Here is a 56,243-nt window from a genome sequence, read left to right as displayed (position 1 = left end):
CCCAGACCGTCAGCTGGATCGGTGGTTCGCAGCTGATCGCCGCCTGCGCGCAGCGCACCGGATTGCCGACGCTCAACATCGGCCGCCAGCTCGCACCGGCCTTGTTCGAATTCAACCGGCAGGGCGCGTGGAACGGCCATATCCCGGTGACCGCGGTCAACTCCGCGATCCTGGTGTTCGCCGCTGTGCTGCTCGGTGTCGACCAGGTGGTGTTCTCCAACGAGCGCTCGGCCAGTTACGGCAGCCTGATCGAGGGCACGGGCGAGGTGAACCACCAGTGGTCCAAGGGCTGGGCCTTCGAACAGGCCTTCGCTGCCCATGTCCGCAGCCACGTCGCCACCGACCTGCATTACTACTCGCTGCTGCGGCCGCTGAGCGAGCTTGCGGTGGCGCGGCAGTTCGCGCGGATCGATCGTTACGACGCCTGGTTCTCCAGCTGCAACCGCAACTTCCACCTGCTCGGCGAGCGCCCGGCCAATCGCTGGTGCGGCGTGTGCCCCAAGTGCCACTTCGTGTTCCTGGCGTTGGCGCCGTTCATGCCCAAGCCGCGCCTGGTGGGCATCTTCGGCCGCAACCTGCTCGACGATCCGGCGCAGACCGCCGGCTACGACGCGCTGCTCGAGTTCCGCGAGCACAAGCCGTTCGAATGCGTGGGCGAAGGTCGTGAGTCGCGCGCCGCGATGGCGGCCTTGGCCACGCGCCCGGAGTGGCGCGAGGACGCGCTGGTCGAACGCTTCGCGCGCGAGATCCGGCCGCAACTGGGCGAAGGCGACCTGCGCATCGATCCGTTGCTGGTGGTCGACGACGAACACGGCATCCCACCTGCACTCTGGGAGCGGCTGCGTGCGCATCTGTCAGCTTGACGGTCGCCGGGTCGCGTTGTGGGGCTGGGGGCGCGAAGGACGCGCGGCCTATCGCGCGATCCGCGCGCGGCTGCCGACGCTGCCGTTGATGCTGTTCTGCCCGGCCGACGAAATCGCGCGGGTCGCCGCGGATCCCTCCGGTACCGCGTCCGATGCATTGCTCGCGATCGAATCCGATCCCAGTGGCGAGCGCCTGTCCGCCTTCGATGTCGTCATCAAATCGCCGGGCATCAGTCCGTATCGGCCCGAAGCCGTCGTGGCACAGGCGGCGGGCACGCGTTTCATCGGTGGCACCGCGTTGTGGTTCGCCGAACGCGAGGACGCGCGCACGCTGTGCGTCACCGGCACCAAGGGCAAGAGCACGACCACCGCGTTGCTGGCGCACCTGCTGCGCGCCGGCGGCCACCGCACCGCGCTGGCAGGCAACATCGGGCTGCCGCTGCTCGAGCTCATCGACGCCGACGCCGGGTATTGGGCGATCGAGCTGTCGAGCTACCAGACCGGGGATGTCGCCGACAGCGGCACGCGGCCCGGCGTCGCCGTCGCGCTCAATGTCTTTCCCGAGCACCTGGACTGGCACGGCTCGCAGGCGCGCTACGTCGCCGACAAGCTGCGGCTGCTGACCGACGCGCGCCCGCGCATTGCCGTGCTCAATGCCGCCGATCCGACGCTCGCCGCGCTATCGCTGTCCGACAGCGACGTGCGCTGGTTCGGCCGCGACGACGGCTGGCACCTGCGCGGCAACCTGCTGCATCGCGGCGCCGAAGCCATCCTCGACACCGCAACGTTCGCGCTGCCAGGCCAGCACAATCGCGGCAACCTGTGCGCGGTACTGACCGCGATCGAGGCGGTCGGCCTGGATGCGGTTGCGCTGGCGCCGCATGCCGCGAGCTTCCAGCCGTTGCCGCATCGGCTGCAGACGTTGGGTGTGCGCGATGGCATTACGTACGTCAACGATTCGATCAGCACCACGCCGCACGCGAGCCTGGCCGCGCTGGAACTGTTCCGGGATCGCCCGGTCGCGATCCTGGTCGGCGGCCACGACCGCGGCGTCGACTGGGACGCCTTCGCCCAGGCCATGCGCCAGCGGCCGCCGCTGGCGGTGGTCACGATGGGCGCCAATGGCCCGGGCATTTTCGACCTGCTGGCGCCCATCGCCGCGTCCGGCGCCTTCGCGCTGGAGCGTGCCGACGACCTGCCTGATGCGATGGACAAGGCGCGCGCCCGCCTGCGCGGCGGCGGCGTCGTGCTGCTGTCCCCGGGCGCGCCGAGCTTCGGCGCCTATCGCGATTACACCGAGCGCGGCCGCCATTTCGCGGCGCTTGCCGGTTTCGATCCGGAGTCCATCGCTTCCATTGCAGGGCTCGGCATCGCCTGACCGGCTTCACCACCGTTGAACGGGCGCCGCGTACGCTCGCCGCGTTGCCATCGCCGCCATCGACCAGAGGAGCTGCCGCCATGAAACGCCTGCTCGCCTTGCTGCTGCTGTCGCTGTGCTCGCTGCCTGCCCTGGCGAAGATGCAGGCCCGGCCTGTCGACTGGACGCTGGGTAAGCAAATCTTCAGTGGCGTGCTGGTCTACGATGACGCGGCGGCCACGAAGCGCCCCGGCCTGCTGATGGTGCCCGACTGGAAGGGCGTGACCGCCGACAGTGTCCGCACCGCGCAGAAGATCGCCGGCAACCGCTACGTGGTCCTGGTCGCCGACGTCTACGGCAAGGGCGTGCGGCCCAAGGACGATGCCGCGGCGCTGGCGCAGGTGAAGTCGCTCTACGCCGACCGCCACGTGCTGCGCGAGCGCGCCAACAAGGCGCTGCAGGTGCTGCGCGCGCAGGCGGCGAAGGCGCCGCTGGATCCGGCGCACGTCGGCGCGATCGGCTTCTGCTTCGGCGGCGCGACCGTGCTTGAACTCGCGCGCAACGGCGCCGACATCGCCGGCGTCGCCAGCTTCCACGGCACGTTGCCAACGTCATTGCCTGCGAAGCCGGGCGTAGTCAAGGCGAGCATGCTGGTGCTCAACGGCGCCAACGACGCCAACACCACGCTGGCGGACGTCGCCGCGTTCAAGAAGGAGATGGACGCGGCCGGGGTCGACTGGCAGTTCGTGGATTTCAGCGGGGCGGTGCACTGCTTCGCGCTGGGAAACGCGCACTCGCCGCCCAACTGCCTCTACAACCCGCGCGCGGCCAAACGTGCCTACGCGATGATGGACGACTTTTTCCGCGAGCGCTTCGCCGGCCACTAGCCGGCGCCGGCGCGACCGGTCAGAACTCGCGGTCGATGGCGTAGCGCGTCAGGCCGCGCAGCGCCTGCAGCCACGGCGAGTCGCCGAGGCCGTCGAGCGCATCTTCGGCGAGCCGCGCGTAATCCCCGGCGCGCCGCCGGCTGTAGTCCAGGCTGCCACCCTGCCGGATCGCGGCAAGCACCTCGGGCAATGCGGTGGTGTCGCCGTGTTCGATCGCGCGGCGCAACGTCGCCAGCGTCGCCGCGTCGGCCTGCGCCATCGCGTGGATCAACGGCAACGTCGCCTTGCCCTCGGCGAGGTCGTCGCCCAGGTTCTTGCCCAGCGTCTGCGCGTCGGAAGCGTAATCGAGCACGTCGTCGGCGATCTGGAAGGCGAAGCCCAGGTTCAGTCCGTACGCATGCAGCGCGTCGCAGGTGGCCACGTCACTGCCGGCGAGCAGCGCGCCCAGCCGGGTCGCCGCGGCGAACAGCACCGCGGTCTTGCGCTCGATCACCCGCAGGTAGGCGGCCTCGTCGGTGTCCGGGTTGCGCACGTGCAGCAGCTGCAGCACCTCGCCCTCGGCGATCGCATTGGTGGTGTCGGCGAGGATGCGCATGACTTCCATGCGCTCGAGCTCGACCATCAGCTGGAAGCTGCGCGAATACAGGAAGTCGCCCACCAGCACGCTCGCCGCATTGCCCCACACCGCATTGGCGGTGCGGCGGCCGCGACGCAGGTCGGACTCGTCGACCACGTCGTCGTGCAGCAGGGTCGCGGTGTGGATGAACTCGATCACCGCCGCCAGCTGCTGCGCGTGGCCGGCGAGGGCGGGGTCGGTGTCGCGGCCGAGCGCGCGTGCGACCAGCAGCAGCAGCATCGGCCGCAGGCGCTTGCCACCGGCGCCGATGATGTATTCGGCGACCTGGTTGATCAGCACCACGTCCGAAGCCAGCCGGCGGCGGATCAGCACGTCGACGGCGGCCATGTCCGAGCGCGCCAGGGCCTGGATCGCAGGCAGGGGCATCGGGGCCGGCGCGTTGGTGGCCGGTCGGGCGAGGGCGGGGTCCATGACGGCGCCGGGCGTTGGGGCTGGCGATTATACGAAGGCCGCCCCGCAAAGGCTTCCACCACTGCGGGAAAAGCCTGACGGCCGCGCGCGGCGGGCGCCGATGGCCTAGGGGCGACCGCTTATACTTCAATCCTCGGTGCCCCATTTCGGGCGATCCAGCGAAGGGACGGTCATGGCACGCGGCATCAACAAGGTGATCCTCGTCGGCAACCTCGGCAACGATCCGGAACTCAAGTACACCCAGGGTGGCATGGCGATCGCCACGCTGAGCATTGCCACCTCGTCCTCGCGCAAGGACAAGGAAGGCAACTACCAGGAAAAGACCGAATGGCACCGGGTCAAGCTGTTCGGCAAGACCGCGGAAGTGGCTGGCGAGTATCTGAAGAAGGGCCGCCAGGTCTACATCGAAGGCCGCCTGGAATACAGCACCAGTGAGAAGGACGGCGTGACCCGCTATTTCACCGACATCATCGGCGATGACATGCAGATGCTCGGCGGCATGGGTGAAGGCCGCGGCGAACCGCGCGGCGACGCCGCCCCGCGTGCCTCCCGCCCGCCACAGCGCAGCGACGCCGCCCCGCGCCGCGATGCTCCCGCGCAGCGCCCGGCGCCGATGGACGATTTCGCCGACGACGACATCCCGTTCTGAGGTCGATCCGTTCCCACGCGCGCGCGCTGCCCAGCGCCCGCGCCTGACCGCAAGGCCGGCGCCCGCCGGTGCAGGAGAATGCAGTGAAGACGTGGCTGGTTACCGGCGGTGCCGGATTCATCGGCGGCAATTTCGTGCTCGAAGCGATCGCCCGAGGCGAGCGCATCATCAATCTCGACGTGCTGACCTACGCCGGCAACCGCGACACTCTGGCGTCGCTGGAAGGCAACGACCGCCACGTCTTCGTGCAGGGGGACATCGGCGACCGCGTCCTGGTCGCCCGCCTGATGCAGGCGCACCAGCCCGACGCCGTGGTCAATTTCGCGGCCGAGAGCCACGTCGACCGCTCGATCGACGGCCCGGCGGCCTTCGTGCAGACCAACGTGGTCGGCACGCTGTCGTTGCTGGAGGCGACCCGCGACTATTGGCGTGGCCTGCCGCCCGATCGCCAGGCGGCCTTCCGCTTCCTGCATGTGTCCACGGACGAGGTCTACGGTTCGCTGGGCGACACAGGGAAGTTCACCGAGGACACGCCGTTCGCGCCCAACTCGCCGTATTCGGCGTCCAAGGCCGCGTCCGATCACCTGGTGCGCGCGTTCCACCACACCTACGGCCTGCCGGTACTGACCACCAACTGCTCCAACAACTACGGTCCGTACCAATTCCCGGAAAAGCTCATTCCGTTGATCATCGCGCGCGCATTGGCAGGCGAGCCGCTGCCCGTCTACGGCGACGGACGCAATGTGCGCGACTGGTTGTACGTCGCCGACCACTGCGCGGCGATCCGTGCGGTCCTCGACGGCGGCCGCGTGGGCGAGACCTATAACGTCGGCGGCGACGCCGAAATGCAGAACATCGATGTCGTCAACACGATCTGTGCACTGCTCGATGCGCGCCGTCCGCGTAGCGATGGCCAGCCGCGCGCGAGCCAGATCACCTACGTCGCCGACCGTCCTGGCCACGACCGACGCTATGCGATCGACGCGTCCAAGCTCAAGCGCGAACTGGGCTGGGCGCCGGCGCACAGTTTCGAGCAGGGCATCGCCGACACCGTCGACTGGTACCTCGCGCACCAAAACTGGGTGCAGCGCGTGCTCGATGGCAGCTACCGGCTCGAGCGCATCGGAGCCGCGGCGTGAGTACGGCCGCCCACTTTCCGCGCAAGGGCATCATCCTGGCCGGCGGCTCCGGCACCCGCCTGTATCCGATCACGCAGGCGATCAGCAAGCAGCTGCTGCCGGTGTACGACAAGCCGATGATCTATTACCCGCTCAGCGTGCTGATGCTGGCGGGGATCCGCGAAGTGATGGTGATCAACACCCCGCACGAGCAGGCCTTGTTCAAGCACCTGCTTGGCGACGGCTCGCAATGGGGGATGCGCATCGAGTACGCGGTGCAACCCAGTCCCGACGGGCTGGCGCAGGCCTACCTGATCGGGCGCGAGTTCGTCGCCGGGCAGCCCAGCTGCCTGGTGCTGGGCGACAACATCTTCTACGGACACGGCCTGACCGAACGCCTGCAACGTGCGACGGAACAGGAAAACGGCGCCACCGTCTTCGGTTACTGGGTGCGCGATCCCGAGCGCTATGGCGTCGCCGAATTCGACGCGACCGGGCGGGTTGTCGGACTGGAGGAAAAACCCGCTTCGCCGCGCTCCCACTATGCCGTCACCGGCCTGTATTTCTACGACGGGCGCGCCAGCGAATTCGCCGCTTCGCTCAAGCCTTCGGCGCGCGGCGAACTGGAGATCACCGACCTCAACCGCTGCTATCTCGACGAAGGCTCTCTGCAGCTGGAGAGGCTCGGCCGCGGTTACGCCTGGCTCGACACCGGAACCCATGAGTCGCTGCTGGAAGCCTCGACCTACATCGAGACGATCGAGAAGCGCCAGGGCCTGCGCGTGTGCTGCCCCGAAGAGATCGCCTACTTCAACGGCTGGATCGACGACGACCAGCTGCGCGCGCTGGCCAGGCCACTGGCCAAGAACGGTTATGGCCAGTACCTGCTGGGACTGATCGGACAGGAGCGCATCGCATGATGCGTGCGACCGCATGAAGATGATCCAGACCGACCTGCCTGGCTGCCTGGTACTGGAACCGCAGGTGTTCGGCGACGCACGCGGTTATTTCTACGAGTCGTTCAACCGTGACAAGCTCGCCGGCGCAGGTGCCGGGCTCGACCTCGAGTTCGCGCAAGGCAACGTCTCCAGTTCCAGCCGCGGCGTGCTTCGCGGACTGCATTACCAGTGGCCCAGGCCGCAGGGCAAGCTGGTCAGCGTGCTCGAAGGCGAGGTCTGGGACGTGGCCGTCGACATCCGTCGCGGCTCTCCGCATTTCGGGCGCTGGACGGCGGCCGTTCTCTCGGCCGACAACAAGCGCCATTTCTGGATCCCGGAAGGTTTCGCGCATGGCTTCGTCGTACTGAGCGAGCGCGCGCTGTTCACCTATCTATGCACGCAGACATACGACCGTGCCGCCGATGCGGCGATCCGCTGGGACGACCCGCAGCTGGCGATCGACTGGCCGGTGGGCGCCCCGCTGCTGTCGGACAAGGACGCGAACGCGCCGCTGCTGGCCGACGTGCCGCCCGAACGCCTGCCAGTCTTCAGCGGCTGAGGATCGCGAGCGGATGAAAATCCTGTTGTTCGGCGCCAATGGCCAGGTCGGCACCGAGCTGCGCCGCAGCCTTGCGCCGCTGGGCGAGGTCGTCGCCACCACCCGCGCCGGCATCCTTCCCGATGGGGCGCCCTGCATTGCCGCCGACTTCGGCGCGCCGGAGTCGCTGCCGGCGTTGATCGCAACCGTCGCGCCGGACGTCGTCGTCAACGCGGCCGCCTATACCGCCGTCGATCGCGCCGAGGATGAGCGCGCGCAGGCCTTCCGCATCAATGCCGAAGCCCCCGGGGCCATCGCGCGTGCCTGCGCCGCGCGCGGCACGGGGCTGGTGCATTACTCGACCGACTATGTGTTCGACGGCAGCGCGTCGCGCCCCTACCGCGAGGATGACCCGGTCGCGCCGCTGGGCGTGTACGGCGCCAGCAAGAACGCCGGGGAACAGGCGATCCGCGACAGTGGTGCACGCCACCTGATCCTGCGCACCGCGTGGGTGTATGCCGCGCATGGCCACAATTTCCTGCGCACGATGTTGCGACTGGCTTCCGAGCGCGACGTGCTGCGCGTGGTGGCGGACCAGGTCGGTTGCCCGACGCCCGCTGGCGTATTGGCCGATGCCACGGCACAGATGCTGCGCCAGCAACACGGCGCGTCCGCCACATTCCACCTGGCCAGCCGTGGGCAGACCAGCTGGCATGGATTCGCCGAGGCGATCATCGATGGCGCGCATGCGCGCGGCCTGATTGCGCGCAAGCCGGGCGTTACCGCGATCGCGACCGTCGATTACCCCACGCCCGCCGCGCGCCCGGCGTACTCGGTGCTCGATACGCGCAGGATCCGGGAAGGATTCGGCGTCCAGGCACCGGACTGGCAGGAGGGGCTGGCGCGCGTGCTGGACGAGGTCGCGCGGCAGGACTGAGGCTCGCGACGTCCGCGCGACGCTCCACCTTCAGTTGACCGGATCGCGGAGCACACCGCGCGATGGGTGGGAACACGGGCGAGTGCAGGCCGGTCGAATCGCAACCGGCGGCTATTTCACCCCATGCATCATCCGCCGAAACAACGGCGCGCCCAGCAACGCCAGGATCGCGAAACCGATCCCGATACCCGCCATCAGCCAGAACAGGTGCGCGTATTTCTCCCCGGCGCTGGCGAAATCCAGCGCCGTGCCCTCGGGGATGTCGATCGCCGCGAGCTTGCCGAACATCGCGGCCAGGGCTTCCGAAAACGCGGTCGCCAGGAACCAAGTCCCCATCATCAGGCTCGCCACGCGAGCCACAGACAACTGCGTCACCGCCGACAGGCTGACCGGCGCCAGGCACATCTCGCCCAGTTCGAGCACGAAGTAGGCCAGTACCAGCCACCACACGCTGGCGAACTGGCCACTGCCACCGGCATGTTCGGCCGCCCACGCCAGCGGGACGAAGCTCAGGCCGGCCAGCAGCAGTCCGAACGCGGATTTCACCGGCTTGGACGGGTCGAGCCCGCGCCGATCCAGCCATGCCCACAGGACCCCGAACAACGGCGCGAGCAGCACGATGAACAAGGCTCCCAGGTAGGTGAGCGACCCGGCCGTCTGCGGCAGCACCAGCACGTCGCGCAACAGGAACACCAGCATGGCCAGCGCGGCGCCGCCGAACAGCCACTTGGGCACCACCGAACGCGGGTTGCGGTCCGATAGCGCCGCCGACACCACGAAGGCAGCTGGCGCCAGCAGCAGCGAGACGATCGACCAGGGCGCGGTATGGGCGAACAGGGCGAGGTTGGCCATGACGGCGCCCGTCCATGCCACCGGTGCCTGCGCCTGCACCAGCGATGGCACCACGTCCTTGGTCAGCATCCGGTCGGTGAAGGTCACCCACGATCCGTAGGTCTGCTCGTACAGGGTGAAGAACACCAGGCACATGGCGACCAGCACGATGAGCGCGATCATCTGCTGGCGCTGCACCGGCGTGCACTGGGTCGCAACGAACCACGCGAACCACCCCAGCACCACCAGCATCACCAGGATCATCAGCGCCAGCGCCAGCGACACTTCGCCGCCGAGGGAGAACGCGCCGTTGGCGACCGCCCACATCAGCCCGGCCACCGGCAGCAGGCCGGCGATCGCGCCAAGGTAGATCCACGCTTCGCGCGGCAGGCCGAACATGCGTTCGCGCAGCCTGGCGGGGGCCGGGGATTCGGCGTGTCCGTGCAGGTATTTCTGGCCCCAGAGGAACTGCCCCAGGCCGAGCAGCATGCCGATGCCGGCGGCACCGAAACCGTAGCTCCAGCCAAGCGTCTGGCCCAGGTATCCGCAGACGATGGAAGCGAACAGGGCGCCGAGGTTGATGCCGGCATAGAACAGCGAGAAGCCCGAGTCGCGACGCGGATCGTCGCGCGGATAGAGCTTGCCCACGATGGTCGAGATGTTGGGCTTGAGGAAACCCACGCCCATGATGATCAGCGCCAGCGACAGGTAGAAGACGTCCAGCGATGCTTCGTCGCGCACCACCACGCCGTTGACGAGCGTCGCGGCGTCGCCTTCGATCGCCATGCCGGCATGGCCGCACACGAGCAGCAGTCCCCCGAAGATCACCGCCTTGCGCATTCCCAGCCAGCGATCGGCCAGCACGCCGCCCAGCACCGGCAGGCAGTACACCAGCCCGCCGTACGCCCCCAGGACGTCGTAGCCGGCACGATCGCCGAAGCGGTGATGCTGCAGCAGGTAGAGCAGCAGCAGGGCCTTCATCCCGTAGAACGAAAAGCGCTCCCACATCTCGGTGAAGAAGCAGACGTAGACGCCCTTGGGGTGTCCGAACAGCTCATCGCGCGGATCGCGGGCAACGGGCAGGTCGTCGCTGGTCGCTGGAATCGTGGCCATGGGCGCCTCAAGGGAATTCGCCGGAGTGTAGCTCGCGTCATTCCCGGGATGCGCTGCTGCTGGCGCGCCGCGGGGCCTTCCGGCCAGGGAGCGCTCGCGCCGGAGCCCGCGGGTTTGCAATACTCGGCAGTCTTCCGCTCCGGAACCGTCCCGTGGCCACAACGCCGCTATCCCCCGAACCCCGCACCGAACTGACCCTGCGCGCGCTCGTCCTGGGCATCGTCATCACCGTGCTGTTCACCGCAGCCAATGTGTTCTTCGGGCTCAAGGCCGGATTGACCTTCGCCACCTCGATCCCGGCGGCGGTCATCTCGATGGCGCTGCTGCGCAACTTCCGCAATTCGACCATCCAGGAAAACAACATCGTGCAGACCGTCGCTTCGGCGGCGGGCACGCTGTCGTCGATCATCTTCGTGCTGCCGGGGCTGGTGATCATCGGCTGGTGGACCGGCTTCCCGTACTGGGTGTCGTTCGCGATCTGCGCGCTCGGCGGCATCCTCGGGGTGATGTATTCGATCCCGTTGCGGCGCGCGCTGGTGACGGGCTCCGACCTGCCGTATCCCGAAGGCGTCGCCTGCGCGGAGGTGCTGAAGGTCGGCAGTCCGGGTGCGGAAGGCACGCGCCATGGCGCGGAGGAAAGCCGCGCCGGACTGCTCGCGGTGACTTGGGGCGCGGTGGTCGCGGCGGCATTCGCGATCGTGGTCGCCACGCGCGTGTTCACCAGCGACGTCAAGCATTACTTCAAGGTCGGCGACGGCAACGGCGTCACCGGTTTCGACTTCGCTCTGTCGATGGCGCTGTTCGCGGTCGGCCACCTCGTGGGGCTGTGGGTCGGCATCGCGATGCTGCTGGGCGCGATCATCGGCTGGGGCTGGGGCGTGCCGCATTTCTCGGCGCTGTTGCCGATGACCGGCAGTTCGGAAGACTTCGCCGGCGCGACCTGGAGCACGCAGGTGCGCTTCGTCGGTGCAGGCACGATTGGCGTGGCCGCGATCTGGACCCTGGGCAAGCTGGTCAAGCCGGTCGTCAGCGGGCTGGCCTCGGCGATGGCCGCCAACCGCGCGCGCAAGGGCGGCACGCTGCACATGCTGCCGCGCACCGAGCACGACATCCCGATCGGCATCGTCGGCACGATCATGATCGCGTGTTTCGTGCCGATCGCCTTCCTGCTGAATTACTTCGCCAACCAGACCGGACTGGGCGCGCATGCGCCGACGCTGATCCTCGGTGGCCTGCTGTACGTGGTGGTCACGGGCTTCATGGTGTCGACCGTCTGCGGTTACATGGCCGGCCTGATCGGCTCCTCCAACAGCCCGTTGTCGGGCATCGGCATCCTGGTCGTCATCGGCGCCGCGCTGCTGCTGGTGTTCGGCATCAAGCCGCTGATGGAGCCGGGCAACGAGAAAGGCCTGGTCGCGTTCGCGCTGCTGGTGACGGCGGTGGTGTTCACCGTCGCCGCAATCGCCAACAACAACCTCCAGGACCTCAAGACCGGCCAGCTGGTCGACGCCACGCCGTCGGCGCAGCAGTGGGCGCTGGTGGTGGGCGTGATCGCGGGCGCGGCGGTGATCCCGCCGGTGCTCTCGCTGGTCAACACCGCCTATGGCTTCACCGGGGCGCCGGGCGTGGATCCGACCAAGGCGCTCGCCGCGCCGCAGGCCGGGCTGATTTCGGCGCTCGCGCAAGGCGTGATCCAGAACAACATCGACTGGAGCCTGATCCTGATCGGCGGCGCGATCGGCGCGGTGCTGATCGTGCTCGACGAAGTCCTGCGCCGGACGACGAAGCATGCGCACCTGTCGCCGCTGGCGGTGGGTTTGGGCATCTACCTGCCAACGTCGGCAACGCTGATGGTCGTCGTCGGCGCGGTCGCCGGCGCGCTCTACGACCGTCGTGCCGAACGCCATGCGCGTCCGGAAGCGGCAAAACAGCTCGGCGTCCTGCTCGCCTCCGGAATGATCGTCGGCGAGGGCCTGGTCGGCGTGCTGATCGCGGGCGTGGTCGCGTTCAAGCTGATCCCGCTGTCGCTGGTCGGCGACGACTTCGCCGCGGGCCCGGCGCTCTGGATCGGTGGCGTCGCCTTCGTCGTCGCGGTGCTGCTGCTCTATCGCTGGATCGAAGGCCTTGCCCGCCGCGCCATCATCTGATTCCGCACCATGTCCCGGAGGACCGTCATGTCACCACGCCACGCCTTGCTCCCGCTTGCCCTGCTGCTTGCCTGGTCGTCCGCTGCGGTCGCCGCGCGCGGTTTCCAGGCACGCGACCTGGAGACGATGGATCGCTACTCCGCGCCGACGCTGTCCAGCGACGGCACGCACCTGGTGTTCGCCAAGCGCGTGGTGGACTACGACGCCAACAAATCCTCGACCTCGCTGTGGGTGCAGGATCTCTCGAAGCCCGACGCCAAGCCGGTGGCATTGACGCCCAAGGGCTGGAACGTCAACTCGCCGGCCTTCTCGCCTGATGGCAGGACGGTGTATTTCCTGAGCGCCAAATCCGGCAGCTCGCAGCTGTACGCGATGCCGGTCGCCGGTGGCACGCCCAAGCAGGTGACCGCGTTGCCGGTCGATGTCGATGCCTTCCTGCTGTCGCCCGATGGCGCGCGCGCGGCACTCGCTGCGGGCACGTTCCCGGCCTGCGGCGGCGACCTCGCCTGCACGAAGAAGAAGCTCGATGGCAACGGCAAGAACAAGGCCAGCGGCGTCGTCTTCGATCACCTGTTCATCCGTCACTGGGACACTTGGGCCGACGGCCGCATCAACCGCCTGTTCGTGGCATCGCTCGGCGGCAAGGACGCGGCGAAGAGCGCGACGCTGGTCGGCGCGGACCTGATCGCCGATGTCCCGTCCAAGCCGTTCGGCGACATGGGCGACGTCGCCTGGGCGCCCGATGGCAACAGCTTGGTCGTCAGTGGCCGGCTGTCGAACGGCGACGAACCGCATTCGACCAACTTCGACCTGTACCAGCTCAATGCCGATGGCAGCGGCCAGGCGAAGAACCTCACGGCCGCCAACCAGGCCTGGGATGCCGGTCCGGTCTTCAGCAAGGATGGCAAGACGCTGTACTACCGCGCGATGAAGCGGCCGACCTTCGAGGCCGACCGCATGGGCCTGATGGCGATGGACCTGGCCACCGGCGCGACGCACGAGATCGATCCGGACTGGGATCGCTCGGCCGACGGCATCCTCCTGTCCGACGACGGGCGCACGATCTACACCACGGCCGAGGACATGGGCCAGCATCCATTGTTCGCGGTCGACATCGTCAGCGGCCATGCGCAGCAGGTCGTCGGCGACGGCACCATCTCGTCGGTCTCGGTGGCGGGCCAGACGCTGGCATTCGCGCGCAACAGCATGAAGTCGGGCGACCAGCTGTTCGTGTCCGCGATCGACGGCGACCATGAGCGCGCGATCACGCCCAGCGCCAGCGAGATGCTGCCGGACGTGAAGTTCGGCGAGTACCAGCAGTTCAAGTTCACCGGCTGGAACGGCGACACCGTGCACGGCTATGTCGTCAAGCCGTGGAATTACCAGGAGGGCAGGACCTATCCAGTCGCCTTCCTCATCCACGGCGGCCCGCAGGGCAGCTTCGGCAACGGCTGGAGCTATCGCTGGAATCCGCAGACGTATGCCGGCCAGGGCTACGCGGTGGTGATGGTCGACTTCCACGGTTCGACCGGTTACGGCCAGGCGTTCACCGATGCGATCAGCCAGCACTGGGGCGATCGCCCGCTGGAAGACCTGCAGAAGGGCTGGGCATCGGCGCTCACGCAGTATCCGTTCCTCGACGGCGACAAGGCCTGCGCTCTCGGCGCCAGCTACGGCGGCTACATGGTGTACTGGATCGCCGGCAACTGGCAGAAGCCTTGGAAGTGCCTGGTCGACCACGACGGCGTGTTCGACAATCGCATGATGGGTTACGCCACCGAGGAACTGTGGTTCAGCGAGTGGGAAAACGGTGGCACGCCGTGGAGCAATCCGGAGGGCTACGAGAAGTTCAATCCGATCAACCACGTCAAAGACTGGTCGGTGCCGATGCTGGTGGTGCACAGCGGTCATGACTTCCGCATCCCGGTGGAGCAGGGCATCGCCGCGTTCACCGCGCTGCAGCGCAAGGGCATCGAGTCGAAGTTCCTGTACTTCCCCGACGAGAACCACTGGGTGCTCAAGCCGCAGAACAGCGTCATGTGGCACGACACCGTCAATGGCTGGCTGAAGGCGCACATCGGGCAGGGCGTGGCGCCCTGACCGGCAGCGATGCGTCGGCGCAACATCGGCCGGCGCCACGAAAAAGCCCCGCACTGGCGGGGCTTTTCTTTGGTGCGCCCACGCGACTCAGTAGAACGTGCGCGCGCACGGCGTCGGCGAGACCACCGCGGCACCGTTGTTCAACGCGTCGAGATAGTCCTTGAGCTGTTCCTGGTAACCACGCTCCGGATTCCCGTCCGGCGTGTACGGGTCGCTGGCCAGCGAGTTATCGGCCAGGGTCATGAGCTGGTTGATGGTGCCGCCGAACGGTGGGTACACGCGGTTGCCGTTGACGAAGCCGGCTTCGACGTTCAGGCGCATCGCCGCCAGGTGCGAGGACAGCTTGTAGGCCATGTTGGTCGCGGTGCTGCCGAGCAGCCAGGTGCGGAACTGCGGATAGGTGGACGGATCGAAGTCGGCGCCCGTGGCATCGCGCAGGTGCAGGGCCGACAGCAGCGCGAATTCCGGCGCCAGCGTGCCGCCGTCCATCAGCCGGTCCAGGCCGTTCCTGTTGCTCCAGTAGCCGGGCGTGTGGCCGCCGCTGGGCCTGGTGCAGTAATTGCCGAAGGTCAGTTGCGTGGTCGCCCCGGCGGTGACGTGGACCCCGGTCAACGGGTTGGTGGCGTTTCCGCTGCCGTCGTGCGGCGTCGACTGCACCCAGTTCGACTGCACCGGCGTGGCTTCGCGCGCCGTGTAATCGGTTGCCGGCAGCAGCGACAGGAACGTGGCGTAGCCGAACGAATCCGTCGGCTTGGTGCTGCTGTAGGTCTGGCTTGCCGATTCGACCGTCATCGGCCAGCCGGTGAGCCGGACTTCGCCGGCGTCCTGGATGCCGTTGGCGTTGGCGTCGTAGAACTTCTTGATGATGATCGTGCCGTGGCACAGGCAGGTGGCGGCCGTGGCGCCGGCGACGAGCAGCGTCGACAGCAGGGTGGCCTTGAGCGCGATACGGCGTTTCCGGGAACGGGTCGTGTCCATGGGTCAGCGTCCTTCGATGACGGATCGGTAGGGGAGCGAAGATCGGGTGAACTTCGCGCCGCCTTGATAAGGCCGACCGTGTGATGAACAGGACAAAAGTGTGATGTAGCGCACACTTTGGCGCGCCGCCGACACGGGCCGCCAGGGCGGGGAGACCTGCCGGAAGCCTTCGCGACCGATCGTCGATACTGCGGCGCCCGGCGCCTGCGCCCGGACAGGAGCGGTGGATGAACGGCACCAGCGGACAGGCGGCCAGCAAGGTCCCCCACGTCACCTTCCTGTTCTGGCTGGTCAAGATCGCCGCGACCACGCTCGGCGAGACCGGCGGCGATGCGGTGTCGATGTCGATGAACCTCGGATACCTCGTCGGGACGGCGATCTTCGCCGTGTTGTTCGTTGCGGCGGTCTACTTCCAGATCGCGGCGAAGAAGTTCCACCCCTTCGTCTACTGGGCGACGATCATCGCCTCGACCACCGTCGGCACGACGCTGGCGGACTTCGCCGACCGCTCGCTGGGCATCGGCTACACGGGTGGGTCGGCGCTGCTGGCGCTGCTGCTCGCCGGCTCGCTGCTGCTGTGGCACAGGACGCTGGGCACGGTCGCGGTGGATTCGATCCGCACGCCGAAGGCGGAGATCTTCTACTGGGTCACGATCATGTTCTCGCAGACCCTGGGCACCGCGCTGGGCGACTGGACCGCGGATACCGCGGCGCTCGGCTACCTCGGCGCGGCGATGATCTTCGGCGGCGCGCTCGCCCTCGTGGCGGCGGCATATGCCTGGACGCAGGTGTCCCACACCGTCCTGTTCTGGGCCGCGTTCGTGCTGACCCGGCCGCTGGGCGCCGTCGTGGGCGACTTCCTCGACAAGCCGGTCGCCAAGGGCGGGCTTGAGCTCAGCCGTTACAGTGCGTCGCTGGCGCTGCTGGCCTTCATCGTCCTGTGCCTGCTGCTGTTCCGCCAGCAGGCCGCGTCGAAGGCGCACTAGCCAGCGGGACTTCAGCGGAAAGTTGATTTTTCTCAACAGTCCCCAGTCGCGCGCGGCAGTACATTCGCGGCAGTTTCCCGGCGGGCCCGGCATGAACGCGCGCGCATCCGTGTTTGCCATGCTGCTTTTGCTCGCCCCGCTTTCCGCGGTGGCCCGTTCGGCATCGACCATCGGGTTGCCTATGACGGATTTCTTCAGGGCCACGGTTACCAGAGTTTCCCCAGCGGCGAAGTGGCCGAGATCAGCGCCGTCGTCACGCCGTTCATCGCTGAATACGGGGACGACCATCCTGCTGTCTACGCGCTCGCCTTGCTCCCGGCGTACGCGCGGTCGCGCGGGGTGAACGTGCGCGGCCACTGGCAGAGCGACGTGCTCGTCGGGGCGGGGGTGGGCGTGGCATGGGGCCTGTGGGCCCACCGCCGCCCATCGCCCGTGATCATGGGCATCCTGCCAGGACATGGATTCATGGCCGGATATGCCGATCGCTTCTGACGGCATCGATGGGTCGATACGCCGCCGTATCGACAGGCGGATTGGAGGCCGGCCTCACCGCTCCTCCCGGCGAACGTGCAAAACTGTGCGTTTTCCGCGCCGGTGAGCCCGTGAGCCGACCCTCTTCCCTGAATTACGAACAACTGCTGGCCTGCGGCCGCGGTGAGCTGTTCGGCCCCGGCAACGCCAAGCTGCCGCTGCCGCCAATGCTGATGTTCGACCGCATCACCGAGATCTCCACCGAGGGCGGCCGCAACGGCAAGGGCGTGATCCGCGCCGAGCTCGACATCCACCCGGACCTGTGGTTTTTCGGTTGCCATTTCCAGGGCGACCCGGTGATGCCCGGTTGCCTGGGCGTGGATGCGATGTGGCAGCTGGCCGGGTTCTACCTGCCGTGGCTGGGCGAGCCCGGTCGCGGCCGCGCGCTCGGCGTGGGCCAGGTGAAGTTCAGTGGCCAGGTGCTGCCCAGCGCCAGGCTGGTGAGCTACGAGATCGACATCCGCCGCGTCATGCGCGGCAAGCTCGCGCTGGTGATCGCCGACGGCCGCACCCTGGTCGACGGGCGCGAGATCTACGTCGCCAACGACCTGCGCGTGGGCCTGTTTTCTTCGACGGAAGCGTTCTGAGCATGCCAGTGGGTAACGACCAGCGCGCCAACCGGCGCATCGCCATCACCGGCATGGGGATCACCTCGTGCCTGGGCAACGACCAGGACAGCGTCACCGGTTCGCTGCGCCAACTCACGTCCGGCATCCGCTTCATTCCCGAATACGCGCAGCTCGGCCTGCGCAGCCAGGTCGCAGGCGTGCCCGACATCGACCTCGACGCGCGGATCGACCGCAAGCTCAAGCGCTTCATGGGCGACGCGGCGGGGTATGCGTACGTGGCGATGCGCGATGCGATCGCCGATGCGGGCCTCACCGATGCGCAGGTACGCGATCCGCGCACCGGCGTCATCGCAGGCTCCGGCGGCGGTTCGGCGCACTGGCAGATCGAAACCGGCGACCTGCTGCGCAACCGCGGCGTGCGCAAGGTCGGGCCGTACATGGTCCCGCGCACGATGTGTTCGACGGTATCCGCGGCGCTGGCCACCGCCTTCGGCATCCGCGGCGTGAGCTATTCGATTTCCGCCGCCTGCGCGACCTCGGCGCACTGCATTGGCGCGGCGGCGGACATGATCCGCCACGGCATGCAGGACGTCGTCATCGCCGGTGGCGGTGAGGAAGTGCACTGGGGAATGACCTCGCAGTTCGATGCGATGGGCGCGCTGTCCACCCACCACAACGACAACCCGCAGTCGGCATCGCGGCCGTACGACGTGGGCCGCGATGGCTTCGTCATCGCCGGTGGCGGCGGCATGCTGGTGCTGGAGGACTACGAACACGCGCTCGCGCGCGGCGCGCGCATCCATGCCGAGCTGGTCGGTTACGGCGTCACCTCCGACGGCGTCGACATGGTCGCGCCCTCGGGCGAGGGTGCGGTGCGCTGCATGCGGATGGCGATGGCCGGCGTCGACACGCCGATCGACTACCTCAACACCCACGGCACCTCGACGCCGCTGGGCGACCTCGTCGAACTGCAATCCGTGCGCGAAGTCTTCGGCGACGGCGTCCCGCCGCTGTCGTCGACCAAGGCGCTGTCGGGCCACTCGCTGGGCGCGGCGAGCGTGCACGAGGCGATCTACTGCCTGCTGATGCTGAAGGAAGGGTTCATGGCCGGCTCGGCCAATATCTTCGAACTCGATCCGGGTGCCGAAGGTTTCCCGATCCTGCGCGAAAGCCGCGACGCCAACCTGCGTACGGTGATGTCCAACAGCTTCGGATTCGGCGGCACCAACGGCACCCTGGTGTTCCGCGCCGTGGCTTGACGGGGTGCTTGACGGCGCTACCGGCCCCGTGGACCCTACGCCCCGACAGCACGCGCCGGACAGGGGAACGCCATGCAGACTTTCACGCCGACCGGCAAGGATCCGGAATATCGCGGACCGAACCGCCGCAAGGGCGAGGACCGGCGCAAAAGTACCGACCGCCGCGACGAGATCCGCTTCGAGCCACAGAAGGACGACCGCCGCTCGGGCAAGGACCGCCGCAAGCAGGGCGGCTGGGATCGCGCGCTGTAGCCCTCTCCTGCGGAAGCCGGGCTGGCGCAACGTCGCACCGTTGCGACGCATCATCGTCGCGTCGCAACGCGGCCCGGCGACGAACGCCGTCCGTGCCCGGTGTTACCGCGTCGCCAGCAGGCCGCGCACGGCCGCGAGGAACCGCGGATCCACCTGGCTACCCATGCGCTCGGTGCGCGCGACGATCCGGCCTTCGCCATCGATCAGCACCAGCGCGCTGGTGTGGTTGAACTGCCCGTCGGCGAGCTGCCGATAGCGCACGCCGAGAATGCCGGCGACGCTGCGAACGTCGTTCTCGCGCGGGCTTGCCAGCGCCCAATGCGCGGGATCCAGGCCGCGCTTTTTCGCCAGGGCCGCCAACGTCGCCGGCGTGTCGCGCACCGGATCCAGGCTGATGTACAGCAGGCCGAGCCGGGACCGCTCGGCGGGCGTCAAGGCGTGTTCGACCGCTTTGCCGGCGTCCACGATCAGCGGGCACATGTCGGGACACGAGGTGTAGAACATCGCCGCGATCTGCGGCGCCCCCCGGTGCCGGCGCCAGTCGCGCGTCACGCCGTGCTGGTCGGTCAGCGGCAGCGGCAACTGGTAGACGGAGTCCTTCGGCACCCTGGCTGCGATCGCCGGTGTCGATGCCTTGGCCTGCGCCCCAGCCGGTGCTGCGGCGGCAGCCACCGCCGACACCAGCACTGCGCAGGCAACAACAACGGACCACAACTTCACCACGCGTCGTTTCATCGCAACCTCACTGGATGTCCTTGGCACAGCGGAAGCCAAGGTGTGCGGTGGTATCGCGCGCCTCCAGCGAGGACAGCATCGTCACCCGCATCAGCACGGCGTAATTCTCGCGATCGGCCATCGCCAGCGAACCGGCGCCGCAGAACTTCATCCGGTTGCCATCGCCCTGGTTGCGCGCATCACCCGACACCAGCAGAGAGGAGAAGTCGTCGGTCCATTCCCACACCAGGCCGTGCATGTCCTGCAGGCCGTAGGCGTTGGGCGCCTGCAGGCCGGCGCGCGGCAGCGGGCCGTCGGACGGACGGGAATACCAGCCGAGGATGCGCTCGCGCCACGCCGGGGCCTGGCGGGCGTCGCGCCGGGTTTCATCGGCCGCGGCGGCGTATTCCCACTCGCGCCAGGTCGGCAACCGCGCGCCCTGCGCCTGGCAATACGCCTGCGCGGCAAACCAGCTGACGTTGACCACCGGTTGTGCCGATTGGCTTCCGGCATCGTCCAGCCGCGTCGACGTCGGCCATTGCAAGAGGTAGCGTGCATCGGCGAACACCGTCGGCACGCGATCGCGCCGCCACCGTGGATGCGACTGCACGAAGGCGAGGAATTCGCCGTTGGTCACCGGCCGCTTTTGCAACGCGAATGGCAGGACCTTCGCGGTCCTGCCGTCCTCGTACTTCAGCGCCGAACGGAACGTGCCGGCCGGCAACTTCACCCAGGCGGCGCCGGCCTGCATGCTTCCCAGCACCACGCCGGCGATGGGAAGCAGGAGCAGCAGGGCCGCAAGCCGGCGCATCGGATCACTCGCCGCCGCCGGGCGCGGCGTCGGCCGGCTTGGGTGCCTTGCGGCGTTCGGCGACTTCTTCCTTGGTGATCGTGCCGCCCGGATTACCCCAGCTGTTGAGCACGAAGGTGCCGATGTTGGCGATCTCGTCGTCGGTCAGCTGCGTCTGCGCCGGCATCGTGGAGTTGTACTCCTTGCCGTTGACGGTGACCGCGCCGTTGAGGCCGTGCATCATGATGTCGACGATGCGCTTCGGATCGGCCTTGAGCACGCTGGATGCCGCCAGCGGCGGGAACACGCCGCCCATGCCTTCGCCATTGGGCTGGTGGCAGGTCGAGCAGGTGCCGGCGAACAGCGCCTTGCCGGCCGCGATCTGGTCTTCCCTGGTCAGCGTGCCCGCGGCGTTGGCGTTCGCCGCGACCGCGACGGCGGCGAGGTTGCCGGTCGCGCGCCCGCCCAGGTACATCGCGTCGACTTCCTTGCCCGAGTAGATCGCCTTGTTCTCCGGACCCTCGGCCTTGAGCATCGCCAGCGCACCTTTGTTGAAGGCGCGGAAGATCGAGTGGTCGACGATCACGTAGGTGCCGGGCACCTCGATGTGGAACTGCATGATCGCCGCGCCGCCCGACGGGATGAGCGTGGTCTGCACGTTCTCCTGGAAGCGCGTGCCGCCTTCCAGCCACACCTTGTCGAAGATCTCGCCGATGACGTGGAAGCTCGACACCAGGTTGGGACCACCGTTGCCCACGTACAGGCGCACGGTATCGCCGACGCTGGCCTTGAGCGCGTTGTCGCCGGTGAGCGCGCCTTCGCGGCCATTGAACAGCACGTAGGTCGGGTGCTCGTCGATCGCCTTTTCCATGTCGAACGGCTGCAGGCCCTTCTCGCGGTACTTGCCCGTGGTGTAGAAGTCGCCCTGCATCAGGTAGTACTCGTGGTCGACCGGCGGCAGGCCTTCCGGCGGCTCGATCAGGATCAGGCCGTACATGCCGTTGGCGATGTGCATGCCCACCGGCGCGGTGGCGCAGTGGTAGACGAACAATCCGGCATTGAGCGCCTTGAAGGTGAATCGCGAGACGTGGCCAGGCGCGGTGAACGTCGACGCCGCGCCGCCCCCGGGCCCGGTCACGCCATGCAGGTCGATGTTGTGCGGCATCTGGCTGTCGGGCATGTTGCGCAGGTGCAGCGTCACCGTGTCGCCCTGGCGCACGCGGATGAACTTGCCGGGCACCGTGCCGCCGAAGGTCCAGAACTTGTAGGTCACGCCTTCGGAAATCGGCATTTCCTTTTCGATCACGTCCAGTTCGACGTTCACGTGCGCCGGCGCGTGGCGGCCGGTGGGTGGCGGCACCATCGGCGGATCGGTCAGCACCGCCTCGATCATCTTGCCCTGTGGCGGGCCGAAATCGCCCTTGAGCGAACCACCGGTATCGGTGGCGGCAATCGGTGCGGTGTCAACGTCCTGGCGATCGCGATTGCATCCGCCGGCGGCGAGCGTCAACAACGCGGCGGCGAGCAACAACGCGAGGCGGGGGGCTGGGGTCATGGCCTGGGCTCCTTGCTGGGGCGGTGGCGGCGGTGGATCAGAACGGCACCGAAGACTGGCGCACTGGCGCCACATCGGCAACCTGTGCCGTCGGTTGCGCCGACTGGCCATCGACCACCGCGCCGGCCGGAGCCTGGCGGACATCGGCGCAGGCGGCCAGCGAGGACAGGGACAGGGCCATCGCGATGGCGAAGAGATTGCGGCTGGAGAGCACTTTCATTGTCGACTCCTGGGGTTGCAAGGCGGGATGAATCTTCTTGATGGGGCAAAGTCTGCGCCGCGCGCCGGTGCCCTCACCTGACCTGGATCAACCGCCTCGGCCGCTGTGAATGCGCGCAGCACGCCGGTTGATCTGGATCAAGGCGGGGCTCGATGCCGGCCCCGAGCCTGTGCGGCAATCGCCCAGGAGCCACCCATGTCCCAACGACATCCCCCGTCCGCACACCTGCTGGCGGCGCTCTTCACCGCGCTGGTCGCGCTTCCGCTGCAGGCCCTGGGCGCCACGTCGACCGCGCCCGCGGCATCCGGGTCCGCGGCGGATCCGCCGCCGTGGCAAGTGGAGTGGAACGCCCGGCTGCGGCAGGAAAACGTCGACGACGCCGCCTTCGCCAGCGACGCCAGCGCCACCACGCTGCGCCTGCGCGCCGGGCTGCGCCTGCATTGGGGCCAGGGCTTCGGCGCACTGCTGGAAGGCGAGGGCACCGCGGCGGCCGGCGACCGCTACAACAGCGGCGCCAATGGCGTGGCCGCGCGGCCGGCGATCACCGATCCGGAAGGCGCCGAGCTCAACCAGGCGTTCGTCGCCTGGACCGGCGCGCGCGCAGGCGCCACGCTGGGGCGCCAGCGCCTGCTGTTCGACAACCAGCGCTGGATTGGCAACAGCGGCTGGCGCCAGAACGAACAGACGTTCGACGCGCTGTCGACCACCTGGCATATCGCCCCCACGCTGACGCTGCGCTACGCATGGCTGGACCGCGTGCATCGCGTCAACGGCGACGATGCACTGGATCCGCTGGCACGCGAGCGCGCGCTGTCCACCCATCTGTTCAACCTGGGCTGGACGCATGGTGCGCAGCAACTGGTGGGCTACGCCTACCTGCATGACGACCAGGATCTCGCCACGGCTTCGACCACCACGTTCGGCGCGCGCTGGACCGGCACGCACCTGCACGAAGCCACGGGCATGGGGTGGACCGTGGAGGCCGCGCGGCAGCGCGACGGCGCTGGCAACCCGCTGGGGTTCTCGCACGCCTACTGGCTACTCGAGCCCACCTATGCCGTGCGGGGCGTGACGTATCGCGCCGGCTGGGAGCACCTGGGCGGCGACGGCATCCACGCCCTGCAGGCGCCGCTGGGAACCCTGCACGCGTTCAACGGCTGGGCGGACAAGTTCACGGTGACGCCGCCGGGCGGGCTGGAGGACCGGTATCTCGGTGCCGGTGGCCTGATCGGCAACGACAAGCGGCTCAATTGGGCCGTGGCATGGCACGACTACCACGCCGACACGGGCGGTCGCTATGGCAGCGAATGGGATCTTTCGCTGGGCTTTCCCGTGCACGGGCCGGTGACCGGGCTGGTCAAACTGGCCGATTACCGCGCCGATGGCTTTGCGCAGGACACGCGCAAGCTGTGGTTGCAGCTGGAATGGGCGGGAAGCCACTGAGCTGGGGTCCATCGCGGCTTGATCGACATCAATGCGCGCCGCGCCTGGGTCACGGACGATGCCGGTAGTGGATCCGGCATCCCGTTGCCGCCCAGTCGCCACCACCACCTGCGAGGGCCAGGACATGATCGAGTTCGAATGCGACGGCTGCGCCGGCCTGTCCGGCTACCCGGTCGGCGAATGCCTGGACGCGGCGGGGATCGACATGCGCCTGCGGGACGACGGGTGGCCGGATGCGGGCGATTGCGCGACCTGATCGGTCGTTCGGGCGGGCCGTCGGTTCGCGGCCGGTGCAGGCCCGTCAGTTGGCGTACCGCAACACCATCAGGAAATGGCAGCCGGTGCCGGCGAGCACGAACAGATGCCAGATGAAATGGCTGTAACGCAGCCGCTCATGCAGCAGGTAAAACAGCACACCGGTCGTATAGGCGATGCCCCCGGCGAACAGCCATCCCAATCCATTGGGTTGCATGTGCAGCCACAGGGGCTTGATCGCGACCAGCGCCGCCCAGCCCATCGCGACGTACAACACCGTCGAGGCGCGGTCGTAGCGCGCACCGGCCAGCGTCTTGAAGATCACGCCGGCGACGGCAAGCGTCCAGATGACGGCCAGCAGGCTCCAGCCCCATGCGCCGCGCAACACGCCCAGCGCGACGGGGGTGTAGGTGCCGGCGATGAGCAGGTAGATCGCGGCATGGTCCAGGCGCTGCATCCGCTCCTTGATGCGGGCGTGCGGAATGGCGTGGTAGAGCGTCGAGGCCAGGTACAGCAGGACGACACTGGCGCCGAAGGTCGCCGCGCCGGCGATGGACAGCCCGCTTTGCGACTGAGCCGCATTGACGAGCAGCCACGGCAGCCCCGCGATCGCCAACGCCAGCCCCAGTCCATGGCTGATGCTGTTGGCGATTTCCTCGCCATGGCTGGACGCACGCGATGGACGGGGATCGATCGGGGGCATGCGGTTTCCGCTGTGTGACGGTGGATCGATCCTAAGCATCCACCAGCGTGCGGCGCGATGACGGATTGACCGGGCGTTGCGCGCAGGGCTGGATAGAATCAATGGCGCCAATGCGGATCGCACCGGCACGCGACGTCCAGGCCGACGCTGCCCCGCGCGCGGCTTCAACGCACGATCGTCACCGGCACCTTGCAGCTCGACAGTACCTTCGTCGCCACCGATCCCAGGACCAGGTTGCGGAACGCGCCGTGGCCACGGGAACCCATCACGAGCAGGTCGTACTTCGACACGCCGACGGTCTTCACGATGCCCGCGGCGGGATCGTCGATCACGACAAGCGTGGAATAGTCCACTTTCGCGCGCGCCAGGACGGTTTTGGCACCCTTGAACGCGAAGGTCGCATTCTCGTCGCGATAGCGCTCGACGCCACGTTTCCCAAGCTTCGTCTCGACGGCGCGCAGCAGCAGTTCATCGACGTAGAGCAGGGTGAGTTCGCGCTTGCCGGCCAGTTGTTTCCAAAGGCGGGCGACATGGCGCGCGGCGCGGGTCGATGCCGGGCTGCCATCCACTGCAAGGGCGATGCGCATGGGTCGTCTCCTGTCCTGCCGGCGTTCCGGCGTCAAAGCCACAGACTGTGGACCACCTGGGCGCCGTCTCCGGGGTCCTGGTGGCGTTCGAAGCCCAGGAAGCGGGCAAGGTCAGACATCGCGGTGTTTTCCGCCGAGTCCATCGACCACATGCGGCGGATGCCACGACTGCGTGCAACGTCGATCAGATGCGTCATCAGGATCACGCCCAGCCCCTTGTGCTGCCAGTCGTCCAACACCGTCACCGCGCACTCGCAGGCGGTGCCGTCGCTGGACGTACTGTAGCGGCTCACGCCTACGAAACGTTCACGGGCGCCATCATGGACGACGGCTGCGAAGGCAAGGTCATGCACGTAATCCAGCGCCGTCAGCTGTTCGATCAGTGCGCCGCTGGGATGGTGCACTTCACCCAGGAACCGGTAGCGACGCGATTGCGGCGACAGCGCCGCGATGAATTCGCGTTCCTCGGCGGCATCGGCCGCGCAGATCGGTCGGATCAGCACCCGGCTGCGATCGCGCAGGGTTTCGCTCCAGCGCGGGTAATCGGCGCCCAGTTGCCAGGGCATCAGCGGTTCGATCGGTGGCATGGAAGCCTCCTCGCAGCGGGGGATGGAAGACGCCTCGACAGCTCGCGCGCGACCTGGAAGCGGCACCCTGATCCTGATCAATGATCCTGATCGAACCTGGCGCGGTTTTTCGCCCTCGGCGCTGGGTGGTTCGACCCGTCGCGCCCTGGCCGGCGGGCGCGGCCCTAGACGCGGTGCGTGAAGGGACATCGCAAACCGTGCCCGGCTGATCCATGTCAATCCGTCGCGCCACGCACGGGGATGTACTGGTTGCCACCACGACCACGGAGACGGCCATGTTCAAGGACATCCTGGTGCCGACGACCGGCACCCCGGGCGACGCGGATGCGATCCGCATCGCGCTCTCGCTGGCATCCGGGTTTGATGCCCACCTGGCGGTACTGCAGACGATCAACCTGCCGTTGATGACCACCGGCCCGTGGGGCCTGGTCCCGGACACCGGGCTGGTCGATATCTACCGCCAACTGCGCACCGCTGGCGAACGCGATGCCGCCGCACTCAGGCAGCGGCTGGCCAGGGAACTGGTATCGACCGAGGTCCGCGTGGCCGAATCGCTCTACCTCGAACCGCACCGCCTGGCCGCGCACTGCGCGCACTACGCCGACCTTGCGATCGTCGCCTCGGCCGCGGGCACCGATGCACCGGAGCTGACGCATGCCTACGTCGGTGCACTGCTGCTCGAATCCGGCCGGCCGGTGCTGGCGGTGCCGCCCGGATGCAAGGCGACGATGCCGCCACGCCGGATCGTCGCCGCGTGGAAACCCACGCGCGAAGCCGCGCGCGCCTTCCACGACGCGATGCCGCTATTCCAGCGCGCCGACCGCATCGATATCGTCATCGTCAATCCCAGCGGTGGCGAACGCGGCCACGGCGAACTTCCCGGCGCCGACATCGCGACGCACCTGCTCCGTCATGGCGTGGAGGTCGACGTTGTCGTCCTGCCGGCTGGCGAGGACACCGTCGCTGACGAACTCGATCGCCATGTCCGTGATACCGGCGCCGACCTGCTGGTGGCCGGCGGCTACGGTCACTCGCGCTTCCTGGAATGGGCGCTGGGCGGCGCCACGCGCCAACTGCTGGAGTCCGCGTCGGTGCCGGTGCTGTTCTCGCACTGAGCCTGCGCGGCCGGTGCTTCGCGCCGGCCAGCCTTCAGCATCGCGGCGACCAGCAGCGGCAGCGTGCCGGCGAACAGCCACGGCGCCCGCGGCGGCGGCGTGAAACCGAACCAGCGTGCGGCCGGTGCGACCTGCGTCACCACCACCAGCATCGCCAGTGCCGATGCCGCCACCACTGCGAACGCGGCGTTGGGCGTACGCAATGCCGCGTGCAACGACCCCCCGGACCGGTACACCACGATCAGCCCCAGGTTGCCCATCACCTGGGCGGTGAACGCCAGCGCGCCGACCTGGGATGCAGGCAGCGCCAGCACGTGGCCCAGCGCATACGCCGCCACCACCGACGTGAATACCGCCGCGCCGTGCGCCAGGTTGCGCGCGAGGTCCGGCCAGCCGAGCAACTGCATGGCCGGCGACCGCGTCGGCAACGCCGGCGCGCAGTGGGTCGGCGAAGGCCACCAACCCGCACCACGCCAGGCCGAACTCCTGCATCGACGCCGGCAGTGCACGGGGATCGTCGGCGGGCCACGCGGTCGCCGCCACGGCGAGGATCCGCAGGCCGCGCTTTCCCATGGCCGCCACCTCGCGCAGCATCGCGTCGTGGACGCGATGGCGATGGTCAGACCGGCCAGCACGGCATCCAGCCAGCCGCCGCGGGTGAGCGCGAACGACAGCATGACGAGCAGCGCCCCGGCCAAGGCCAGGATGGCGAACAACACCACCACGCGGCGGATCTCCAACTGCATCGGCGTGGCCTCGACGTGCAGCCCCTGCAGTGCGATGCCGATCCTGCCGACCGCGGTGCGGGCGCCGGTCGCCTGCACGACGGTGACGGCGTGGCCACGCACGACCAGTGTGCTCGCGTGCACGGTGGACGCGTCGGCGTCGGCGCCGGCTTGGCGCGACAAGGGCACCGACTCGCCGGTCAGCAGCGATTCGTCCACCGCCAGGTCGTTGGCTTCCAGCAGGCGGCCATCGGCGGGCACGCGATCGCCTTCGGCAAGCACGATGACGTCCCCCACCACCAGGTCGGTCGCGCGCACGACGCCGGCAACACCGTCGCGGATCACGCGCGCGTCGGGCGTGCCCAGTTCGCGCAGCGCTTCCAGTGCGCGCTCGGATTTGCGCTCCTGGTAGATCGTCAGGCCCACGACCAGCAGAACGGAGCCGGCCAGCAGCATCGCTTCACGCGCATCGCCCAGCACGACGTAGGCCGCCGTCGCCGCCAGCAGGAGCAGCAGCATCGGTTCGCGCAGCACGCTGGCGACGATCCGCAAGGGCGAGCGCCGGTCGGGTTGCGGCAACGTATTGGGGCCGTCGCGCCGCAGGCGTGCGGCGGCTTCGACGCTGCCCAGGCCAGCGCCGGCGTTGGCGACGGACACGGTGCCTTGGCTGGCAAACGCGTGTTCGTCGCGTTGCGACCGTGACGTCATGGAAGTGGCCGTTCGCCACGACGACACGCCGGTCGGCGGGCATGGCGGTGCGCAGCGGTAGTCGCTTCAGCGTGGATCGGGCGCAACGGTACGTAGCCCTGGAACAACCCGCAGTCGACCAGGATCCGCGCGCTCCCCGCGGTAAGCAGTTAACGCGAGCCGGTGACGGTTGCGTTCGCGCCGAGGAAGCGCAGGCCCAGGCGCGCGGGATCGACGGGCGTGGTTCCAGCGTGCATGGGGTGCCCTGCTGGCCTGGGTGGCGAGGCCATCCTCGCACCGGCCACCGATGCGGTTCTTGACCTGGATCATCAGGTCGGACGGCGCGCGGACCTAGGATCGTGGCATCTCCCCGAGAGTCCCGAGGTGTCCCATGCATTTGCCGACGGCATCGTTGGCGCTGGTGCTGCTGCTTGGATCCGTGGCCCCGGCCGCCTTCGGCCAACATGCGCACCCGGCCGCGCCTGTCGACCCGATCACCGCGCCCGAAGCGGCGCCCGCGACGCGCTGGAAGACAGATGCACCGCTGCGCGAAGGCATGGGTCGTATCCGCACCACGGTGGATGCGCTTGGACACCAGGCGCACGGCCACCTGGATCCGCAGCAGGTGCGCCAACTGGCGACCAGCATCGAGCGCGATATCGGTTTCATCGTCACCAACTGCAAGCTCGAGCCGCGCGCGGATGCCGCGTTGCATCCGATCCTCGGTGCCCTGGCGCGAGGCGCGCAGGCAGTGAAGGACACGCCTGCCGACGACACCGCGATACCGTCGATGCGTGCCGCCCTCGGTGATTACGCGCGTCTGTTCGACGATCCCGGCGTGGCCGGGTCCGGGCGGGGCGGCTGAACGGATGCCTACGACCTGGCGCGGCTTAAGGCCTCCATAAGCTGCGCGCGGTGCAATGCCGGCGTGGGCAATCGGCTCGCATCGGAGACATGTCATGAATTGCAACACCAAGCGCAACACCAAGCGCAACACCAAGCGCAACACCAAGCGCAACACCAAGCGCATCACCCTGCTGTCGCTGGCCGCGGCGGCAGCGTTGACCTCCCTGTCGGCCATGGCCGCGCCGCAATGCACGCGCGCGCCGCGCACGCACTGGCTGCCCGAAGCCACGATGAAGGCGCGCATCCTCAAGGACGGCTATGCCATCGACAAGTTCAAGGTGTCGGGCCAGTGCTACGAGATCTATGGCAGGGACGCCAAGGGCAACCGGGTCGAAATCTATTTCGATCCGACCAACGGCCGCATCGTCAAGCAGCGCATCGGCTGAAGGAGGACTGCAATGGATGACATCGCTCCCGGTGGCGGCAGGGTCAAGGTCTGGGATCCGTTCGTCCGCATCTTCCACTGGTCGCTCGCCGCCTGCGTGCTGGGCGCTTTCCTGGTGGAGGAGGGCGATACGGCGCATCGCTGGCTCGGCTACGCCGCGCTGGGACTGGTGGGAGCGCGCCTGCTGTGGGGCGTGATCGGCAGCCGCCACGCCCGCTTCGGCGACTGGGTGCGCGGGCCGCACGCGGTGATGGCTTACCTGCGCGAGCGGCGGGCGGGAATCTCGCAGCGGCGCCTGGGCCACAACCCGGCCGCTGCGGTGATGATCCTGGCGTTGCTGGCCATGGTGGCGGCCGTCGGCATGACCGGCTGGATGCAAACCTGGGATCGATTCTTCGGCGCCGAGTGGCTGGAAGACATCCACGAAGTGCTGGCGTGGTCGCTGCTGGGGCTGGTCGGCATGCACGTGCTCGCGGCGCTGGTGGAGAGCGTCCATTACCGCGAGAACCTGGTGGCCGCGATGTGGCATGGACGCAAGCGCGCACTGGCCGACGACGCCTCGGTCGCTGCCACGCATGTCGATGCCGTCAGCGCACCGCTCGACCTGCGCAAGGCGCACTAGTGGCGCATGCGCATCCTGCTCGCCGAGGATGACGTGCCGCTCGGGAACGCGCTGGTGTCGGGCCTGCGTCACCTCGGCTATGCGGTGGATTGGGTGTGCGACGGCCGCCATGCCATCCAGGCTCTCGCCGACACTCCGTATTCGGCGGCCGTCATCGACTGGAACCTGCCACGGGCGAGCGGCCCGGACATCATCGCCAGCCTGCGCCGTCGGGGCGATGCCACGCCGGCATTGTTGCTGACCGCGCGCGATGCGATCGACGACCGCGTCGCCGGCCTGGATTGCGGCGCCGACGATTACGTGGTCAAGCCGGTTCAGCTGGAGGAGCTGGCGGCGCGCATGCGTGCGCTGCTGCGGCGCGCCGCCGGCAGCAGCGCACCGGTACTGGAGGTCGGGCCATTGCGACTGGATCCGACGTTGCACGCCGTTTCGCTGGCGGGCGCGCCGGTCGCGTTGTCGGCGCGCGAGTACGCCCTGCTCGAAGTACTGGCCGCGCGCCCGGGGCGGGCCTGGTCGCGCGCGCAACTGGAGCAGGCGCTCTACGGCTGGGGCGAGGAGATCGCGAGCAACGCGGTCGAGGTGCACGTCCACCATCTGCGGCGCAAGCTCGGGCCCGGCTGGATCCGGACCCTGCGTGGCGTGGGTTATGCGCTGTATCCGCCTGCCGCCGACGCGCCGGCATGAAGCGGCCGTCATTGCAGCGGCGGCTGTTGTGGCTGATGGTCGCGCCGATCCTGCTCGCGTGGCTGGCAGCCGGCGCCTGGCTGGGCTGGAGGACGCAGCACGAGACCGCGGAGATGTTCGACCGCCAGCTGGAACGCACCGCCGCGAACATGCTTGCGCTCGCCGCCGAGCTCCCGCCACAGGCGCAACCCCGGTGGCACGCGGCCGAGGGCGACGATCCCCATGGGCCGGACATCCTCGTGCGCGACCGCACGGGCCGTCGCATGCTGTCGAGCTCCAGGTTGCCGATGTTGGCGTTCGCGGAGACGACACCGCACTTCCACGCCGTTGATCACGACGGCGAGCGTTGGCGCGTCTACCAGCGCTGGGACGCATCTGGCCGGTTCTGGATCCAGGTGGCCGCGCCGTTGCACGATCGCGACGAACTGCTCGCGTCGATGGCGCGCGCGATCGCGCTTCCGCTGCTGTTCCTGCTGGGCTTGTTGCCATTGGCGACTTGGTGGGCGCTGCGCCGGGGCCTGGCGCCACTGCGCGCGCTCTCATGCGCGATCGCGACCCAACCGGCGCGCACGCCGACGCTCACCCGCGATGACGTGCCGGCGGAACTGTTGCAGTTCACGCGCGCACTGGATGCGTTGGTCGCCAACCTGGATGGCGCGCTTGCGCGCGAGCGGCGCTTCACCGCCGATGCCGCGCATGAGCTGCGACATCCGCTGTCGGTGCTGCGGATGGAACTGGACCTGGCCGGACGCGTCGACGATCCATCCGCCGCCGGCATGCATCTCCAGCGGGCACGCGATGGCCTGGAGCGGATGGAACGGCTGGTCGTGCAACTGCTGACCCTGGCGCGCGTGGAGTCCCTGGACCGTGTCGACGATGCGGCCGCCGTGTCGCTTGCAACAGTGGCTCGCGACGTCCTCGCCGACGCCGGCGCGCTGGCGGCCCCGCGCAACGTCGTCCTCACCCTGGACGCGATCGATCCCGGGCTGGTGCATGGCAGTGCCGGCCTGCTCCGGATCGCGCTGCGCAACCTCATCGACAACGCCATCCTGCACGGGCGCCGCGATGGGCGCGTCGAAGTCGCCGTCCGCACCGATGCAAGCCAGGTCGAATTCAGCGTCACCGACGATGGCCTCGGACTGGTGTTGCCCGGGGGCGGCATGCTGGGCGCGCGTTTCCAGCGCGGTGGCGGCACCGGCAGTGGGCTGGGGCTGTCGATCGTGCAGGCGATCGCGCAGTTGCATCACGGCAGCGTGCAGGCGTCATTGCCGACCGCCGGCGGCACCCGGATGACGCTGTGCCTGCCGATGGCGACCGGTGCGGCGCCGCGAGCGGTCGCGCAGGTGCGCGCCTGAACCGGCGAAGCCGCCGGGCCGTCAGCCGCTGCAGCCGCCGCAACAGATCGAGGGCAACTGCGTCACCTGCTGCGGGGTGATGGGATAGCCGGCCTCGCCGACCAGCGCGATCAGTTGCCGCGCGTCGAGCGAGGTGGCCACGCGCAGCGTCGGCGACGCGGGATCGACGTCGAGCAGCGCCGCGGGGTCGACCGCGCGAATCGCATCCTCAAGCACGAGCGGATCCGGCGCCCGGCCATGCAGCGTGATGTGGAATTCCATGGGATGTTCCTGGCGCGCGAACGCGACGGTGTTGGAATGGTTTCATGGTCGGCTCGATGCGGCCGTATCGCACTGACCTGGGTCAAGCACCACCGGCCGCCGACCAGGCGCTGGGACCGTCACGGTGGCCACCACGCACCAATCGCGGCCTGCCTGCTTGGCGCGGCGCATCGCCGCATCGGCGCGCGTGACCAGTCCGTCGGTGCTCTCTGCGCCATCGAAGCTGGCCACCCCGACGCTTACGGTGATCCGGTCGCTGCCGTTGGGCGTGGCAACCTGCTCGGCGATGATCGCCTGGATGCGCTCGGCGACCTCGAGCGCGCGTGCCGCGCCACGTCCGGCGCCACGCCATGCGCCAATGCGCGCGCCGTCCGCTCAGGAGCCGGGTCCGGCATTCCAGCGGCCATCGCGGGTGGTGGCCAGCAATGCCTCGCGCCACGGGTGTGGATCCAGCCCTTGCCGCGCCAGCCAGCCCGGATCGAACAACGTCTGGTCGTAACGCTCGCCACGATCGCACAGCAGGCTGACGATGCTGCCGCGCTCGCCGCGCACGCGCATCCGCGCCGCCAGTCGCAGGCAGGCGACGAAATTGGTCCCCGACGAGCCGCCGTAACGCCGCCCCAGCAGCGATTCCAGCTGCCACGCCGCGGCGATCGACGCGGCATCGGGCACCTCGATGACATCGTCGACGATCTCGAACAGGAACCCGGGCTCGACGCGGCCGCGGCCGATGCCTTCGATCACGGTCGCCTCGCTCGCACGTGCCGTGCGATCACGCGAGCGCCAGCCGTGCGCGAACGCGCTGCCCGCCGGATCAGCGACGCACAACGCGGTCGCCAGGCCGCGATAGCGCAGGTAGCGGCCAATCGTGGCCGAGGTGCCGCCGGTGCCTGCCCCACAGACGATCCATGCCGGTTCCGGGTATGTTTCCTGCGCCAGCTGGCCGAGGATCGATTCGGCGATGTTGTTGTTGCCGCGCCAGTCGGTCGCGCGCTCTGCCAGGCCGAACTGGTCCAGGTGGCAGGCGCCGCGCGCGGCATGCCAGGCGGCGCGCGCATGCACGTCGGCGGGGTCGTCGACCAAGTCGCAGCGTCCCCCCAACGCCTGCACGTCGGCGACCTTGCGTGGCGCCGTGCAGGCCGGCATCACGGCGATGAAGGGCAGGCCCAGCAGGCGCGCGAACCAGGCTTCGGAAATCGCCGTGCTGCCGGAGGAGGCGTCGACGACCGTCTGCCCCTCGCGCAGGCGCCCGTTGCATAGCGCGTACAGGAACAGCGACCGCGCGAGGCGATGCTTGAGGCTGCCTGTCGGATGCGCGGCTTCGTCCTTGAAGTAGAAGTCGATGCCCGGGAATCCGCGGAAGGCCAGGTGCAGCAGGTGGGTGTCGGCCGAACGCGCCGCTTCCTGGCGCAACTGCCGCAGCGCGTTGGACGTCCACGCACGCACTTCGCCGCTGTGCGACCTGGCGTCGATCGGAAGCGCCTGCGCCTGCATGCTCAGTGCTCCCGCAGCTGCGCGCGCACGCGACGCGCGAGGTGCTCGAAGTACAGGTCGATGTAGCTGATGCCGTTCTCGCGGTCGATCAGGTAGGGGTTCATCAGCGTGTGGCGCAGGATCACCAGCCGGTCGCTGCCATCGTCGCCATCGGTGCGCAACGTGGCCGGATCCAGGTCCAGCGCCTGCAGGATGTGGCGCATGTGGGCGTCGCCCAACGCCTCGGGTCGCAGCGTGGTGACCGAGCCGAAGAACTGCTTGAGTTGCAACGGCTGGCCGGGATCGCAGCGCAGCTCGTCGTGCAGCGCGCGCACGAAGGCATTGGCGCGCGCGACATCCGTGTTGCCGGCCGGATTGAGCGCCAGGCAGACCAGGTTGCTGTCCGGCGCGAACGGCACCGTGGCCCTGGCGACGTCAGCCATCGCCACGGCGAAGGCTTCCGCACGGGCGTGGAAGGCTTCGGCTGCCAGCACGGTCTGCCGTGGCAGCAGTCCGAAATGCGCGTGGTCCAGCGGCAGCACCTTGTGGGTGACGTACACCGCCGCTGCCGCGGCGCCGGCCTTGGAGCCTTCGGGGATGAACTGCCCCAGGTGCCGGTAGCGCGCGAGGTAGCCCTCGGTCGACGGGGTGTGGAAGACGTAATCGGCGGCCTCGGCCAGCAGCGCCATCGCGCGATGGTCGCGGCAGACGAACGCGCCGGCGCCATAGGGCAGGTAGCCGAGCTTGTGCGGGTCGACGGTGATCGAATCCGTCTGCGCCAGTGCGGCGAAGGCCGCATGCACTTCCGTTTGCGGAAAACGGCGGTAGTCGCGTCGCACTTCATCCAGCGGCCGCAGGCTGCCGTCGGCATTGCGGAACAGCGTCGCCAGGTAACCACCCCACGCGGCATCGACATGGATGTCAAAGCCAAGACCTCGCGACTGCCAGCGATCGCGCGCCGCGACGATCGCATCCACCGGATCGATGGTGCCGTATTCGGTGGTGCCGAGCACCGCGACCGCGAGCAGGACCGGTTGCCGGTCGCGCGCGCAGTCGGCCAGGGCCTGTTCCAGCGCTTCGGGCTGCAGGCGCATGCCGTCCTCGGGCAGCAACTGCAGCTGGTCGCGGCCCAGGCCGAGCAGTTTCAGCCCCTTGCTCCACGAGTAGTGCGCGGTGATCGGCGCCAGCACCACCGGCACGCGCAACTGCGGATGGCGCGCGAAGAAACCCGCGATGCCGAGCTGTTCGAGCCGCTCGGCCTCCACGCGCGCACGCCAATGGCGGCGCGTGGCGCTGTCCTGTGCGGCCAGCCAGCGGGTCCAGGCATCGAGCAGTGCGATTGCGCCGGCGCGGCCGAGGTTGAACGCGTTCCAGTCGTCCGTCGGCAGGTCGAGGTCGGGCACCCCGGCCGCGCGCAACGCGACCGGAAACGCCTTGAGCGCCAATGCCAGCCGCAACGCCTGGTAGTTGGCCAGCGTGCCGCCGGAGGTGAGGTGCCCGAACGCGCATTCGGCCCGGGCCGGATCGTGCGGATAGCCGAACATCCGCGCCAGCTGCAGCCCGACCTGCACCTCCATGTCGACGGTGACGGGCGCGGCATCCTCGCTGACGTTGTTGGGGTTGTAGGGCAGCGTCAACATCTGCGCCGCGAGTCCGGGAATCAGCAGGTCCGAGACCATGTGCCCGAGGTAGCGCGGGCTGTGGAACGGTACCGATTTCTTCAGCGCCGCCGACAGCTGGTGCAGTTCACGGCGCAGGCGGGCTTCGAAGCCCTGGTAGGCGGGGTGCTGGGCGGCGTGGGTGGGGATTGCCGGCGGATCCTCGGGATGGAAGTTGCGCCGCCAGTAGACGTGGTCGCGCAGGAACTCGACGACCAGCTTCTCCAGCAGGCCATCGTTCTCGCCGTAGGGCCCGAGGAAACAGGCGTCGAGCAAGCGGCGCTGCGAATCGTCGTCGCGCGCCTCGTCGCTTGCCGCCGACGCGCCACTGGCCGCCTCGCATGCCTGCGAAGTGGCCAGTGCGGCCTGCACGGACGGTGCCAACGCCATCGCGGGATCAGACGGTCTGCAGGGGCTTGTGCGCCTGCGGCCGCAGCTGCTCGGCGAAGCCATGGTTGACGTCGCGGTGCCCGGCCTCGTCGGCGCGCACGGCGATCACGACATCGCGCAGGCGGGCGTTGGCAGGCAGGCGCCAGTAATCGATGGCGATCCGGGGCGCGAGCACATTGTCGATCCGGCCGTTGTCGATCTGCTCCAGGTACTGGCTGTAGCTGACCACCGCCTGTTCCTCGAAGTAGCCGACCAGGCGGTGCGCGGTACGCGCGGACAGCACGTACAGCGTGAGGAAGAACAGGAAGAAGCCTGCCTGCGCGACCAGCACCAGCGCCCGCTCGAGCCAGTTCGGCCGCGCGATCTCGATGAAGGTCATCAGGTGCATGCGCTCGTTCTCCGCCTCGTCCATCAGCGTGCGGATCCAGCCTTCGTCGTCGCGCATCCAGCGCAGGCAGCGCAGGTGGATCAACGCGGCGCCGACCATGCCCGGCACCGCGGCGACGGTTTCCAGCACGATCGCGCGGTTGCCGTAGCGCTTGGCGAAGAAGGTGTCGGCGAGAAAGCGCAGGCTGCGGGTGATGCCCAGGGCGACGCGGTCGGACCAGTCGCGGGTGGCGTGGTGGCTGTCCAGCGGCAGGTCGGCGGGGAGCGGGGGACGTGGGGTCATGGCGGTTCTCCTGGGTTTCGGACGCGGCGCGTGGGGCGCCAGGTCGATGGACGCAGGTTAGGACCGCGCGTTTTGGCACCCCATGACCTGGGTCAAGCGACCGGCACCCGCGCGCCGCTCACCGGCATCCGTTCACGCGAACCAGCGGTAGAACCAGCCCAGCGGGTGGTGGACGCGGGCGATGCCGATGATCGTGGCGAACACCAGCAACGCGGCCAGCCAGCACGCGGTGCGTACCTGCGGCGTGCGCCCTCGCTTGAGCGCGAACGTGCCCAGCACGACATACACGACGACAAGCACCAGCTTGGTGGTCAGCCAGCCGTTGGCGAACATCGCGCCGGGCAGGATCGTCAGCAGCATCAGCGCGGCCGTCAGCAGCACCGTGTCGACGCTGTAGCTGAGGTAGCGCACCGGTGCCGCCATCGCCCAGCGCGGACGTCCAGCCTGCACCAGCGCGCCGCGCAGCGCGAACAGCGAGCCGCTGGTGGTGACGGCGGCGATGTGGACCCACTTGATCTGCGGATAGAAGGCCATCAGGCCCATGTCAGCCATGCGCGTCGCTCATCCTGGTTTGCCGTCGGCGCGCGGCGACAGGTAGATGCGGCCGATGCGCAGCACCCATGGCGTGAAGGCGAGCAGCCAGCCGACCGCGGCGATCGCCATGCAGGCCATCGGATCGGGCGCGAGTTCGGCGGCGATGCGGACGACGGCAACCAGCTGGATCGCGATGAAGGCGAACCAGGCTGCGGCGGGCATCTTCAACGGGCGGCCGGAATGGCCCTGCGTCACCCGCGTCACCATCGAGATCAGCACCGAGCCGAAGAAGCCGATGAACAGTGCATGCGCCGGCGCGCGCCCGAGCCAGAACACGCCGGTTTCGAGGTAGGCGACCGATTGCAGGCAGTACAGCGCGAAAGCGATCGGCAGCCATGCCAGTCCGACGAACAGCGTCACCAGCAGGCCGTTGCGCGAGCCGCGCGGCCACCAGCGCCACAGCAGCGTCGCCGTCAGGGCCAGCAATCCCAGGTCCGGTGCCCACAGCCAGCGGTAGCCGTGCACCAGCTCCAGCGCCAGGTGCGCGAGCGTCAGCCCCCAGAACACGCCCAGCAGCCACAGCGGGCGCCAGGCCTTGTAGCCGGGGACGTTGTTGCCGGCGAAGAACGGAAACATCCGGTGCGCCACCGTCACGAACACCGGCAGCAGCAGGCCGAAGGTGCCGATCTTGATGCTGGCCAAGGCGTAGAGCGGCGAGGCGCCCAGCAGCAGCGCCAGCCATGCCAGCAGGCCGGCCAGGCCCAGGCACAACGCGGCGAAACACGAGCGCGCGTGCCAGGTGCGGCCGTTCTCGCGCAGCAGCAGCGGGCCCAGGGCCACCAGTCCCGCGCCCCAGCCAACGAGGGTGAGCACCGCGCCCACCAGGATCCCGTGCTTCCAGCCGAATGCCCCCAGCAGCGTCGCCAGTTGCCCGCCGAACATCCCTGCGCCCACCGGCAGGTAGCGCCAGCGCGGGATGTCCGGCAGCCCCATCCAGCGGGGGAATGTCGTCAGCAGGAAGCCGAAGAAGAAGCTTGGCAGCACCTGGTACTGCATGACGAAGGCATGCAGCCACCCGGCGTACGGGTTGGGCTGCGGGACGAGGAACCACTGCCAGCGCGTGGAGGCCAGCCAGGCTGCCCACCACGCCATCGCCAGCAGCACGTTGCTGGCGCCGATGAAGAACATCAGCCGATGTGGCGCGCGGGCGAGCAGGCGGGGTGACAGGGTCGAATCGGTGCGTGCAGTGTCCATGCCGCCATTGTCGCGCTTGTGCGCGGTGGCCGTCCTTGATCCAGGTCATCGCGTCCAAACGCAAACGGGGCGGCCGTGGCCGCCCCGCTGCGTCCCCGAAACCGCAGGCTCAGGCCTCGCGTTCGACCTCACCCGCGAACGCCGGATCGCGCCTGGGTGCGACCCACAGCCGCAGAACGAACCAGGCCAGCGACAGCGCGCCGACGCTGAAGATCGTATCGCCCGGGACCCGCATCCACACCAGCAGCTTGACGATCGGGCGCTGCATGAAGTCGGCCGAGCGCGCGAAGGCGTAGCCATGGTCGATCGCGGCGAACAGCTGCATCGTGCCCAGTGGCAGCAGCGTCAGCGCCGCCATCAGCGCCAAACCGATGTTGAGGCACCAGAACGACGCTTTCAGCAGCTTCGTGTCCCACACCATCTGGCCGCGCAGGCCACGCAGGCAGAACAGCACCAGCGCGATGCCGAGCATGCCGTAGACGCCGAACAGCGCGGTGTGGCCATGCAGCGGAGTCAGGTTCAAACCCTGCATGTAGTACAGCGACAGCGGCGGATTGATCAGGAACCCGAACAGCCCGGCGCCGACCAGGTTCCAGAACGACACCGCGATGAAGAACAGCACCGGCCACTTGTAGCGCGCCATCCACGGCGTCGCCTGCCCGAGTTTCCAGGTGTGGTAGGCCTCGAAGCCGATGTAAGCCAGCGGCACCACTTCCAGCGCGCTGAAACTCGCGCCCAGCGCGACGACGGAAATAGGTGTCCCGACGAAGTAGAGGTGGTGCAGGGTGCCGAGGACGCCGCCGGCCATGAAGATGATCGTGGCGAACAGCACGGTCACGTTGGCGGTCGCGGTACGGATCAACCCCAAGCGGGTGAAGATCAGCGCCATCACCGCGGTCGCGAACACCTCGAAGAAGCCTTCCACCCACAGGTGCACCAGCCACCAGCGCCAGTATTCGACTTCGGAGATGTGGGTGTGCTCGCCCCACATCAGCGCGGCCCCGAAGAACAGGCCGATCGCCGTGGTCGAGGCGAACAGCAGCGCGATGATCGACTTCGAATCAGAGGCCGGTCCGCGCAGGATCGGCCACAGCGCACGCCCGACCAGCGTCACCCACAACAGCAGGCCGACGAACAGGTACCACTGCCAGAAGCGGCCCATGTCGGCGTATTCCCACCCCTGGTGGCCGAACCAGAAGTTCCACTTCAGGCCGAGCTTCTGCATCACCGCCAGCCATTGGCCGGTGAACGCGCCGACCACGATGACCAGCAGGCTGAAGAAGAGGAAGTTGACGCCGAAGCGCTGGAATTTCGGCTCGTGCCCCGACAGCGCCGGCGCGATGTAGAGGCCGGTGCCCAGCCAGGCCACCGCGATCCACAGCACCGCAAGCTGCGTGTGCCAGGTGCGCGAGAGCGAGTACGGAATCCAGTCGGATAAGGCAAAACCGTAGGCGTTCTGGCCCTCGACCTGGTAATGCGCGGTGATCGCGCCAAGCAGGATCTGCGCCAGGAACAGGGCCAGCACCACCCAGAAGTACTTGGCGGTCGCGCGCATCGACGGCGTGATCCGCAGCAGCGCGAACGGATCGGCCTTCGGGATCGCATGCGGCTCCTCGCCGCGGCCATGGCTCACCGCGTGGTGCCAGCCCAGCGCGGCGATGCCGGCGATCAGGAACAGCACGCTGAACGCCGACCACAGCCACAGCGCCGGCGGTGGCGTGTTGCCCACCAGCGGCTCGCTGGGCCAGTTGTTGGTGTAGGTGACCTTCTGGCTGGTGACGACCGACGGGTCGGGCGAGAGCGTCTGGCCGGCGTCGCCGGGACGCTCGGTGGTCGCGGCCCAGGCCGTCCACCAGATGAAGGCGGTTAGCGCGCGCCGGTGCTCCATCGTGTCCACGGTGCCTTCGCGCATCGCATAGCCCACGCGCAGCTTGTGCGTGGCCGGATCGTTGCCGAACAGGCTCTCGTAATGCGCGGCGACGTTGGACAGCGCAATCACGCGTTCAGGCGACAGCGTGATGGTTTTGGTTGCCGGATCGTAGGTGTTGGTGCGCATCACCTGTTGCAGGCGTCCGCGCAACGCGCCCTGCTGTTCGGGCGAGAGATGGGCGTAGGCCTGCATGTTGAAGTCGTGGCGCGCCCACTGGTCGAGCACATCGACGGCTTCGCGATGCAGCCAGTCCGCGCTCCAGTCCGGCGCGACATAGCTGCCATGGCCCCAGATGGAGCCCAGCTCCATGCCGCCGATGGATTGCCAGACTTCGCGGCCTTCCTCGATGTCGGCGCGGGTGTAGAGCACCTGTCCGTCGCGACTGACGACCTGGTCCGGGATCGGTGGCGCGGCGCGGAAGATTTCCCCGCCTGACCACAACAGCACGGCGAACGACGCGACCAGCAACGCGCCCAGCGCCAGCCACAGCTTTCGGGTATTGCTCATGGGAAACTCCATCTTGGACGACGCATGATGGGGAGCTGTTTTCGGATTTGCCCTGATTCAGGTCAAGTCAGGCGTGCCGCGGTGGCACCGGCGGGTGCGATGGCGTCATGCAGCGGGCACCTGTCGGCCCCGGCAGAGCGGGTTCCTCCGCGGGATTCTTCGGTACGTGCTGAACCGGGCCGGGCCTTCGGGACTGGGGAACTCGGGATGGCTGGGAGCGCGCGGCTGAAGCCGCTCCTGCGAGCAAGACTCAGTGGCGCAGGATCGGCGCCGCCAGTGCTTCGAGCTGGTCGCGCCGCACGAGTTCGAGCTCGCGGCGGTCGACCTTCAGCAGGCCGTCGTCCTGGAAGCGCTTGAGCACGCGGCTGACGGTTTCCGGCGCCAGACGCAGGTAGTTGGCGATGTCGGTGCGCGCCATGGTCAGCTGGAAGCGATCGGCCGAAAACCCGCGCGCGGCCAGCCGCCGCGACAGGCCGACCAGGAACGCGGCCATGCGCTGGTCGGCGGACCAGTCGCCGGCCAACAGAGCGGCATTGCCGATGTCCCGGCTGAGCAGGCGGAACAGGTGCTGCTGCAGTCCCGGCACGCGGGTGGCGAGCACCGAAATCTTGGGAAACGAGAACCGGCACAGCATCACCGTGTCTAGCGCCACCGCATTGCAGGGGTAGTGGGCCTCGTCGATGGCATTGAGGCCGATGACCTCGCCGGGCAGGTGGAAGCCCAGCACGTGCTCGTGCCCGTCGGCATCGATGACGTAGGTCTTGACGGTGCCGGCGCGGACCGCGGCGATCGCATCGAAGGGGTCGCCTTCACGGAACACATGGTCACCGGCATGCAACGGGCCGACGTGCTCGACCAGCACGTGCAGGTCCATCAATGCGCTCTTGTCCATGCCCTGCGACAGGCAGGCCTGCGAGAACGCGCAGGTGCTGCAGAAATGCAGCGCATCGCCGTCGTCGGCGAGCACGCGCTTGTCGACCCGCGGAAAGGCGGTGTCGCTCACGGCGCCGTCCACGCGGTCAGATCGCGCGCGAGAATCGCGGCGCGGCGCGGCTGGCGTCCACGGGCTGGTCGAGGTATCGGTCGAAGCACATGGCGATATTACGCAACAGCAGTCGCCCGCGTGTAGTGGCCAGGATGCGCCCTGGCTCCCGGCGCACCAGGCCGTCGTCGGCGAGGGGGCCGAGCCTTGCCAGCGAATCGGCGAAATAACTCTCGAAATCGATGGCATAGCGCCGTTCCAGCGCGGTGACGGGGATCTCGCCCTGGCACATCAGCTGCTGGATCAGGTCGGCGCGCAGCAGGTCGTCCTCGTCCAGCCGCATGCCGCGGAAGACCGGCAGGTGGCCCTGGTCGATGGCGATCTGCCAGCTGGGAAGGTCGCGCGGGTTCTGGCTGAAGCTGTCGCCGATGTGGCTGATCGCGCTCACGCCCAGGCCCACGAGGTCGCTGTCGGCGTGGGTGGTGTAACCCATGAAATTGCGATGCAGGCTGCCGCGTTCCTGCGCGCGCGCCAGTTCGTCGTCGGGCAGCGCGAAGTGGTCCATGCCGATGTACACATAGCCGGCATCGGTCAGCTTTTCGATCGCGCGCTGCAGCAGGGCCAGCTTGGTGTCGGCGCTGGGCAGGTCGGCGGCATCGATCTGGCGCTGGGCCTTGAACAGGTCCGGCAGGTGCGCGTAGCTGTAGACCGCAAGGCGCTCGGGGCGCATGTCGATGACGGTGTCCAGCGTGGCGGCGAAGCCTTCGACCGTCTGCTTGGGCAGGCCGTAGATGAGGTCGATGTTGACCGAGCGGAAACCGTGGGCATGGCAGGCCTCCACCACGGCGCGGGTTTCCTCCACGCTCTGGATGCGGTTGACGGCCGCCTGCACCACCGGGTTGAAGTCCTGCACGCCCAGGCTGGCGCGGTTGAAGCCGATGTCCGCCAGCGCGGCGATGCCGGCTGGATCGATGAAGCGGGGATCCAGCTCGATCGACAGGTCGCGCTCGGGCGAGGACGAGAAAGAAAAATGCCGGCGCAGGCAGTCCACGAGTTCCTGCAACTGCGCCGGGGAGAGGAAGTTGGGCGTGCCGCCGCCGAAGTGCAGCTGGATGACTTCGCGGTCGCGGTCGAACAGCTCGGCCGTCATCGCGATCTCGCGATACAGCCGCGCCAGGTACGGCTCGGAGCGGGTCAGGTCGCGGGTAATGATCCGGTTGCAGCCGCAGTAGAAGCACGGGCTCATGCAGAACGGCACGTGCACGTACAGCGACAGCCGGCGCGGGATCGGATCGCCGTTGCTCGCGCGAGCCGCATCGCGCAGCTGCACCTCGCCGAAGCCGGCCTGGAACTGCGGCGCGGTCGGGTAGGACGTGTAGCGCGGTCCCGGCCGGTCGTAGCGGCGGAGCAGGACGGGGTCGAAGGCGGCGGTGCTGAGCATGTGCCGCAGGTTAGGTGTGGCCTGGGAAGGGCGCCTTGATCCGGGTCAATCCGGTGCGACTTCGCACCAGCCGCTCGGCCGGCGTCCCGCCGCCCGGGTGCCGCGACGGACGTGCCGGCTGAACGTTGAAGCAATGGCGGATCACGACAAGCGAAGCTGTCACGGACCTGCGGGAAACGGCGTCAACGCAGGTCAATCATCCGCGGTGCATCGGGTCGGATCGCCTTACAGCCACTGCACCTTCTTCAGGTAGCGGTAGAGCATCACGCACACCACCAGCACGACCACCATCAGTGCGTAGTAGTCGTAACGCCCGTTGAGCTCGGGCATGTTGCGGAAATTCATGCCGTACCAGCTGGTGATCAGTGTCGGCGCCGCCAGCAGCCCAGCCCAGCCAGCGAGCTTCTTGACGATCTCGCCCTGGTTGATCGTCACCAGTGACAGGTTGATGCTCATCGCCGCGGTCAGCATCTCGCGCATGGTGTCGGTGGCTTCGTTGACGCGCAGCGCATGGTCGAGGACGTCGCGGAAGTAGGGCCGCACTTCCTTGGGCACCAGGTCGCCATGGACGCGGGTCAGCTGCGACAGGATGTCCTGCAGCGGCGCGACCGCGAGCCGCAACTGGGTCAGCTCGCGCTTGAGCTCGTAGAGCTTGACGATGGTCTCGCGGCGGTAGGTGTCGGCGAAGATGTCCTGCTCGAGCTTGTGCAGCTCGTCCTGGAATTCGGTCGAGATCGGCAGGTAGTGGTCGACGATGAAATCCACGATCGCATACAGGCCGTAGGACGGTCCCAGCGCCAGCAGTTCGGGCTCGCGCTCGACCCGCGCCCGAACCGGGGCGTAGGACAACGACGCGCCATGGCGCACGGTCACCAGGTAGCGCTGCCCGAGGAACGCATAGGTCTCGCCGAAGCGGATGTGGCCTTCGACCGCCTGCGCGGTATGCATGACCACGAACAGCGACTCGCCGTAGGACTCGATCTTCGGCCGCTGGTGCGCGCTCTGCGCATCCTCGATGGCGAGGTCGTGCAGGCCGAATTCCTCCTGCAGCTTGTCCAGCAGGGCATCGTCGGGTTCGAACATGCCGACCCAGACGAAACTGCCGTCGTCGACCGCCAGCACGTCGCTGATCTGGTCCAGGGTGATGTCCCTGCGCCTGCCCTGGCGATCGTAGGCGGCGCAGTTGATGACGGTGCAAGGCGCGGGGTGGGCGAGGTCGGTCATCCGCGCATCCTGCGCCGGCGTGCCGCGGGCGGCAAGATCGACGCCGGCGGCGTCTCCAGCGCGGGTCAGGCGCCCGCGTCAGGCCGTGCGCGCAGTGCCGCGAGCAACGCCAGGTGCAGTGGCAGCAGCAACGCGATCCAGTGCGTGTTGTCCTGCTCCGGGAACGGCAGCCAGCGCATGATCCACGCCGCCACCGCACAGCCGGCGACGATCCCCAGCCAGCGTCCGAACCACGCGCCCGGCGCGCGCCCGCGCACGATCCGCCATCCACCCGGCAGCAGCGCCAGGCACAGCGGATTGAACAGCAGCAGGTTCTGGTTGGCCCAGCCGGCGCGGTGCGCGGTGCCGAACCAGATGAAGACCATCAGCAACCCCAGCAGGCTGCACACGGTCCAGAACGGCAGCGCGATCGCCGCCAACACGCGCGGCGCGCGCCGTCCGACCGCCAACAGCACGATGCCCAGCGCCACGCCCCACAGCAGCCACGGCCACCACGGGCGCGCGGTTTCCGGGGGCTCGGGCGCGAGCCGGTGCGGGAGCAGTCGCGCTTCCGCGCGCACCAGCGGTTTGCCATCGCTGCCGGTCGCCTCGCGCAGGCTGTCGGCCAGGCGCATGGGCACGAAGGCTTCCTGCCACCGCGCCAATGGCACGTCGGCGAACGGCCCCAGCCCGATGTCGAAGCCCAGCCACATCAGCGGCGCCGGCGAGGCCAGGCGCACGGCTTCGCTGCGATAGGTGTTGCCGCGCGAACGCGCCGCCAGCTGGTCCTTGAGCCGGCCGCCGAGCGCGCGATCGAGCGCATCGCGCACCCGCGTGGCGCAGTTGTCGGTGAAGTAGTCGTAGTTGTAGCGCGCGTTCTGCGGCAGCGCGTTGATCGCCAGCGCGCTGGCCAGCGCATCGGCCTGTTGCGGCGTCATGTCCAGCCACTGGATCGACACCCCGCGCCCGACGTCGCGGTAGTACTGCAGGTCCTGGCGCATCGGCAGCGCGACCAGCTGGTAGCGCATCCGGCCGCGGATGAAGCGCGCGATGAAGTCCGGTTCGGAGGGATCGAAGAATCCGAAGTTGTACGAGATCGGCTCGCCCTTCGCCGGGTCGTCGACCACGATCGCGTCGTGGCCGAAGCGCTCCCAGAAGATCTCGCCCGGCTGCATCGTCATCACGCCGATGCGCGGCGCGGCCGATGCGCCGGCCGAACACAGGCACAGCAGCAGCGCCAGCAGCATGAAGGCCAGGGCACTGCCGCGCCGATCGCGCTGCGCGGCGGCCGCACGGCGCGCGCATGGCCGGATGGCCGCGACCCCGCGCGGTGACGTGGATCCCCGGGCCGTCCTGGGCAATGCGCAGGACGCCCGATCAGTGGTCCGCATGGATGCTCAGGTGCAGGGCATGCAGGCGCCGGGCATCGGCGCGCGCGACGCGGAAGCTGAAGCGGCCCAGCGTGAGCTCCTCGCCGGCCTCGGGCAGGTGTCCGATCGCGGCTGTCACCAGCCCGCCGATGGTGTCGTATTCGTCATCGTCGAAGTCGGCGCCGAAGCGCTCGTTGAAGTCGTCGATCGGCGTCAGCGCGTCGACCACGAACTGGCCGTCGGCCTGCGCGGCGATCATCTCCTCAGGGTTCTCGGCCTCGTCGTGCTCGTCGTCGATGTCGCCGACGATCTGCTCCAGCACGTCCTCGATGGTGACCAGGCCGGCGACGCCGCCGTATTCGTCGATCACGATCGCCATGTGGTTGCGCGACTGGCGGAACTCGCGCAGCAGCACGTTGAGCTTCTTCGACTCGGGGATCAGCACCGCCGGCCGCAGCAGCTCGCGCACGCTGCCCGGCCCGCCGTCGGCGACCACGCCGCGCAGCAGGTCCTTGGCCAGCAGGATGCCGAGGATCTCGTCGCGGTCCTCGCCGTGCACCGGGAAGCGCGAATGGCCGGACTCGACCACGTCCTTCAACAATTCCAGGAACGGTTCGTCGGCCGACAACGCGACCATCTGCGCGCGCGGGATCATGACGTCGCCGACGGTGAGGTCGGATACCGCGATCGCGCCCTCCATCATCCGCAGGGTGTCGGCGGCGATCAGGCCGTCGGACTGCGCATCGCGCAGCAGCTCGACCAGGTCCTCGCGGGTGGACGGCTCGCCGGAAAGCATCGAACCGATGCGGTCCAGCCAGGTCCGGCGTTCGGGGGGCTGCGTACTGTCGTCTTCAGCCATGTCGGGTGGAGGCGGCGCCAAAGGGGGTCCGTCAGTCTAACGCGTGGGGCCGTGGGCCCCGGTCGCGGAAGCGCGCCGAGGGCAACGGCGTGCCCGGGGCCGGACCGGTGGTATGGTCCGCCGCGGGCAAGCAAGCTGTTGTACCCACCAGGCCGCGCACGCGTCGCAGTCACGGCGGCGGCGCCGGTGCGTCCCCGGAGCGCCGCGGGGTGCCTGGGGAGACGGGCAAGGAGAAGCCGCGATGCCGTTGAAGGGATTCCGGGCCTGCGCCTGCGTGATCGTGCTGCTGGCCGGGGGTTGTGCCGCGCAGCCGGCGGTACCTGCCGCCGTGTCGTTGACCCGGGGTTCCGGCCTCGCGCCGCGCGACGACATCGACAACCTCGACGTGGCGATCGACGCCGCTGGCGACGTGCACGTCGTCTGGCGCGAGCGCAGCAACGCCCATGCCGACGGTCCGAAGCGCGAGCGGATCGTCTACCGGCGTGGCTCGGGCACGCCGCTGCGCTGGGCACCCGCCATCGTGGTCGCGCAGGGCGCCAGGGGATCCCAGCGTCCACGCATCGTCGTCGCGGGCGATGGCGTGCACATCGTGTCGGGTCCGCGCCTGCACCACTGGTCGCTGGCGGGAGCCGGCGCGCCGCCGCGCGACCTGGGCGACATGCTGGCCGTGGATGGTCCGCAGGCGGGCACGTTCGATCTGGTCGACAGCGGGAACGGCTTGCTGGTCCTCTTCGCCGTGCCGGGGCAGGGCGGGCACGCCGCGCTCGAGGCGATGCGCTGGACCGCGGCCGGCCCGCAGGCGCCGGTGCCGGTCGCCACCTTCCAGGATTCCAGCAGCGCGCGGCCGCAACTGCTCGGCCAGGGCGATCGATGGATCGCGCTGTGGGCGAACAACGCACTCGTCGAATTCCGCGACCCGCGGGACCACATGATGGCGATCGGCCTCCAGGCAGACCTGCGCATGGCGTCGACCCCGGACGGTGGCGCCACCTGGGACACCCGCTACGCGCCGCTCAAATCGGCGTCGGAGATCGCCGCCATCTCGGCCACTGGCGCTGCGGGCTCACCGACGGTGTTCGTCGCTTCCGGCGGGTTGTACGAAGGCCACCTGGACGGACGCGCGTGGACGGCGCCGATGTGGATCCCAGCGCACGAACCGGGTTTCTTCGTCGACGGCAGGGAGACTTCGGCGGTCGCCACTGTGCAGTGCGACGGACGCACGTTGGTGGCGTGGGTGGATGCGCGCAACCGCCACAGCGACCGGCGTCCATGGAATCCGCTCGGCGGCTTTCCCTGGGGCGATGACCCGGAATGGGACGACAACGACCTGTTCCTGGCTAGGGACCTGCCGCAGTCGGCAAGCGCGGCCGCCGCGCTGTCACCGCTTCGGCTGACAGCCGACCTGTCCATGACCACGGGGATCGCGATGGTCGCGCGTGACGGACAACTGCTCGTCTTCCGCAGCGGCAGGGCGCGCGTGCACAAGGCGCCTGACGACGCCGATGCGCCGCCCGAGGTGACGCAGTCGAGCATCCGCTGCCGATGATCAATCGCGTCCGGCCCAAGGCCGGCGGTCCGTGCCATGTACGGGCGAGCCTCCGCGACGGGTTGGTTCATGCCCGATAGGGATCGCCGATGCCCAACCCGGCGAGGATCTCGCGCTCGAGCTGCTCCATGCACTCGGCCTCGCGGGCGTGGGCGTGGTCCCAGCCGAGCAGGTGCAGCGTACCGTGCACGGTGAGGTGGGCGTAGTGGGCGGCGAGCGGCTTTTTCTGCTCGCGTGCCTCGCGCGCCACCACCGGTGCGCACAGCACCAGGTCGCCCAGCAGCGGCATGGTCACGCCCTTGGGCAGCTTGATGGCCTCGTCCAGCTCGGCCGGGAAGCTCAGCACGTTGGTCGCATGATCCTTGCCGCGGTAGTGGCGGTTGAGCGCGCGGCCTTCGCGGGTGCCGACGATGCGGACCGCGAGATCCGCTTCGCGGATGCGCCCATCGAGCGCGGCGGCGATCCATTTGCGGAAACTCACCGCCGCCGGCAAGCCCGCGCGCGGAACCGCGTAACCGACGGCGACGTCGAGCCGGACCGGACCGCGGGTCATCGCGTTTCCACCCGATGCGCCCAGGCCATGAAGAAGCCGAGGGTGCGCGAGCCGGCCGCGCGGATGTCGATCGGGCGCATGTCAGGCCGGCCCCGTCTGCGCATCCTGCGCGTCGCGCGCATCGTAGGCATTGACGATCCGCGCCACCAGCGCGTGCCGCACCACGTCGCGCGATTCGAAGAAGGTGAAGCTGATGCCGTCGACGCCACGCAGCACTTCGATCGCGTCCTTCAACCCGGATTTCTGGTGCTTGGGCAGGTCGATCTGGGTCATGTCGCCGGTGACCACCGCGGTCGACCCGAACCCGATCCGGGTCAGGAACATCTTCATCTGCTCGATCGAGGTGTTCTGCGCCTCGTCCAGGATCACGAACGCGTCGTTGAGCGTGCGCCCGCGCATGTAGGCCAGCGGCGCGATCTCGATGACGTTCTTTTCCAGCAGCTTGAGCACTTTCTCCACGCCCAGCATCTCGTACAGCGCGTCGTACAGCGGGCGAAGGTAGGGATCGACCTTCTGGCTCAGGTCCCCGGGCAGGAAGCCGAGCTTCTCGCCGGCCTCGACCGCTGGGCGCACCAGGATCAGCCGTTGCACGCGCGATTGGTTGAGCGCTTCGACCGCCATCGCGACCGCGAGGAAGGTCTTGCCGGTGCCGGCCGGGCCGACGCCGAAGTTGATGTCGTGGGTGGCGATCGCATGCAGGTATTTGGCCTGGTTGGCGCCGCGGCCGCGCACGGTGCCGCGCTTGACCTTGATCACCACGTCCTGCGGCGAGATGTCGTCCGCCGGCGGGTGGGTCGCTTCGGCTTCGGCCAGCCGCAGGTGGATGGCCGGGGAGCTCAGCAGTTCCGCCCCGGCATCGTCCCAGAGCTGGCGCAGCAACTTCTCGGTGCGCGCCACCGAGGCATCGTCGCCGCTGATGCGGAAGATGTTGCCGCGGTTGGCGATCTCCACGCCGTTGCGCAGTTCCAGCAGGCGCAGGTGCGCGTCGAACGGACCGGTGAGGTTGGCCAGGCGCTCGGCGTCATCGGGATCGAGCGCGAATTCCGAGGCGATGGTGGGGACGGAGCTCGGGGGCATCGGGGGCTGTCGTGCGGCGGCGCTGGCGCCGCGTGGGGCCGCAGCTTGCGCCGGTGGTGGAATTTTCGCAAAGTCGGTGCGGGCTGGCCGGGGAAGCGGCAATGCGAACCGTGGGATCGCTAGTGTGGCCGACGGTGATGATGCCGGCATCAAGGTCGCAGGGCTCCGGGCGCGGACACGGCCGCCCGATGCGGGATTGCGCACGCGCGTTGATGGTGTCGCTGCTGGCCCTGGCGATGGTCGCCTGCCATCGCGCGCCGCCACGGGCGCTCGGCACGCTGGAATACGACCGCATCGCGCTGCCGTCGCCGGCCGCCGAGCGCATCGTCGCCATCGACGTGCGCGAGGGCGAGCGCGTCCATGCCGGCCAGGTGCTGCTGCGACTGGAAACCGATCGCATGCAATCGCAGCTCGAAGCCGCGCGCGCGCAGTCGCGGCAACAGGCCGCCGCGGTGGCCGAGCTGCGCGCAGGTCCCCGCCAGGAAGCGATCGCGCAGGCGCGTGCGCAGCTTTCCGCGGCCCAGGCCCAGGCACGCGATGCGCGTGCGTATTACGCGCGGCTGCAGCCGCTGGGTCGCCGCCAGCTCGTCGCCGCCGCCGATGTCGACCGGGCGCGCGCCGCGGCCGGGAACGCCGACGCCCAGGTTCGCGCCGCGACCGCCGCGCTGGCCGAGCTCGAACACGGCACGCGCAGCGAGGAGCTGGCGCAGGGCGAGGCGGCTTTCGCTGCCACGCAGGCGCAGGCGGCGGTGCAGGCGGTGACGCTGGGCAAGCTCGAGGTCAAGGCGCCGCGCGACGGACAGGTCGACAGCCTGCCGTACCGGCTCGGCGACCAGGCGCCGGTCGGTGCGCCGCTGGCGCTGCTGCTGGTGGGCGACGCGCCCTACGCGCGCATCTATATCCCCGAGCAGCAACGCGCCGGCGTGCACGTGGGCGATCGCGTGCGCGTGCATGTCGAGGGGCGCGCGCAGGTCCTCACTGGTCGCGTGCGCATGCTGCGCAGCGAACCCAGCTTCACCCCGTACTACGCCCTGAGTGGCGAGGACGCGGCGCGCCTGAGTTACCTGGCCGAAGTCGCACTGGACGCGGATGCCGCGCGGCTGCCGCCAGGCTTGCCGGTGCAGGTCGATCTCGCCGGTGCGACGGCCGACCGATGACGACGGGATGACTTCGGACGAGAGCGGCGACATCGCCATCCGCGCGCGCGGGATGACCCGGCGCTTCGGTGCGCTGGTGGCCGTCGACCATGTCGATCTCACCGTGTACAAGGCGCGGGTGCACGGCTTCCTCGGCCCGAACGGCTCGGGCAAGTCGACCTCGATCCGCATGCTGTGCGGCCTGCTGACGCCGACGGCCGGCGACATCGACGTGCTGGGCCTGCGCATCCCCGAACAGGCCGACGCACTGCGCCGGCGCGTGGGCTACATGACCCAGAAGTTCTCGCTGTTCGACGACCTGAGCGTGCGCGAGAACCTCGAGTTCCTCGCCGCGATCCAGGATTTGCCACGCGCCGCGGCGCGCCAGCGCGTGGACGAACTGGTCGACGAATACAACTTCGGCGACCGCCAGGCGCAGCTGGCCGGAACGCTCAGCGGTGGGCAGAAACAACGGCTCGCGCTCGCCGGCGCGGTGATCCACCGGCCCGAACTGCTGTTCCTGGACGAGCCGACCAGCGCGGTGGATCCCGAGTCGCGCCGGGATTTCTGGGAGAAACTATTCGAGCTGGTCGACGCCGGCACCACGATCCTGGTCTCGACGCACTTGATGGACGAAGCCGAACGTTGCCACCGGCTGTCGATCCTCGACCACGGCCGGCTGGTCGCCGACGGCACGCCCGATGCGTTGTCCGCGCAGTTGCAAGGCCGCACCGTGCTGGTGCACGCGCGCCAGCCGCGGCGCGCGCACCAGGCGCTGCTCTCGGTGCCCGGAGTGCTCAGCGTGGCGCAGGTCGGCAATGCCTTGCGCGTGCTGTCCGAGCCGGCGACGGCGGGCGTGGATCGGCTGCGCGAAGCGCTGCGCAACGCTGGCGTCGAGGCCGGGGTCGAATCCGTCGCGCCCAACCTGGAGGATGTCTTCGTCGCGGCCACGCAGCGCCGAGCGGCCTGCGGCAACGACGGAAACGCACGTCGCTCGGAGGACGGATGAAAGCACGCCGGCTGATGGCGATCGTGGTCAAGGAACTGCGCCAGCTGCGCCGCGACCGCATCACGCTGGCGATGATCATCGGCATCCCGGTGCTGCAGCTGGTGCTGTTCGGCTATGCGATCAACCTCAACCTGCGCGGGCTGTCGGCCGCGATCGCCGACCAGGCGGGGACGGCCGGATCGCGCGCGCTGGTGATGGACATGCTCGCCACCGGTGTCATCCGGCCGGTGGCGAAGGCCGATACACCGCAGGAACTGATGACGCTGCTGCGGCGGGGGAAGATCAGCATCGGCGTCGTGATTCCGCCGGACTTCGAGCGTCGTCGCCTCGACGGTCGTGAAGCGGTGCAGGTGCTGGTCGACGGCAGCGACACCGTGGTGCAGGGCGCGGCGATGCAACTGGCGCAGGTGCCACTGGACGCGTCGTCGTCGGCCGCGGCGACAGCGCTTGCGCAACAGCGCCTGGGTCCGGACCAGGCGGTACCGGGGCAGATCCGCGTGGTCGCCTTCTACAACCCCGAGCGGCGCTCGGCGATCAACATCGTCCCCGGGCTGATCGGCGTGATCCTGACCATGACCATGGTGTTGTTCACCGGTGTCGCCATCGTGCGCGAGCGCGAGCGCGGCAACATGGAGTTGCTGATCGCAACGCCAGTGACGCGCAGCGAGCTGATGCTGGGCAAGGTGCTGCCTTATGCGGCGATCGGCCTGCTGCAGACGACCGTGGTGCTCGCACTCGGGGTGTGGCTGTTCCAGGTGCCGGTACGCGGCGGGGTGCTCGATGTCTACATTGCCGCGGTGCTGCTGATCCTCGCCAACCTGACGCTCGGGCTGCTGATCTCCACGCGCGCGCAGTCGCAGTTCCAGGCGATGCAGATGACGTTCTTCGTCTTCCTGCCGTCGATCCTGCTGTCGGGTTTCATGTTTCCGTTCGCCGGCATGCCGGTGGCGGTGCGCTGGCTGGCCGAGCTCCTGCCGCTGACCCATTTCCTGCGCATCATCCGCGGCGTGATGCTGCGCGGCGCGGGCTTGTTCGAACTATGGCCGGAGGTGCTGGCGCTGGTGGCCTTCACCGCGGTGATGATGACGCTGGCGATCCTGCGCTTCCGCAAGCGCCTGGATTGAAAAACCACCCGTAGGAGCGGCTTCAGCCGCGAGCTTTCCCGCATCGCGACAAGAAGTGCCAGGAGCTCGAAATGCCAAGAGCTCGCGGCTGAAGCCGTTCCTACCGGGGCACCGCTGCTGGCGGAGGGCGCTCCAGCAAGCCCTAGGCGGCAACGACCCGTCCGCGCAGCGAATTGGCCATTGCCTCGGTGATCACCACGTCCACGAACTGCCCGACCAGCCGCGCTGGCCCGGCGAAATTCACCGAGCGCATGTTCTCGGTCTTGCCGGTGAGCTCGTTGGGATCCTTGCGCGACGGGCCTTCGACCAGCACCCGCTGCACGCTGCCGACCATCGCTTGCGAAATCGTCGCCGCGAGGGCGGTGATGTGCGCCTGCAGGCGTTCCAGCCGCGCATGCTTGACGGCGTCCGGCGTGTCGTCGGGGAGGTCGGCCGCCGGCGTGCCGGGCCGGCGCGAATAGATGAAGGAGAACGACTGGTCGAAGCCGACGTCCTCGATCAGCTTCATTGTCTTGTCGAAGTCGGCATCGGTCTCGCCCGGGAAGCCGACGATGAAGTCCGACGAAATCGAGATGTCCGGCCGCACCGCGCGCAGCTTGCGGATCTTCTGCTTGAACTCCAGCGCGGTGTAGCCGCGCTTCATCGCCGACAGCACGCGGTCGCTGCCGGACTGCACCGGCAGGTGCAGGTAGTTGGCCAGTTGCGGCACGTCGCGGTAGGCCTCGACCAGCGCATCGGAAAACTCCAGCGGATGCGAGGTGGTGAAGCGGATGCGGTCGATGCCCTCGATGCGGGCGATGGCGCGGATCAGCAGTGCCAGGTCCGCGACATCGGCTTCGCCATCCCGGTCGCCATCGACGGGCGCGATCGGGCCGCGATAGGCGTTGACGTTCTGCCCCAGCAGGTTGACCTCGCGCACGCCCTGCGCGGCGAGCTGGGCGACCTCGACCAGCACGTCCTCAAAGGGCCGGCTGACCTCCTCGCCGCGCGTGTAGGGCACCACGCAGAACGAGCAGTACTTCGAGCAGCCTTCCATGATCGAGACGAAGGCGCTGGGACCATCGGCGCGCGGCTCGGGCAGGCGGTCGAACTTCTCGATCTCGGGGAAGCTGATGTCGACCTGCGGCTGGCCGCTGTCGCGACGGGCGCGGATCAGTTCCGGCAGCCGGTGCAGGGTCTGCGGGCCGAACACCAGGTCGACGTAAGGCGCGCGCTTGACGATCGCGGCCCCTTCCTGCGAAGCGACGCAGCCGCCGACGCCGATCAACACCGGTTTGCCTCCCTGCTTGAGCGCGCGCCAGCGGCCGAGCTGGCTAAAGACCTTCTCCTGGGCTTTTTCGCGGATCGAGCAGGTATTGACCAGGATCACGTCGGCTTCCTCGACGTTTTCGGTCAATTCCAGCCCATCGGAGGCGGCCAGCACATCGGCCATCCGCGACGAGTCGTACTCGTTCATCTGGCAGCCGTGGGTACGGATGAAGAGCTTCCCGCGCGGGGCGGGGCCGGCGTCGGCGGCCGGCTCCAGGCCGGGCGGGGTGTCGAAGGTGTCCATGCGCGTGTGGCTCCGGGAGGGCGGAGCTGATTCCGCGCCGGTGGCGGGAGTGTAATTCACCTCGCCAAACGGCGGCCCGCCGTGGCCCCCGTTCATATAAATCAAGCACTTGTCAAGCCAATTCCATGACGGTACCGTCACGTCCATGAAAGGGGCCCGGGGAATTCTGGCGATGCTCATCCTGCTGGCAGCGGCTCCCGCCGTGGCCGGCACGGTGTATCGCTGCAATGGCGCCGACGGCGTGCGCAACTATTCCAGCAAGCGCATCGCCGGCGCCGGCTGCGTGGCGGTGAGCAGCTACCGCGCCAGTCGCAACCGCGCGGTCGCGCCTTCCACCCGGCCTGCCACAACGCCTGCGGGCGCCGCCGTCGGCAGCGCCATCCCGGCCAACCTGGTGCAGGGATCGCCGGCTGCGTTGCCGGCGCCCGCGGTCTCGGCGCCCGTCTCGATGCCGTATCGCGCGCCGCACCTGGTGCAGGGGCAGGTCTATTCCTACATCCAGGATGGCGTGCGCCACTACACCAGCCGCGCGCCCAAGGGTGGGGCGGGCGTCAGCGCGATGCGGACCATCCGCTACAGCTTCATGGAAACCTGCTACGCCTGCGGGGCCAAGCCGGGGCTGAACTTCAACACCCTGCGCCTCAACACCAGCGCCTACCAGGCCGAGATCAGCGCCGCGTCGCGCGATTACGGCGTGGACGAGGCGATCGTGCGCGCGATCATCCATGCCGAATCCGCCTTCAACCCGACCGCGCTGTCGCGGGTCGGCGCGCAGGGGCTGATGCAGCTGATGCCGGCGACGGCACGGCGGTTCGGCGTCTCCAATGCGTTCGACGCCGGGCAGAACATCCGCGGTGGGGTGCAGTACCTGGCTTTCCTGCTCAAGCGCTTCAACGGCAACCTCAGCCTGGTCGCCGCCGGTTACAACGCCGGCGAAGGCGCGGTGGACAAGTACAAGGGTGTGCCGCCCTACAGCGAGACCCAGCGCTACGTGCAGCGGGTGAACCTGCTGGCGCAGCGCTACCGCGGCGGTTTCGCCTCGCGCTGAGCAGGCCCCTGGCGCCAGTCGTAGCCCGGGTAAGCGAAGCGCACCCGGGACGCATGGAATCCCGTGGAATCCCGTTCACTCCCGGGTGCGGCCTTTGGCCTTACCCGGGCCACGGCGTCCGGACATGCCGCGTGTCGCGTAGCCCGGGTAAGCGAAGCGCACCCGGGGCCGCTTCGCATCCGCGCGAGCAATGGCGCCCCCAACGGCCCACCGGACGCCACGGCCGGGGCGC

The 56,243-nt window shown here is 68.8% G+C and carries 55 protein-coding genes (1 of these 55 only partly in view); 28 read left to right on the top strand and 27 right to left on the bottom strand.

Features of this window, described 5'->3' with window-relative positions; genetic code table 11:
- The 3 genes from murL to G7B67_RS00510 form a co-directional block, all read left to right on the top strand.
- Positions 1-863, top strand: partial view of a UDP-N-acetyl-alpha-D-muramoyl-L-alanyl-L-glutamate epimerase gene (gene murL, locus G7B67_RS00520; RefSeq protein ID WP_166206188.1) — the 3' portion only. 592 nt of this gene lie to the left of the window's left edge; 863 of the gene's 1,455 nt are visible here — the last part of the coding sequence; the start codon falls outside the window, past its left edge; the stop codon is at positions 861-863.
- Entirely contained in the window at positions 844-2,241 is a 1,398-nt protein-coding gene (gene murD, locus G7B67_RS00515; protein WP_166206185.1) for a UDP-N-acetylmuramoyl-L-alanine--D-glutamate ligase, read from the top strand. The genes murL and murD overlap by 20 nt, the downstream gene beginning before the upstream one ends.
- Before the next feature lie 80 nt (positions 2,242-2,321).
- Positions 2,322-3,107 carry a dienelactone hydrolase family protein gene (locus G7B67_RS00510; protein ID WP_166206180.1) on the top strand — a complete coding sequence of 262 codons (786 nt, stop codon included), beginning with the start codon at positions 2,322-2,324 and terminating at the stop codon, positions 3,105-3,107.
- A 19-nt stretch (positions 3,108-3,126) separates the two neighbouring features.
- On the opposite strand, the gene G7B67_RS00505 is transcribed toward G7B67_RS00510, so the two are convergent.
- A complete protein-coding gene (locus G7B67_RS00505) occupies positions 3,127-4,155 on the bottom strand; it encodes a polyprenyl synthetase family protein (protein ID WP_166206176.1) in 1,029 nt (342 codons plus the stop codon).
- Positions 4,156-4,327: 172 nt separating this feature from the next.
- Between G7B67_RS00505 and ssb the strand changes: the two genes are divergently transcribed.
- From ssb to rfbD, 5 genes are all read left to right on the top strand, one after another.
- Complete coding sequence (gene ssb / locus G7B67_RS00500; RefSeq protein WP_166206173.1) at positions 4,328-4,804, top strand: single-stranded DNA-binding protein; 477 nt, start codon at positions 4,328-4,330, stop codon at positions 4,802-4,804.
- Between the two features lie 83 nt (positions 4,805-4,887).
- On the top strand, positions 4,888-5,943 hold the full coding sequence (gene rfbB / locus G7B67_RS00495; protein ID WP_166206168.1) for a dTDP-glucose 4,6-dehydratase: 1,056 nt from the start codon (positions 4,888-4,890) through the stop codon (positions 5,941-5,943).
- Positions 5,940-6,842 (top strand): glucose-1-phosphate thymidylyltransferase RfbA, encoded by a 903-nt coding sequence (gene rfbA / locus G7B67_RS00490; RefSeq protein WP_166206165.1) that lies wholly within the window; start codon positions 5,940-5,942, stop codon positions 6,840-6,842. Before rfbB ends, rfbA begins: the two co-directional genes overlap by 4 nt.
- 13 nt (positions 6,843-6,855) lie before the next feature.
- Positions 6,856-7,419 (top strand): dTDP-4-dehydrorhamnose 3,5-epimerase, encoded by a 564-nt coding sequence (rfbC, locus tag G7B67_RS00485; protein ID WP_166206162.1) that lies wholly within the window; start codon positions 6,856-6,858, stop codon positions 7,417-7,419.
- A gap of 13 nt (positions 7,420-7,432) precedes the next feature.
- On the top strand, positions 7,433-8,335 hold the full coding sequence (gene rfbD, locus G7B67_RS00480) for a dTDP-4-dehydrorhamnose reductase (RefSeq protein ID WP_166206159.1): 903 nt from the start codon (positions 7,433-7,435) through the stop codon (positions 8,333-8,335).
- 111 nt (positions 8,336-8,446) lie between these two features.
- Here the strand turns inward: rfbD and G7B67_RS00475 are convergent, their stop codons facing one another.
- Complete coding sequence (locus G7B67_RS00475; RefSeq protein WP_166206156.1) at positions 8,447-10,279, bottom strand: peptide MFS transporter; 1,833 nt, start codon at positions 10,277-10,279, stop codon at positions 8,447-8,449.
- A gap of 152 nt (positions 10,280-10,431) precedes the next feature.
- On the opposite strand from G7B67_RS00475, the gene G7B67_RS00470 reads away from it, so the two are divergent.
- Together G7B67_RS00470 and G7B67_RS00465 are read left to right on the top strand one after the other, a co-directional pair.
- On the top strand, positions 10,432-12,426 hold the full coding sequence (locus tag G7B67_RS00470) for an OPT family oligopeptide transporter (protein ID WP_166206152.1): 1,995 nt from the start codon (positions 10,432-10,434) through the stop codon (positions 12,424-12,426).
- A gap of 27 nt (positions 12,427-12,453) precedes the next feature.
- Complete coding sequence (locus tag G7B67_RS00465; RefSeq protein WP_166206147.1) at positions 12,454-14,526, top strand: S9 family peptidase; 2,073 nt, start codon at positions 12,454-12,456, stop codon at positions 14,524-14,526.
- Positions 14,527-14,613: 87 nt separating this feature from the next.
- Here G7B67_RS00465 and G7B67_RS00460 read toward each other — a convergent pair whose 3' ends face one another.
- Entirely contained in the window at positions 14,614-15,504 is an 891-nt protein-coding gene (locus G7B67_RS00460) for an SdrD B-like domain-containing protein (RefSeq protein WP_166206144.1), read from the bottom strand.
- A gap of 227 nt (positions 15,505-15,731) precedes the next feature.
- On the opposite strand from G7B67_RS00460, the gene G7B67_RS00455 reads away from it, so the two are divergent.
- The 5 genes from G7B67_RS00455 (at position 15,732) to G7B67_RS00435 (ending at position 19,101) form a co-directional block, all read left to right on the top strand.
- Positions 15,732-16,490 carry a COG4705 family protein gene (locus tag G7B67_RS00455; protein ID WP_166206141.1) on the top strand — a complete coding sequence of 253 codons (759 nt, stop codon included), beginning with the start codon at positions 15,732-15,734 and terminating at the stop codon, positions 16,488-16,490.
- Positions 16,491-16,595: 105 nt separating this feature from the next.
- The gene (locus G7B67_RS00450; protein ID WP_166206827.1) at positions 16,596-16,982 is read left to right on the top strand and encodes a phosphatase PAP2 family protein; all 387 of its coding nucleotides are present in this window, start codon (positions 16,596-16,598) and stop codon (positions 16,980-16,982) included.
- Between the two features lie 110 nt (positions 16,983-17,092).
- Positions 17,093-17,608, top strand: a complete 516-nt coding sequence (gene fabA / locus G7B67_RS00445) for a 3-hydroxyacyl-[acyl-carrier-protein] dehydratase FabA (RefSeq protein WP_166206137.1) — start codon at positions 17,093-17,095, stop codon at positions 17,606-17,608.
- Positions 17,609-17,610: 2 nt separating this feature from the next.
- A complete protein-coding gene (fabB, locus tag G7B67_RS00440) occupies positions 17,611-18,849 on the top strand; it encodes a beta-ketoacyl-ACP synthase I (RefSeq protein ID WP_166206133.1) in 1,239 nt (412 codons plus the stop codon).
- Positions 18,850-18,921: 72 nt separating this feature from the next.
- On the top strand, positions 18,922-19,101 hold the full coding sequence (locus G7B67_RS00435) for a hypothetical protein (RefSeq protein WP_166206128.1): 180 nt from the start codon (positions 18,922-18,924) through the stop codon (positions 19,099-19,101).
- A 102-nt stretch (positions 19,102-19,203) separates the two neighbouring features.
- Here G7B67_RS00435 and G7B67_RS00430 read toward each other — a convergent pair whose 3' ends face one another.
- Genes G7B67_RS00430 through G7B67_RS00415 form a run of 4 tightly spaced genes read right to left on the bottom strand, consistent with a single transcriptional unit; the run spans position 19,204 to position 22,380 of the window.
- On the bottom strand, positions 19,204-19,836 hold the full coding sequence (locus G7B67_RS00430; RefSeq protein WP_166206124.1) for an SCO family protein: 633 nt from the start codon (positions 19,834-19,836) through the stop codon (positions 19,204-19,206).
- Between the two features lie 7 nt (positions 19,837-19,843).
- The gene (locus tag G7B67_RS00425) at positions 19,844-20,626 is read right to left on the bottom strand and encodes a formylglycine-generating enzyme family protein (RefSeq protein WP_166206121.1); all 783 of its coding nucleotides are present in this window, start codon (positions 20,624-20,626) and stop codon (positions 19,844-19,846) included.
- A gap of 4 nt (positions 20,627-20,630) precedes the next feature.
- Positions 20,631-22,160, bottom strand: a complete 1,530-nt coding sequence (gene nirK / locus G7B67_RS00420) for a copper-containing nitrite reductase (protein ID WP_166206118.1) — start codon at positions 22,158-22,160, stop codon at positions 20,631-20,633.
- A gap of 37 nt (positions 22,161-22,197) precedes the next feature.
- On the bottom strand, positions 22,198-22,380 hold the full coding sequence (locus tag G7B67_RS00415; protein WP_166206116.1) for a hypothetical protein: 183 nt from the start codon (positions 22,378-22,380) through the stop codon (positions 22,198-22,200).
- A gap of 195 nt (positions 22,381-22,575) precedes the next feature.
- On the opposite strand from G7B67_RS00415, the gene G7B67_RS00410 reads away from it, so the two are divergent.
- Complete coding sequence (locus tag G7B67_RS00410; protein WP_166206113.1) at positions 22,576-23,823, top strand: alginate export family protein; 1,248 nt, start codon at positions 22,576-22,578, stop codon at positions 23,821-23,823.
- A 124-nt stretch (positions 23,824-23,947) separates the two neighbouring features.
- Positions 23,948-24,079, top strand: coding sequence for a hypothetical protein (locus G7B67_RS13490; RefSeq protein WP_279303933.1), 132 nt, complete (start codon positions 23,948-23,950; stop codon positions 24,077-24,079).
- Between the two features lie 45 nt (positions 24,080-24,124).
- Here G7B67_RS13490 and trhA read toward each other — a convergent pair whose 3' ends face one another.
- The 3 genes from trhA to G7B67_RS00395 form a co-directional block, all read right to left on the bottom strand.
- The gene (gene trhA, locus G7B67_RS00405) at positions 24,125-24,781 is read right to left on the bottom strand and encodes a PAQR family membrane homeostasis protein TrhA (RefSeq protein ID WP_166206110.1); all 657 of its coding nucleotides are present in this window, start codon (positions 24,779-24,781) and stop codon (positions 24,125-24,127) included.
- Positions 24,782-24,945: 164 nt separating this feature from the next.
- Positions 24,946-25,368, bottom strand: coding sequence for a universal stress protein (locus G7B67_RS00400; protein ID WP_166206107.1), 423 nt, complete (start codon positions 25,366-25,368; stop codon positions 24,946-24,948).
- A gap of 32 nt (positions 25,369-25,400) precedes the next feature.
- Entirely contained in the window at positions 25,401-25,955 is a 555-nt protein-coding gene (locus G7B67_RS00395; protein ID WP_166206104.1) for a GNAT family N-acetyltransferase, read from the bottom strand.
- A 275-nt stretch (positions 25,956-26,230) separates the two neighbouring features.
- Between G7B67_RS00395 and G7B67_RS00390 the strand changes: the two genes are divergently transcribed.
- A complete protein-coding gene (locus G7B67_RS00390; protein WP_166206101.1) occupies positions 26,231-27,070 on the top strand; it encodes a universal stress protein in 840 nt (279 codons plus the stop codon).
- Here the strand turns inward: G7B67_RS00390 and G7B67_RS00385 are convergent.
- Positions 26,983-28,503 carry an HAD-IC family P-type ATPase gene (locus G7B67_RS00385; RefSeq protein WP_166206098.1) on the bottom strand — a complete coding sequence of 507 codons (1,521 nt, stop codon included), beginning with the start codon at positions 28,501-28,503 and terminating at the stop codon, positions 26,983-26,985. The two genes, G7B67_RS00390 and G7B67_RS00385, sit on opposite strands and share 88 nt — an antisense overlap.
- A gap of 370 nt (positions 28,504-28,873) precedes the next feature.
- Between G7B67_RS00385 and G7B67_RS00380 the strand changes: the two genes are divergently transcribed.
- The 5 genes from G7B67_RS00380 (at position 28,874) to G7B67_RS00360 (ending at position 32,434) form a co-directional block, all read left to right on the top strand.
- On the top strand, positions 28,874-29,347 hold the full coding sequence (locus tag G7B67_RS00380; protein ID WP_166206095.1) for a DnrO protein: 474 nt from the start codon (positions 28,874-28,876) through the stop codon (positions 29,345-29,347).
- Positions 29,348-29,441: 94 nt separating this feature from the next.
- Positions 29,442-29,774: a PepSY domain-containing protein gene (locus G7B67_RS00375; RefSeq protein ID WP_166206092.1), complete on the top strand. Its 333-nt coding sequence runs from the start codon at positions 29,442-29,444 to the stop codon at positions 29,772-29,774.
- 12 nt (positions 29,775-29,786) lie between these two features.
- Positions 29,787-30,395, top strand: coding sequence for a cytochrome b/b6 domain-containing protein (locus G7B67_RS00370; RefSeq protein WP_166206089.1), 609 nt, complete (start codon positions 29,787-29,789; stop codon positions 30,393-30,395).
- Between the two features lie 6 nt (positions 30,396-30,401).
- Positions 30,402-31,079, top strand: a complete 678-nt coding sequence (locus tag G7B67_RS00365) for a response regulator transcription factor (protein ID WP_166206087.1) — start codon at positions 30,402-30,404, stop codon at positions 31,077-31,079.
- Positions 31,076-32,434 carry an ATP-binding protein gene (locus tag G7B67_RS00360; RefSeq protein ID WP_166206084.1) on the top strand — a complete coding sequence of 453 codons (1,359 nt, stop codon included), beginning with the start codon at positions 31,076-31,078 and terminating at the stop codon, positions 32,432-32,434. Before G7B67_RS00365 ends, G7B67_RS00360 begins: the two co-directional genes overlap by 4 nt.
- A gap of 21 nt (positions 32,435-32,455) precedes the next feature.
- Here the strand turns inward: G7B67_RS00360 and G7B67_RS00355 are convergent, their stop codons facing one another.
- From G7B67_RS00355 to G7B67_RS00295, 13 genes are all read right to left on the bottom strand, one after another.
- Positions 32,456-32,695: a hypothetical protein gene (locus G7B67_RS00355; protein ID WP_166206081.1), complete on the bottom strand. Its 240-nt coding sequence runs from the start codon at positions 32,693-32,695 to the stop codon at positions 32,456-32,458.
- A 42-nt stretch (positions 32,696-32,737) separates the two neighbouring features.
- Positions 32,738-33,055, bottom strand: coding sequence for a diguanylate cyclase domain-containing protein (locus tag G7B67_RS13590; protein ID WP_166206824.1), 318 nt, complete (start codon positions 33,053-33,055; stop codon positions 32,738-32,740).
- Positions 33,056-33,070: 15 nt separating this feature from the next.
- Positions 33,071-34,189 (bottom strand): PLP-dependent cysteine synthase family protein, encoded by a 1,119-nt coding sequence (locus G7B67_RS00345; RefSeq protein WP_166206078.1) that lies wholly within the window; start codon positions 34,187-34,189, stop codon positions 33,071-33,073.
- A gap of 2 nt (positions 34,190-34,191) precedes the next feature.
- Entirely contained in the window at positions 34,192-36,216 is a 2,025-nt protein-coding gene (locus tag G7B67_RS00340; RefSeq protein WP_166206075.1) for a pyridoxal phosphate-dependent decarboxylase family protein, read from the bottom strand.
- Positions 36,217-36,223: 7 nt separating this feature from the next.
- The gene (locus tag G7B67_RS00335; protein WP_166206072.1) at positions 36,224-36,886 is read right to left on the bottom strand and encodes an alternative oxidase; all 663 of its coding nucleotides are present in this window, start codon (positions 36,884-36,886) and stop codon (positions 36,224-36,226) included.
- A gap of 132 nt (positions 36,887-37,018) precedes the next feature.
- Positions 37,019-37,423, bottom strand: coding sequence for a SirB2 family protein (locus G7B67_RS00330; RefSeq protein WP_166206821.1), 405 nt, complete (start codon positions 37,421-37,423; stop codon positions 37,019-37,021).
- Positions 37,424-37,447: 24 nt separating this feature from the next.
- Entirely contained in the window at positions 37,448-38,674 is a 1,227-nt protein-coding gene (locus tag G7B67_RS00325) for an NnrS family protein (RefSeq protein ID WP_166206069.1), read from the bottom strand.
- A 109-nt stretch (positions 38,675-38,783) separates the two neighbouring features.
- Positions 38,784-41,111, bottom strand: a complete 2,328-nt coding sequence (locus G7B67_RS00320; RefSeq protein ID WP_166206066.1) for a nitric-oxide reductase large subunit — start codon at positions 41,109-41,111, stop codon at positions 38,784-38,786.
- A 250-nt stretch (positions 41,112-41,361) separates the two neighbouring features.
- Positions 41,362-42,114 (bottom strand): helix-turn-helix domain-containing protein, encoded by a 753-nt coding sequence (locus G7B67_RS00315; protein ID WP_243412184.1) that lies wholly within the window; start codon positions 42,112-42,114, stop codon positions 41,362-41,364.
- Between the two features lie 16 nt (positions 42,115-42,130).
- Positions 42,131-43,534, bottom strand: a complete 1,404-nt coding sequence (gene hemN / locus G7B67_RS00310; protein WP_166206063.1) for an oxygen-independent coproporphyrinogen III oxidase — start codon at positions 43,532-43,534, stop codon at positions 42,131-42,133.
- Positions 43,535-43,759: 225 nt separating this feature from the next.
- Positions 43,760-44,758, bottom strand: a complete 999-nt coding sequence (gene corA / locus G7B67_RS00305; RefSeq protein WP_166206060.1) for a magnesium/cobalt transporter CorA — start codon at positions 44,756-44,758, stop codon at positions 43,760-43,762.
- A gap of 65 nt (positions 44,759-44,823) precedes the next feature.
- Positions 44,824-45,984 carry a lipoprotein N-acyltransferase Lnb domain-containing protein gene (locus tag G7B67_RS00300; protein WP_166206057.1) on the bottom strand — a complete coding sequence of 387 codons (1,161 nt, stop codon included), beginning with the start codon at positions 45,982-45,984 and terminating at the stop codon, positions 44,824-44,826.
- 130 nt (positions 45,985-46,114) lie between these two features.
- Entirely contained in the window at positions 46,115-46,966 is an 852-nt protein-coding gene (locus G7B67_RS00295; protein WP_166206054.1) for a CorC family transporter, read from the bottom strand.
- Positions 46,967-47,207: 241 nt separating this feature from the next.
- On the opposite strand from G7B67_RS00295, the gene G7B67_RS00290 reads away from it, so the two are divergent.
- Entirely contained in the window at positions 47,208-48,512 is a 1,305-nt protein-coding gene (locus G7B67_RS00290; protein ID WP_166206036.1) for a hypothetical protein, read from the top strand.
- Between the two features lie 67 nt (positions 48,513-48,579).
- Here G7B67_RS00290 and ybeY read toward each other — a convergent pair whose 3' ends face one another.
- Positions 48,580-49,065, bottom strand: coding sequence for an rRNA maturation RNase YbeY (gene ybeY, locus G7B67_RS00285; RefSeq protein WP_166206033.1), 486 nt, complete (start codon positions 49,063-49,065; stop codon positions 48,580-48,582).
- 81 nt (positions 49,066-49,146) lie between these two features.
- Positions 49,147-50,142, bottom strand: coding sequence for a PhoH family protein (locus tag G7B67_RS00280; RefSeq protein WP_166206030.1), 996 nt, complete (start codon positions 50,140-50,142; stop codon positions 49,147-49,149).
- Positions 50,143-50,330: 188 nt separating this feature from the next.
- Between G7B67_RS00280 and G7B67_RS00275 the strand changes: the two genes are divergently transcribed.
- Genes G7B67_RS00275 through G7B67_RS00265 form a run of 3 tightly spaced genes read left to right on the top strand, consistent with a single transcriptional unit; the run spans position 50,331 to position 53,411 of the window.
- On the top strand, positions 50,331-51,299 hold the full coding sequence (locus tag G7B67_RS00275; RefSeq protein WP_166206027.1) for an HlyD family secretion protein: 969 nt from the start codon (positions 50,331-50,333) through the stop codon (positions 51,297-51,299).
- Between the two features lie 37 nt (positions 51,300-51,336).
- Positions 51,337-52,287, top strand: coding sequence for an ABC transporter ATP-binding protein (locus tag G7B67_RS00270; RefSeq protein ID WP_166206816.1), 951 nt, complete (start codon positions 51,337-51,339; stop codon positions 52,285-52,287).
- Positions 52,284-53,411, top strand: coding sequence for an ABC transporter permease (locus G7B67_RS00265; RefSeq protein ID WP_166206024.1), 1,128 nt, complete (start codon positions 52,284-52,286; stop codon positions 53,409-53,411). The genes G7B67_RS00270 and G7B67_RS00265 overlap by 4 nt, the downstream gene beginning before the upstream one ends.
- 142 nt (positions 53,412-53,553) lie before the next feature.
- Here the strand turns inward: G7B67_RS00265 and miaB are convergent, their stop codons facing one another.
- Entirely contained in the window at positions 53,554-54,963 is a 1,410-nt protein-coding gene (gene miaB, locus G7B67_RS00260) for a tRNA (N6-isopentenyl adenosine(37)-C2)-methylthiotransferase MiaB (protein ID WP_166206021.1), read from the bottom strand.
- A gap of 145 nt (positions 54,964-55,108) precedes the next feature.
- On the opposite strand from miaB, the gene G7B67_RS00255 reads away from it, so the two are divergent.
- Positions 55,109-56,011 (top strand): lytic transglycosylase domain-containing protein, encoded by a 903-nt coding sequence (locus G7B67_RS00255; protein WP_166206018.1) that lies wholly within the window; start codon positions 55,109-55,111, stop codon positions 56,009-56,011.
- The last annotated feature ends 232 nt before the right edge of the window (positions 56,012-56,243 follow it).

It is taken from the genome of Cognatiluteimonas telluris (assembly GCF_011320095.1).
Classification (GTDB): Bacteria; Pseudomonadota; Gammaproteobacteria; order Xanthomonadales; family Xanthomonadaceae; genus Cognatiluteimonas; species Cognatiluteimonas telluris.
This window is presented reverse-complemented; position numbering and strand designations above follow the sequence as displayed.

Excerpts from the sequence above, each read along its gene's own strand:
- G7B67_RS00300 (WP_166206057.1), bottom strand. The coding sequence starts at position 45,984 with ATGCTGCTGGCGCTGCTGCTGTGCCTGTGTTCGGCCGGCGCATCGGCC.
- G7B67_RS00410 (WP_166206113.1), top strand. The coding sequence starts at position 22,576 with ATGTCCCAACGACATCCCCCGTCCGCACACCTGCTGGCGGCGCTCTTC.
- G7B67_RS13490 (WP_279303933.1), top strand. The coding sequence starts at position 23,948 with ATGATCGAGTTCGAATGCGACGGCTGCGCCGGCCTGTCCGGCTACCCG.
- G7B67_RS00465 (WP_166206147.1), top strand. The coding sequence starts at position 12,454 with ATGTCACCACGCCACGCCTTGCTCCCGCTTGCCCTGCTGCTTGCCTGG.
- G7B67_RS00455 (WP_166206141.1), top strand. The coding sequence starts at position 15,732 with ATGAACGGCACCAGCGGACAGGCGGCCAGCAAGGTCCCCCACGTCACC.
- G7B67_RS00325 (WP_166206069.1), bottom strand. The coding sequence starts at position 38,674 with ATGGACACTGCACGCACCGATTCGACCCTGTCACCCCGCCTGCTCGCC.
- G7B67_RS00380 (WP_166206095.1), top strand. The coding sequence starts at position 28,874 with ATGCATTTGCCGACGGCATCGTTGGCGCTGGTGCTGCTGCTTGGATCC.
- G7B67_RS00435 (WP_166206128.1), top strand. The coding sequence starts at position 18,922 with ATGCAGACTTTCACGCCGACCGGCAAGGATCCGGAATATCGCGGACCG.
- fabB (WP_166206133.1), top strand. The coding sequence starts at position 17,611 with ATGCCAGTGGGTAACGACCAGCGCGCCAACCGGCGCATCGCCATCACC.
- G7B67_RS00360 (WP_166206084.1), top strand. The coding sequence starts at position 31,076 with ATGAAGCGGCCGTCATTGCAGCGGCGGCTGTTGTGGCTGATGGTCGCG.
- G7B67_RS00255 (WP_166206018.1), top strand. The coding sequence starts at position 55,109 with ATGAAAGGGGCCCGGGGAATTCTGGCGATGCTCATCCTGCTGGCAGCG.
- G7B67_RS00295 (WP_166206054.1), bottom strand. The coding sequence starts at position 46,966 with ATGGCTGAAGACGACAGTACGCAGCCCCCCGAACGCCGGACCTGGCTG.
- G7B67_RS00385 (WP_166206098.1), bottom strand. The coding sequence starts at position 28,503 with ATGACGTCACGGTCGCAACGCGACGAACACGCGTTTGCCAGCCAAGGC.
- G7B67_RS00290 (WP_166206036.1), top strand. The coding sequence starts at position 47,208 with ATGCCGTTGAAGGGATTCCGGGCCTGCGCCTGCGTGATCGTGCTGCTG.
- ssb (WP_166206173.1), top strand. The coding sequence starts at position 4,328 with ATGGCACGCGGCATCAACAAGGTGATCCTCGTCGGCAACCTCGGCAAC.
- G7B67_RS00355 (WP_166206081.1), bottom strand. The coding sequence starts at position 32,695 with ATGGAATTCCACATCACGCTGCATGGCCGGGCGCCGGATCCGCTCGTG.
- G7B67_RS00425 (WP_166206121.1), bottom strand. The coding sequence starts at position 20,626 with ATGCGCCGGCTTGCGGCCCTGCTGCTCCTGCTTCCCATCGCCGGCGTG.
- G7B67_RS00275 (WP_166206027.1), top strand. The coding sequence starts at position 50,331 with ATGCGGGATTGCGCACGCGCGTTGATGGTGTCGCTGCTGGCCCTGGCG.
- G7B67_RS00460 (WP_166206144.1), bottom strand. The coding sequence starts at position 15,504 with ATGGACACGACCCGTTCCCGGAAACGCCGTATCGCGCTCAAGGCCACC.
- nirK (WP_166206118.1), bottom strand. The coding sequence starts at position 22,160 with ATGACCCCAGCCCCCCGCCTCGCGTTGTTGCTCGCCGCCGCGTTGTTG.
- G7B67_RS00390 (WP_166206101.1), top strand. The coding sequence starts at position 26,231 with ATGTTCAAGGACATCCTGGTGCCGACGACCGGCACCCCGGGCGACGCG.
- trhA (WP_166206110.1), bottom strand. The coding sequence starts at position 24,781 with ATGCCCCCGATCGATCCCCGTCCATCGCGTGCGTCCAGCCATGGCGAG.
- G7B67_RS00505 (WP_166206176.1), bottom strand. The coding sequence starts at position 4,155 with ATGGACCCCGCCCTCGCCCGACCGGCCACCAACGCGCCGGCCCCGATG.
- G7B67_RS00335 (WP_166206072.1), bottom strand. The coding sequence starts at position 36,886 with ATGACCCCACGTCCCCCGCTCCCCGCCGACCTGCCGCTGGACAGCCAC.
- rfbC (WP_166206162.1), top strand. The coding sequence starts at position 6,856 with ATGAAGATGATCCAGACCGACCTGCCTGGCTGCCTGGTACTGGAACCG.
- G7B67_RS00320 (WP_166206066.1), bottom strand. The coding sequence starts at position 41,111 with ATGAGCAATACCCGAAAGCTGTGGCTGGCGCTGGGCGCGTTGCTGGTC.
- G7B67_RS00400 (WP_166206107.1), bottom strand. The coding sequence starts at position 25,368 with ATGCGCATCGCCCTTGCAGTGGATGGCAGCCCGGCATCGACCCGCGCC.
- G7B67_RS00395 (WP_166206104.1), bottom strand. The coding sequence starts at position 25,955 with ATGCCACCGATCGAACCGCTGATGCCCTGGCAACTGGGCGCCGATTAC.
- G7B67_RS00365 (WP_166206087.1), top strand. The coding sequence starts at position 30,402 with ATGCGCATCCTGCTCGCCGAGGATGACGTGCCGCTCGGGAACGCGCTG.
- corA (WP_166206060.1), bottom strand. The coding sequence starts at position 44,758 with ATGACCGACCTCGCCCACCCCGCGCCTTGCACCGTCATCAACTGCGCC.
- G7B67_RS00415 (WP_166206116.1), bottom strand. The coding sequence starts at position 22,380 with ATGAAAGTGCTCTCCAGCCGCAATCTCTTCGCCATCGCGATGGCCCTG.
- G7B67_RS00375 (WP_166206092.1), top strand. The coding sequence starts at position 29,442 with ATGAATTGCAACACCAAGCGCAACACCAAGCGCAACACCAAGCGCAAC.
- G7B67_RS00280 (WP_166206030.1), bottom strand. The coding sequence starts at position 50,142 with ATGCCCCCGAGCTCCGTCCCCACCATCGCCTCGGAATTCGCGCTCGAT.
- rfbD (WP_166206159.1), top strand. The coding sequence starts at position 7,433 with ATGAAAATCCTGTTGTTCGGCGCCAATGGCCAGGTCGGCACCGAGCTG.
- miaB (WP_166206021.1), bottom strand. The coding sequence starts at position 54,963 with ATGGACACCTTCGACACCCCGCCCGGCCTGGAGCCGGCCGCCGACGCC.
- G7B67_RS00345 (WP_166206078.1), bottom strand. The coding sequence starts at position 34,189 with ATGCAGGCGCAGGCGCTTCCGATCGACGCCAGGTCGCACAGCGGCGAA.
- G7B67_RS00370 (WP_166206089.1), top strand. The coding sequence starts at position 29,787 with ATGGATGACATCGCTCCCGGTGGCGGCAGGGTCAAGGTCTGGGATCCG.
- G7B67_RS00265 (WP_166206024.1), top strand. The coding sequence starts at position 52,284 with ATGAAAGCACGCCGGCTGATGGCGATCGTGGTCAAGGAACTGCGCCAG.
- G7B67_RS00430 (WP_166206124.1), bottom strand. The coding sequence starts at position 19,836 with ATGAAACGACGCGTGGTGAAGTTGTGGTCCGTTGTTGTTGCCTGCGCA.
- hemN (WP_166206063.1), bottom strand. The coding sequence starts at position 43,534 with ATGCTCAGCACCGCCGCCTTCGACCCCGTCCTGCTCCGCCGCTACGAC.
- G7B67_RS00475 (WP_166206156.1), bottom strand. The coding sequence starts at position 10,279 with ATGGCCACGATTCCAGCGACCAGCGACGACCTGCCCGTTGCCCGCGAT.
- G7B67_RS00510 (WP_166206180.1), top strand. The coding sequence starts at position 2,322 with ATGAAACGCCTGCTCGCCTTGCTGCTGCTGTCGCTGTGCTCGCTGCCT.
- G7B67_RS00340 (WP_166206075.1), bottom strand. The coding sequence starts at position 36,216 with ATGGCGTTGGCACCGTCCGTGCAGGCCGCACTGGCCACTTCGCAGGCA.
- ybeY (WP_166206033.1), bottom strand. The coding sequence starts at position 49,065 with ATGACCCGCGGTCCGGTCCGGCTCGACGTCGCCGTCGGTTACGCGGTT.